The sequence below is a fragment of the Acinetobacter sp. CFCC 10889 genome (assembly GCF_003268395.1).
Taxonomy (GTDB): Bacteria; Pseudomonadota; Gammaproteobacteria; order Pseudomonadales; family Moraxellaceae; genus Acinetobacter.
In genome coordinates this window covers 1-57671 of sequence record NZ_LQXQ01000025.1, presented here as the reverse complement: position 1 = coordinate 57671, position 57671 = coordinate 1, and the positions used below count along the sequence as shown (strand labels likewise).

Here is a 57671-nt window from a genome sequence, read left to right as displayed (position 1 = left end):
ATAGCAGTCTGTTTAGAAGATGCCGTTTTGGAAAAAAGACGTACAAACTGCAATGGTGAATTTAAAAGCATTATTACAACGCCGTGCAGAAAGTCCAAATCTAAAAGCCCCTGCGCTCTTCATCCGCCCACGCCATATTGAAATGGCGAAATACATTGTCGATTGGGATCTACACCATACGATCAGTGGTATGATTTTACCAAAATTCACCTTGCATAATTTAAAGCAATGGATGGAGGTTTTACCTTCTCATATCAACTTGATGCCAACCTTTGAAACCAAAGAAATTTTTGATATGGGGCATAATGTTGAATTGCAACAAGCTTTGAAATATGACTTTCATAAAACATTGTGTTTAAGAATCGGTGGCAATGATTTGTTATCATGTTTACACTTACGCCGCCCGAAAAACACCACGATTTATCAGACACCAGTCGGGATGCTCATTTCACAACTTGCAGGTCTATATATTCCCGCAGGTTTCCAACTCAGTTCCCCTGTCTGTGAACATATTGAAAATTCACAGATTTTATTGAGCGAACTGGAACAAGACATGAACAATGGCATTTATACCAAAACTGCCATTCATCCGACACAAATTGATTTTATTCATCAGGCTTTTCAAGTGTCAACTGAAGAGTTTCAAGAAGCGCAACAAGTCTTAGCCATTGATGCCAAAAGTGTATTTAAAAGCCAAGGTTCAATGTTAGAACCTGCAACACATCGCAATTGGGCTGAAATGGTATTATTACGCTATAAAACATTTGGCTTAAATAAGTCAAATTTAAACCATCAAAGTGATGTTTTTAAATTAAATGCTTAGATTAAAAAGCAATTAGAAACAATGCAATAAAATGGCGATCAATTCGCCATTTTATTGCAAATAAATTTAAGATCTAAGCTTCAACCATTTGAACCACCACCAAACGCCCACCATCTTGTTTAGACAATAAAATTTGTGCGCCTTCTTTTAACTCTACTTTTCCACCAATTGGAATCGGAGTCTTTGTGGTCACATCAGTTAAATCAGGCAAATCTTCATTCACCAACCACCAACGATCTTGATGCAACACAAAATAACCTTTGCGCTTCGCTTGCTCAGGCGTTAAACGCTCATTGGGTGCAACCATACTATTGGCATGCCATGCAAATAAAGACTGCCCTGTCCACACCATTAAACGATGATTATCAGGGCGATAACTTGCCCCTTGACGTGCCGAATATAGATTTAAAATCGGCAGTTTTCCTTTAAATGCCGTTTTACAAAATGGACAACTTGGCTGCGTTGTATTATCAAACACATACCACTTATGACTACACGATGGATTTGCACAGGGTTGTACCAAATCTACCGTTTTCACTAAGGCAACTTCCCAATCATTTGCCGATGGACGTTTGCTCGGTTCATGTAAACCATCAATAAAACTTTTATTAAATAATTCAGTCAAATAAGGACCTGTCACAGTATAGGGAATTTGCGCAGGATCAGCCCAAGGCAGTTGCGAAGGTTTGAGCTGATTGGCTTTCACTCGATTACTTTGGTCAGTTGGATGCTCTACAAATAAAGCACGTTCACCCATACCAAGATTTTCATCTTTCTGTGGATCATCCATGTCATGAATTTTACCGCCACGCAATGGATGGCGGTACAATAAATACATATAAATCAATACTGCGAGTGCATGTCGATCTGTGGTAATACTCGGTAAAATTCGTTTTGGATCATCTTTATTTAAATGGCTGGTCATGACCACTTCAGGCGCAATAAAGTCAGGCGTTCCGACTACATCAGGTGGATATTTTCCAGGAACAACCAAACCATCGACATCAATCACACATGCACCGCCCGTCACAGGATCGATCAACACATTTTTATAGGATAAATCTGAATGTGCCAAACCTGCTGCATGCATACGGCGCACCGCACGTGAAATTAAAATACTGATTTTTAAATAATTCAGCCAAGTTCCTTTTTCCCGATCATCTAAAAAACGATTCTGATTATTGGCACTGGCAAACCATTTCCCCTCTTTTTCTTTGCCTTTAATATTTAAAAAATCATTATTTTTTGAGCCATAATCAAAGAAAAATTGCTTTTTATAGGTAGGTGCGGTAATGCCCAATAAATCATTGTATTCAACTAAACCATCTGGCCAACAAAAAATATTCTTCCAATAATCACCACCAACACCATTAAAAATACCTTGCCATTTATTACCCACGATTTCTTTTAAACGGTCTTTTTGCTGTTCAAGTGCTGCTTTAGATTGATAAAATTTATTTTTTTCTTTGCTAAAAAAACATACCACATAACTACGATCAGGTGAAAAATACACATCTTTCATTGCCCCTGATCCAATCACTTCGTCCACAAACTCGATTGGACGTCCATCTACTGTAGTACATTTTACGATTTTTGCCGACATGTGCTTACACCTAATTTTTCAAATTTCTGTCTTTCAACAACATGAATATGCCCACTTTTTATGCTTTAATTTACTTGATTTTTCTTATATAAAGCTGCCAAAGTTCGATCATCATGATGCCCTGTTTTAAAGAAATGCATCCACTCCAAAAGTGCTTGTTCTGGTTGATCTTGCTGTAAAACAGGTTCAAGCTCTGCATACAAATCAAACCATTTCTGCTGATTTGCAAGTCCTGCATCAGTTTCAAAAACTGGATCTGAAATACCATCTGTCATAAGCAAAACGGCTTTTAAGTCTTTAAAACAGCCTATTTTAACCCGACTTCCCAACTCTTGATGAATGCTACGGTCTAAAAATTTGGTTTGCCCTGCATATTCACCACCGTCTGCAACATTCATCAGTCGTACCATGTCTTGACCAAATGCAGCGATTGCACCATCGCCCACAGAAAATGTACTGATCAAATTTTTCTCTGCATGTTGATAAACCACTGCAACCAAAAGTGTAGTTGAAAATGCTTTTGTTGCAACATTCTGCTCAGTAGCAAGTTGATCTAACTGAGTTAAAATTGAACGATAAATCTCATAATAAACATTATAAAATTGTTGATTTAATTTATTGGCAATTCTTTGCGTTTCAGCATGTTGAGGCTGATCTAGCTGCCACTGTTTAATATCTTCATTTAATGCATCAATGTTATATTCATTCAAATAACGTTGAAACTCTTTCTGTACAATCTCAACTGCAATCCTTGAACCTTCACGAGAATATTCCGCACTACCAGCCCCATCTGCAACAGCCAATACCGACCAATCACTATTTGCAATTTGCAGCAACGAAAAATCATCATCTCGGAAACTACCTGCATGTTCATGTGAACGACCTCGACGGCTTGCTGCAATGAGCTGATAATGTGGTGTATCTATACACAATTGGTCTGTATGTGCTTTGAAAAAAGCTTGCCCTGCTTCAGGCTCGATCACTTTCCATAAGCTACGAGGATCAGGGATGATATTTAAGCGACATTGCCCTGTATATACTTCAAAATTCACACGATATTGAAATGAAAAATCAAACTCATCCGCCTGTTTTGGCTCACCTTGAATGCTTTGTGTTGCCTCATCAAAATAAAAGTCATCATTTGGAAATTTAAAACTATCAGCAATATATTCTATGTCATCTACTTTTTGCGTGAAAATGATTTTAATTTTTGAATCGTAATGTTGTCCTGCACGTGCATTATCAACTTGAAACTTCAAATCATTTATTCTACGTTGTGTAAACACGTCTGTAATCTCGGCTCTATTTTGATCAATTTTTGCTTGTTGCTGCTGTTTTTCTTGTTCAAGTGTATGCTGGTCAACATCAAGTAATATCTCATCTAATGCAATCGTTGACTCATTTACGCTAGCAAACTCCGTAGATGCTATTTCTATATTTTCTGCATTATTTATACGATGATCATCATTTTGATTTTTGGAAATAGCAGCAATAGACTGATTTAAAATATTATTTTCTGATTTATCATCTATCTCTTTAGCATTATCACCTAGGCTATTCTCTAAAACATCTGTAGTTTGATCAGAAATATCTTGTTCTTCAGACTGCGTTAAAGTTGATAAAACAGTCGTATTTTCAATATTCAATTTAGAATGATCAGTATCTAATTCTGAACTTTCAACTAAATCTAATTGCGTTTGAGCTTGTTGAAGCTGACATTCATTTTCATGCGAATTATTTTGTTCATTCTCAATACATTCAGGTTCTAAAATCTCAGTCAGCAGAGGCTGTGTTGCAGATTGCTTTTTCAATTCGTAGACCAATTTTGACAATTGTTGCAACTGCTGTTCTGTTTCAAAAAATTTTATAAATTGATCATCTAAACCCAGCTCATTGACTGCTAAAATTTTCTTAATTTTACATGTTAATTCCTGCATACTTCCCTCTTTCAATGATCAATCATTTTATTCTTCAATAACTTAACCCTGTCCACGTGTTAGGTCAAAATCCCCACCTTCCGTACTAAAACTGACTTGACGGCGACACCAAGGACACACAACATATTCACTATAGCCGTCATAACACATCAAATTGCCACAACCACACATTGCAAATGCAGTATCTGCATAACAATGTGGGCATTGTGACCAACCTTCTAATTTTGAAGTATTAATTTGTGGTTTTTCAGCATTATGATCTGTCCAACTAAAATATTCTTCACTGATTGCTTCACAGGTTTCTAGTTTAAAATTGTATAGATTAATATTTAAGTCAGACAATCCACCATATTGTAAATTTCGACTATATTTCAATAAATAAGGATGCTGTAACTTTTGACAACGCCCAATAAATGTCACTACACGATCATCAGCATGACTTTTTCGGAAAGTTAGTTTTGATTTAGCTAAGTTCATATAGCGTTGATCAAGTGGAATCAGTTCTTCTGAGTTTTGGAAATTTGCCACACTGACACTTTGTGACACTACAGATGCACTGATCCATTTACATAAACCTTTGACATATTCTTGGTTGATTTGATCCACTGAAATACAATGCTCTGTCAATTCTTTTAAAATAGAAAAATCAACATCTTGCCCAAGCCCGATTACAATCAATGTCACACGATGGCTATATTTTGTTTTCCATTGTTGAATTGCATCTTGATAATCATCGGTTGGGCGACCATCAGTGAATAAATACACCACAGGCTTCCAATCACCTTTAACATCTGCGGTAGTTTTAATCACAGAACGGTCGATTTCTTTGCCTAAATGTTCAAGCGCTTTCCCTAAGTGCGTCCCACCACCCAAAGGTAATTCACAGCGTTGATAAGCATATAACTCGGTCAGTGGTACTAAAGTACGTACAATCCCCGCATAAGCAATCACTGAAACATACACCGTCTCAAGTGCATAAGGATCTGTGCGTAGACTACTCATAATAAAGTCAACGCCTTCTTGCACAGCAAGCAAAGGCTGACCCGCCATAGATTCTGAACAATCAATCACGAAAAATACAGGTAGTCGACGCATAAATTCACCTTATTCATTGTTATTTCAAATTTTTTATTGAAAATACATTCAGCATTTTGCAATGATTTTATAGCACCAATTGAATTTCAGAAGGTGGCGGTGGCAGTTCAATTGCATCAACCAAACCAGCACTGCTGCTTCCTGCGACCACACTTGCAGATACCCATTTAAAGAAACTTGCAAATGAGTTCGAATCCATCGAATCCAACACCACAACCTGAGACGTTAGTTGTTGCAAAGCTTCAGTTTTGGCTTTTGGACCTGCGGCACATGCCACAATCGTTGCAAAATTAAGCTGTTGAATAGTTGGAATAATCTGCTGATAAGCATAGACATCCGAAGGTGAACCATCGGTCATTAAAAACAAGAGTGGTCGCCAATCCCCTTTTTGCTCTTCTGTGGTTTTTTTGATATTTTTTTGCACATCTTCTGCCAATAACTCAAGTGCAGCTCCCATAAATGTTGCGCCTACACTCGGTACTTCAATTTCTGGCAATTGCACTTGATCCAAAGGCGTTAATGGCAAATAAATTTTTGCCTGCATATCAAAAGTAATCACACTCAAATGTACACTTTCCAACGCATAAGGATCTTGTCTAAGCGCACTCAGCATCGACTGTAAGCCAACATTCACCGAATGAATCGGCTCTCCACGCATAGAGCCTGAAGTATCTAATAAAATATAAACGGGTAGTCGACGCATATTTTTCTCTAGCTATTTTTTAGTAATAAAATGAACTATTCACGTGATTAAACGTATTGTTTTAACCATTCTACAAAGTTATCTGAGTCAGATGATGAACCAATAGCATTAAATTTCCAACCCGAATTTTCACGCACGAGCTCGGCAAAAAGTAAGGAACGTTGTTGTTCGTATTGCCCCTGACCTGACAAGTTAAAACGTACCATTTCTTTACCTGAAGCATCAACAGCACGAATGAAGGCATTTTGTACTTGTCCAAAATGTTGCTTATTCTTATTACCCTCATAAATCTGGACAATAAATACAATTTTATGATAAGTAGATGATAATGAATTTAGTTTGACAATGATCTGTTCATCATCACCATCCCCTGCACCTGTACGATTATCGCCAGTTAACCAAATATGACCTGATGGATGTTTGAGATTATTAAAGAAAATGACATCACTATTATTTAAAGTTGGATGACCTGAAGCATCTCGTCCAAGATTTTGCACTTTGCCATTGGCATCACACAAAAAAGCGATTACATCCAAATCATATTCAGCAGTTTGACCACCAAATAATCCCCCTAAAAAACCTTTCTTCTGCTCAGCAATATCCCAACCGAGTCCAATAGTCACCAGTGAAAGATTATTTTCAGCTTTCTCTAATGTTAGACCTTGTCCTTTTGCTAATGTAATACCCATGTTATTTTCCTTTTTTCTTTTAGTTGAAAGTTTTAAGGATGCGAAAATTTGAATTTTCACCATCCCTTGTTAGATTAATGTCTTTGAGCTTTGTAAAATTATTTTTAGAATTTAAGTGAAATTAAAGAACAACATTCACTTCAGGCGGTGGTGGTGGTAAATCACTTAAACCTGTAACTTCTTTTTGCCCTGCATCCACTTTTTGACTGCCTGTAGAAATACTTGCTGACACCCATTTAAAAAATGCTTTGATGGTATTTGAATCTGCAGTTGCAAGCTCTACAACCACTTCTGTAATTTGTTTTAAAATCGCCGTTTCAGCATTATGTCCAGCAGCACATGCGATGATCATGCCCGTTTTTACTTTTTTAAGCTTTTCAAAACCTTTTTTCCAATCATCCGTTGGTGCGCCATCAGTCATAATAAAGACCAATGGTTTCCAATCTCCACGTGTATCAGGTGTGGTTTTTTGTACTTCTTGTTCAATTTTATCTGCCAATAATGACAACGCTTCACCGAGTTGTGTTGTTCCTGTTGCTTGCAAATTTGGGGTATTAAACATTGCCAATTCAGTCAAAGGCATCAGTTGTTTAGCTGTGGTATCAAAACTGATAATCGAAAGATAAGCGGTTTCTAATGCATAAGGGTCTTGTCTTAATGATGAAACAAGCATTTCTACACCATTTTTCACTGCTTCAATGGGCTCTCCTAACATTGAGCCTGATGTATCGAGTAATAAATAAACGGGCAATCTTCTCATGCTTTTCTATCCTTGTTATCAATTTTAAAAATGTATAATAAAAACATCTTAGCTGAATTTTTAAAAATTAAACACTCTATTTCAGCTTTTTATACAATGAAATTTCTTTGTTATAGCTCAGCAATTATTGACAATCAAACAATCTTATCTTTATGAATTTTCAGTCATTTAAAAAATATAATTTCAATAAAAAATAGCCAAGGCATTCACCTTAGCTATTCGAATCAATTTATTTTGCTATAAGTGCAAATTTTACTGACTGCGACCTTCTTGATTTGCGTGACCAACACATCCAGCAGCGCCACCAATCACAAAACCTCGTTCCGCTTTACAAGAACCAATCACTTGACCACGTGAATCATAAGTAGTTACGGTTGATGCACATCCTGTCATCAAAACTGCTGTACAAAGTGCGATTAATGCTGAAATTTTCATAATTTTTCCTTTTTGTATTGACTCAGTGTCAATAACCCCTGCTAATTTAATTGAATTTGTGTATTGACTGGTGGCATTGGCAATAACCCTGTCTTGATATTTACTTGGCGATAATCAATATCTTTGCTATTACCATGACCATAACAAACAGCTTTTGCCCCAATAATAAAACCTTGGGTCGCTTTACATGAGCCAATCGCATTACCTGCTGCATCATAAGTAATGACTTTGGCACTACAACCATTCAGAAACACCAAAAGACTTGCGATAAAATACTTTTTAAAACTCACCTTAACCCCTATTTAAACTTAGTTAAATAATTTATAAAAATTATCAACTTATTTTTAATTTAGAGTAATTCTATATCGTATTTTAAAACTGTAAAGTATTATTTTTAAACAGACGATAAAAAACCACCTCAAAGGTGGCTATTAAATCTATAAAGTTTAAGTAGTTAACGCAGGCTTGTTGTCTTTTCTTTCCTGCAACGCTTTCTTAATCACCTGATAACCGCCGGTTAATCCTAAAGTCGCCATAATCACTGCAACAATAATATCGGGTAATAAACTGCCTGTACCAAATACCCCTACCGCTGCCAAGATCACCGCAACATTACCAATCGCATCATTACGGCTACACAACCACACCGACTGCATATTGGAATCCCCATCATGGAAAGCGTACAGAACCACCGCAGCAACCACATTGGCAATCAATGCTAAAATACCGATCGCCCCCATAGTAATTGCTTCAGGCGGAATGCCTTGGATATAAGCATAGGCAGATTTACCGATCACCACAAAACCAAACAACGCCATGGTCAAACCTTTCAACAATGCTACTGTCGCACGCCAATACAAACTCGCACCCAACACGGCAAGCGAAATACCATAGTTCACAGCATCACCGAAGAAGTCTAATGAATCCGCCCACAGTGCCGATGAATGCGCATAAGCACCACCAATCAATTCGACAAAGAACATTGCAAGGTTAATGATCAGTGCAATCCACAATGCTGTTCTAAACTTACTGTTTGGTTTCTGTGGTGCAGGTTCATGACTACAAGTACACGCCATTTCACATCCCCTTGATTAATTATTCATCTGTATTATGCTATTTAAAACTATGGACTAACTCCAAGGTCAAGCCTTGTTTGAGTATTTTTGGAGAAATTCATCATGCAACAATATCTCATCAGTGATCTGGCTAAAAAAACTCAACTGAGTACTGATACCATTCGCTTTTATGAAAAGAAACAATTGATTCAAGCAAGCTTTCGTGCTGAAAATAATTACAAATATTATGATGATGAATGCCTGAAACGCCTGATCTTTATCAAACGCTGTCGTGCCCTTGATATGACATTGCATGAAATTGTGGCATTACTGGAGCAGGTGCAACATCCTGAACGTGGCTGTAAAATTGTCGATCAGTTAATTGAGGAACACATTCAACATGTGGAAACACGGATTCTGGAATTGCAGAGTTTTAAAACACAACTGGTTGCCCTACGTCAGTCCTGTGCTTCAGACAGCACCATTGATCATTGTCAGATTGTTAAAAAGTTAGAGGCTTCGATTGAATAAACGTTGGAATACCCTGTGCTAAAAACATCGGGAGCTAAACAAAGTTTTGCTACAACATTAGACCTCTTGCATAAGTCAAAAAATGTCCAAATTTTAGATTTAAAACATATTCAAAAGAATGTTGGAAGTTCCTTCTCTTGCGCCATATATGGCTCAGGGATGAGGAGGTAACTCCGCAAGAGGATGAGGGCTTTTAAATGGAAAACCTCTCCCTCTTGCGAAATGATGTTTCTCATCCTGAAAGGAGAGGGAACCTTCAATATTGATTCAAATCTTGCCGAAACTAACTTTCGCAAGAAGTCTATTATTAAACCATATTTGAATCCCGATTATTTTCGGCATGAAATATGGTCATCAAATTGACTTCAGATTCACCCATTTCAACAGATCATCTGCCCATTTCTTACATTCAGAATAACATTCCATTATTCGAACAATGCTAAATCTATATCTGGCATTGTCATTTACTAACCACCTCATTAAATACTTTTTTGCGTAACCAAAGCGATACACTCACCAAAGCAATCAATACAGGTACTTCAACCAAAGGACCAATCACCGTGGTAAATGCTACTGGCGAAGCCAAACCAAAAGTTGCGATTGCTACAGCAAGTGCCAACTCAAAGTTATTACCTGCTGCGGTAAATGAAATGGCTGTAGTTTTCGGATAATCATTGCCCATCCATTTGCTCATAAAAAAGCTAATGAAAAACATCATGATAAAATACAGCGTCAGAGGAATAGCAATTCGCAATACATCCAATGGCAACGCCACCACATCCGCACCTTTTAAGCTGAACATCGCCACAATGGTAAACAGCAATGCCAATAAACTCAGCGGACTGATTTTAGGAATAAAACGATTTTGATACCAATCCAAACCCTTTTGTTTGACGAGAATCAAACGGGTTAAAAAGCCCAATAAGAATGGAATACCCAGATAAATCAGCACCGCTTGGGAGATCGTCCAAAAACTGACATTAATCACTTGAGCTTCAACACCAAAAAATGGCGGTAAATAAGTTAAAAATAACCATGCATAACTGCTGAAAAACAGGATCTGGAAAATACTGTTAAATGCCACCAAGGCAGCAACATATTGATGATCACCACAGGCAAGATTATTCCACACCAACACCATTGCAATACAACGTGCCAAGCCGATCAAAATCAGCCCTGTCATATATTCTGGATAGTTCTGCAAAAACAGAATCGCAAGTGCGAACATCAAACACGGTGCAATCAACCAATTTTGCAGCAAAGACAAAACCAAGGTTCGCTTATCCTGAAAAACTTGGCTTAGATTTTTATAATCTACTTTGGCTAAAGGTGGATACATCATCAAAATCAAACCGATGGCAATCGGTAAATTCACCGTTCCCACGCTCATCTGATTTAGGCTTTTCGCTGTTTCGGGTAAAAATAAACCGATCGCAATACCAATAGCCATGGCGATAAAAATCCAAAGCGTAAGATTCCGATCTAAAAAAGAGAGTTTCTGAACTGACATAGTTGAATATTCACACAATTAAAGCGATTTTTTCGAGTGCTTTGGCTAATTCCTGTGCATTCAATTGTCCAAAATTCAGTGCAAAAAATGCATCAAAACGACGTTGAATATGTTGCACCGTTGAATGAAACGCCTGTAATTTTTCTGCTTCTGGCAAATCCAAATGTGATGGATCATCCAAACCCCAATGAACTTTTAAGGCATTTCCTAAATAAAGCGGGCAAGATTCATTGGCAGCTTCGCTACATACCGTCACCACAATTTCAGGTGCAAACGCCTCACATGCCTGCATGTTTTTACTGAATAAATTTTCAGTCGGAATATTCAAACTTTGCAAGGTTTTCAAGGTCAGTGGATGCACATGTCCTGAGGGATGACTGCCTGCGCTACATGCCTCGAAACCAACAGGTGCTTGCGCATTAAATAAAGCTTCCGAAAGGATACTTCGACAACTATTACCTGTACATAAAAATAAAATTTTCATTTTAATTCAACCCTCTATTCACAACATTTGGAATTTTCAGCACCAGCATTTTCAACTAAATTAAAACGCTGATCCTGCTCTGCGAGTTTGACTAAAATCTCTTTGCACCATGGCGCTAAATCATCATGTAACTGATAATAAACCCATTGCCCTTGGCGACGATCTTGCAAAATCTGTGAAGTTCGCAACAGCGCCAAATGTCGTGAAATTTTCGGTTGACTGAGCGCTAAACTTTCAGTCAAATCACAGACACAGCGTTCACCCTGTTTCACAATCATCAGTAAAATATCGAGCCGTGTTTGATCAGCGAGACATTTAAAAAAATCAACTTGATTCATATCAATATATGGATATATGTATTTCCATATATATTAAGCTTAGAATGAGTAGATTGACAATATTTTGAGGCTAATCATTTTCAATTCCGAGCTTTTTACTAGGTTGAATCTATTTTTTTTATCACTAGAATAATACCCATAAAGTTTTTATGCCTTTTACGACATGACCATTTCCCACGTTACTGAACTTCTCTCTCCTGCTGGTTCGCTGAAGAATATGCGCTACGCATTTGCTTATGGTGCGGATGCTGTTTATGCAGGTCAGCCACGTTACAGTTTGCGGGTTCGTAACAATGCATTTGATCATGACAATTTAAAAATTGGTATTACCGAAGCGCATGCTTTGGGCAAAAAGTTTTATGTAGTGGTGAATATTCAACCGCACAATTCCAAGCTTAAAAACTTTATCCGAGATCTTGAACCTGTGGTTGCGATGCAACCCGATGCTTTGATTATGTCTGATCCTGGTCTGATCATGATGGTGCGTGAACATTTCCCTGAAGTGTCGATCCACCTGTCTGTTCAAGCCAATGCAGTCAACTGGGCAACAGTCAAGTTTTGGAAAAATATGGGTTTAACTCGCGTAATTTTATCACGTGAATTATCCCTCGAAGAGATCGAAGAAATTAAGCAAAATGTGCCTGATATGGAAATTGAAGTTTTCGTACACGGCGCGCTTTGCATGGCTTATTCCGGTCGTTGCTTACTTTCAGGCTATATGAATAAACGTGATGCCAATCAAGGCGCTTGCACCAATGCTTGTCGCTGGGATTATAAAGTTCACGAAGCAGCAGAAGATGCATCTGGGGATGTCATTCCAGTCCAACAACTGGAGACAGCATCAGGCTGCTGCAACAATAAAGATGCCGACGAGCAACACGCCCAAAAACAACACCAATTTGGCGAACCGGTTTTATTACAACGCAATGAAGAAGACATGTTTGCTGCTGAAGAAGATGAACATGGTACTTACTTCATGAACTCAAAAGACTTACGTGCTGTACAACATGTAGATCGTTTGACTCAAATGGGCATTCATTCTTTAAAAATTGAAGGACGCACCAAATCATACTTCTACTGTGCCAGAACAGCGCAAATTTATCGTAAAGCCATTGATGATGCACTTGCAGGCAAAGGTTTTGATCCTGCACTGATGACACAACTTGAAGGTCTGGCAAATCGTGGTTATACCGAAGGTTTTTTACGTCGCCACGTACATTCTGAATATCAGAATTATGAAACAGGTTCTTCACGCTTTGACCATCAACAGTTTGTTGGTGAAGTTTTAGAACGACATGGCGACTATATCAAGATTGAAGTGAAAAACCGCTTTGTTGTCGGTGACTCATTGGAGTTGATGACAACAAGTGGAAATATCACGTTTATTTTAACAGAAATGAAAGATCGCAAAGGTATACTCATCGACGATGCCAAAGGTTCAGGACATATTGTTGATATTCCAATTCCTGCCGATGTTGACATGAATTTTGCATTGTTAATTCGCAATCTACCCAACTCAACAACAGATATTTCTGCATCATCATTGGCTTATCAAGCTGTCTGAGCAAGGAGAGTATTATGGCATTGCTGATTACGGATCAATGTATTAACTGTGATATGTGTGTGCCTGAATGTCCAAACCAAGCGATTTTTGAAGGTGAAAAATTCTATGAAATCGATGTCGAACGTTGTACCGAATGCGTTGGTTTTTACGAACATCAGACCTGTGTCGATGTCTGCCCGATTGAATGTATAGAACCACATCCAGAACATAGAGAAACACAAGCAAAACTGTTAGAAAAATTTTATGGTTTAAACTTATTTAACCGTTTTAACTGAATTTAGAAATAACGATAAAAAATAACAGAAGTTGAGAGGATCAACTTCATAATGAAAAACAATAAATTTTGCAGGGGAAAACAAAGCCAAAGTGTAATTGGGGTATTTGGGGAACACTTTGCTTTCAATTTAATGTATTCACCTAATATAAAGAATATTCTAAACTTAAGCCGTATATAGGTTGAATCATTTCAAATTAAACAATCACGTTATAGTAACCTAAGTTTAAAATTCTCAGCAGAATAAAAATATATTTCAATTAACCAAGTTTATAGCTATATCACTGTTTTCATTTATGATAATCTGTCAAAAAACCAATAATCTAGACCATCATGAACCGTAAAACTCAACAAGATATGCAAGATGTGCTGCAATGCTTTTATCAAAAAAAATTGCCACCTTTGGGTTTAAAATACGCTGAAGCACTTTTTAAAATTACGCCCGATCTAAGTGATGAAAGTTTACAAAAAATTGATACGCTTTTAATCACATTACATCAACAAAATATTCGCCCCAATGATCTCGTTACAACAAAAGATGGCTTAAATTTTTTGATGGCAATTATTGGCTATCTATGTGAAGTGATCACACAACGAACTCACCATCCTGTTGAATGGTATAATTATTATGAAGCAATTAAAATTCTCCCTTCAGATTATGAACTACCTTTAGACTTTTTTAGTTCAATGGTGGCTTTAATCAATAAACAAGTCTGCTTACCTTTAACAGTTATTTCAGATGTGCTGCATCACGGTGAAACTGCTGAAAGAACATGCCTCAGTTATGTACACGCACGCCAAGCAGTCATTGAAAAACGCAATACACAAAATATTAATGAAAATTGTGCTGAATATATTCAAGCATTACAACAACATCGTTATATACAAGGAGGTAATGCTTATCGCAAAGCAACCGACTTGATTGATTTTGATTTTTCTCTCGTCAGCATTCAAAAAATTGACCTACTTTTAAACAGTATTCGTCAACATGAAAGACTTAATGAAGCGCAATATGCCACATTTATGCAAGACAAAGAAAAATTAAACTTTTTAGTGGCGCTTAGTTATTATTTAGGGACAACGATTGCCCATCAAACCCTGAGTAGTGTGAAATGGTTTAGTTTTGAAGAATATAAAGCGTTACTGAGTCAAGATGAAGATGAAAGCTTTCGTTATGAACTCGCACAAATTTTTGTGTTTCAAAATCAAATTTCTTATCCGATGTCGGTGCTTAGCAGCATTTTATTTGATTCAAATCAGCCTGCTCAAAGCTGTTTAGACTATGTGCAAAAATATATTGCACTTTCAACGCAAAGTTTGGTCTATTTTCCTTCCTCATTAAAAGATATACAACAACCCGAGATTACAGCAAATATTACCCGTGCATTTAAGCATGCTGGCTTTTTAGCAGGCTATGCGAGTTTCATGCTCGATGGATCAGGCTTCGACCCTTGCTTATTGGTCAACAAAGAAAATAAAGTTCAAATCATCAAACTTATGCAAGAAAACTCAAGGGAAATAGGGCTTTCAGAGCTTGAGCGTAATCCTCATGGCTATCCATTTCAGCTATTTTGTGAGGATATCCACGCCTATTTACCAACAGGACGAACAGATGCAATTTATCTTAAAATACAAATCTATGCACCCACAGAAACATCTGTCAGTCTAGTTATTCCCTATACAAAAAATGCGGATAATAAGATTGAGTATATTTATTCAGCAGTTCAATATACCCCTACTGATCTATCCCTCGCACAATTTGATGCTGCAATGACCACCTTTTACCAAAATGCTTTTGAATTCCAAGACAGCTTTACACAACAATCATTTTGGCAAGCACATTTCCAAGAAAACATTGTACGAAAACCTGCAACATTTTTACTGAACGATATACAAAATCATGAGTTTATCTTATCTTTAAAGACGATATTTCCAACCATAAGCGCCGAAACACCTCAAGCAGCACCTCAAGTCCCTTTAGCACCAGATCATACAGCTCAAATTACACAAGCAAGTGTAGAGATTGCACCTTTAGCAGCCTTACCTGATGTGAATAACCCTGCACTGCTCACAGCACTTGATATTTTAGCCACAAATGAGGGTAATCCAGAAAAAAGCCAACAAGCGATTGGTATTATTTCTAGCTTGATTATGAATGATGATCCTGAAGCCATGCAATTAATGGCACATTTTCATGCTGAAGGAAAATATGTTGAAAAAGATAATAAACAAGCTTTTTTTTATTTAGTTGAGGTTGCTAAATTACAAATGGATGAAAGCTCATTTAAAGATGCCATGCGCTTTTATGCTTCACCATTATATGCTTTAGATAAAACCGACCCTGATGTTGAAGAATGGTTACTCAGTTTAGCCGCAGACTTTGATCGTGCAACGGCAGAAAAACCTGAAATTGGACAATTGAATGGAAGTACTTCATATAGACGACACATTCACAAAGTCGATCAACCTTTAACCACAGCTCAATGGGTCAATCGTATTTTAATTGGGATTAGTGTGGTGCTGATCCTCATTATTCTCATTAAATAAAAAATTTCAGATTGAAAATAGTCAGCCTATACGCCACCTATTTTCAATCTTGCTTTATTTACACATATTTTTGCAAAAATTTACTTTAGCTGATCATGACAATATCAATAATTTCAACCGTCTGCTGATAAATCTTGAAACTAACATCTAAATCTGAAAATTTCATTTTATAAACACGACTTTCATCATCTTGATAGGCAGGACGAGGATCAAGTGATAGCACTTGTTCAAGTTCATTTTGTATTTGTTGGGTGATTTTTTGCGTTTTTAGTAATTCATTTAAAATAAATTGTACATTTTCAGACCAAATAACATTTTTTCTATCAGGCTCTTGCTGTGCATAACCGCTTTTTGCATCAGAAATTGCATCGGAATATTGAATATAAGGCTTAATATCAACGATCGGTGTACCATTCAATAAATCACTGCCAGTCACATAAACACGCACTGATTTTCCTACTTTTTTTACCATTTTAAACTGTACAACTGACAAGCCAATCGGTGCAGGACGATACATACTGCGTGTCGCAAAAACACCTATTTTCTTATTCCCACCCAGTCGAGGTGGTCTCACCTGAGATCTAAACTTATGATTTTCATTGCCATTTTTATTTTCATGAAATTGCCAAACTAACCATAAATGACTAAATTCTTCAATCCCTTCAAAGGCAAGTAGGTCATTATAGGGCTCTACCATTTCAATATAAGATTCGACCTGAACCAAGTTAGGTTGACGTGGAATACCAAACTTTTCTTGGTAAGGTGAATGCATGTAGCCAATAATAGGTAAACAAAGATCAGACATAATCACTTTTTCTGATAAGCTCAATTAAATATATTCAGTTTATCGAGAATGATTTTAGATTAGAATAGTAAGCTGTTCTAATTTGATAATTTATTGAGACCTTTAATGGCTGCTTTCAACGTCGAAAAGATTACTCACGTACACCACTGGAATGACACATTATTCAGTTTTAAGACCACACGTGATACTGCATTACGTTATAAAAATGGTCAATTTGTGATGATTGGTCTTGAGGTGAATGGTAAGCCTTTAATGCGCGCATATTCAATTGCAAGCGCTAACTATGAAGAGGAACTTGAATTCTTCTCAATCAAAGTGCCAGATGGTCCTTTAACCTCTATTTTACAAAAAGTAAAAGTGGGTGATGAAATTTTGGTTTCGAAAAAACCAACAGGAACATTGGTATTAGATGATTTAAATCCAGGTAAAAACTTGTATTTACTATCTTCAGGTACAGGGCTTGCACCTTTCCTTTCTACAATTCGTGATCCTGAAACCTATGAACGTTTTGAAAAAATCATCGTGGTTCATGGTACGCGTTTTATTTCAGAATTGGCTTATCAAGATTTGATTTTAAATGAAGTACCAAATCATGAGTTTTTCTCAGAATTGGGCGCAAAAGAAAAATTAATCTACTACCCAACTGTAACCCGTGAAGAATTCCATACCCAAGGTCGTGTTACCACTGCGATTGAGTCTGGTGAGTTATTTGAGAAAATTGGCTTACCTCGCTTCAACCCTGAAACTGACCGTGCAATGCTGTGTGGTAGCCCTGCATTCCTTGATGACGTTGCAGCACTCCTAGATCAACATGGCTTAAAAGAATCGCCTAAAATGGGTGTTCTAGGTGACTATGTGATCGAACGTGCATTCGTAGAAAAATAATATTTTCAATGTATTGTAAAAACCGAGTCTCAGCACTCGGTTTTTTTATTGAATAAAATAATACGTTTCTGTCAATATCTGCTAATTTTCAGGATGTTTTGGCTTTATTAAAAACCAGTTTTTCTGATTCTCTTCATTCACAAAAGGCAAACTTGAATAAATTTGAAAATGTTTTGGAAATAGTAAAAACCTCAATAGATCAAGAATATTCAAACCTAAGGCATTTTTTAATAATTTATATTTATTACTTTTTAACAATCCTAAGAGTTTTATAAAAAAAACAATAACAGCACACATAAAGACAAACAAAATAATCATTAAACTTAAGATCAAACCATCCCAAGGAACAGAAAATACAAATATTATAAAAATTATTGTAGAAAAAATCAGGGTTGCATATGAAACTATTTTAAACCCCATTCTTAAATGATTTAAATCCCAATTTTTAAACACATTTGGGTTTAAATAAAAATAATCTTCAGTATGCGCAAGAATCAATTCTTTGCTGTGACTAAAGTAATGTAATGTTAAAATATCTTTTGGAATCATACCTTTCAAAGTGAAGTCTCGATCAACTATAATTCTAATATCTTGCCAACAAATATGATTCTTATCGCCATAGCCTTCATCAAAAAAATATTGATATTCGAATCCATCTTTTGTAGGTAATTGTTTATATACTTTCATTTTTTGGTCTAAATGGTGTTGTTGTTGTAATTTTGCCTTTTGCTTTTTACTGACTCCTTGTGTGTTGATTTTTTCTGCTGTTTTCGGCAGTTGAATCGGCTGTGGAACGATATAAAAATCACGCACATGTGCTTTTAATTGTGCAATTTGATTCATTATAGGTTCATTTTTTTGGGGTTCTCTTAAAAAATATAACCTTTGTTCACTATCAAAAATATTCAGATGACACTCATAATTATTGTGATTTTTATCTTTCATGGCTAAAAATTTGCTTATATTGAGATAAGCATTATTTTTATAAAAAACAAAAACCATGATCATTGGACATAGAATCCCCATACCAATAATCATAAAAATAGTTTCAGATTCCAATGGAATAAGAATAGCATCTTTCCAAAAAACATACCGTCATAAATCAGTTGTTCAAAAAAACGAAAAGAAAAACACAGCCACCAAATTAAAAATAAACTAGATAAAATTGTATAAAAATATACTTTAAAATGTCCATAAACTATAGGTATTCTATGATTTAAAAATAGAACTTGGCTATTTTTAAAATAAAGATAAATGATTTGATTATATTGATCACTTTCTCGATCTAAATTTATTTTATACTCAATAACATCATTTTCTCGCACAATGATTCGATCAACATCAAAAAAAATACGTTTTGAATGTTTCTGTAAATAAAATTCAACCGTGCGAATTTTACCAAATTGATCATATTGATAATTCACTTTTATTGCATGATCTTTGTTTAGCATTTTATATTTATCATATCTTTTATATGCAGAAAATATTTAACTGATTTATTTAGCCTAACATTTCTATGATTTTTATAAATTATAAGTTTGTTAAAAATATTTTAATACCATCATTTAAAATATCATTTCCAACTGAATCAAAAAATCGAGGTATTTACCTCGATTTTTTAAACTCTATTATCATGTATTATATTACATCATATTTATTTTTTAGCACACTCAATTGGTTCTGCAACTTTGAAAGGCTTCGTCACTTCCAATGTCATTTTATTTTTGCTTAACTCTAAAATTTTAGCGACTGCATTTGGATATTGCTCATATTCTTTTTTCAATGCTTTTTCATAATTTTTATCATCTGAATCTACTTTTAACAATTTAGTTTTGCTAAAAACTAATGCTTGATTTTCATCAAGTGCCCAAGCACTTTTGGTTTTCATCGTGGTATGAATGGTTTTTTGATCATTACCAAACTGAATTTTTGAATCCGAAAAGTACGTGCCATTTTCATAATATTGATCAATGGATTGAATTAATACATGGTTATTTTTAATCTCTTGCGTACACACCCACTCTCCTGTGATCAACGATAGATCTGTTGTTTGCGCAAAACCGTGTGTAGATATCATCGTCAGCAATACTGTACCTATAAAAGATTTTGTTTTATTACGCAGTGCTACTTTCTGTTTTATAAATAATTCCAAGAGCTTAACTCAATTTTTGTAAATTACGTTATTATATCAAAGCTTAAAAGTAAGTTAAACCAAGCGCACATGGATAAAAAGAAAACCCCTGAAATAATCAGGGGTTCGCTTTGACAACATTTAGGGTTACAGATTAGTCACCTGTATAACCTTTTAATTTTAAACGGTAAGCGTGTAATAATGGCTCAGTATAACCCGATGGCTGTTCGCCACCTTTAAATACTAAGTCATACGCTGCTTGGTAAGCATAGCCATCGAAACTTGGCGCCATAGCTGTATATTCTGGATCATTCGCATTTTGCTCATCCACAATTTTCGCCATGCGTTGCATCACTTCTTCAACTTGCTCTTTAGTCACAATACCGTGACGTAACCAGTTCGCAACGTGTTGTGAAGAAATACGTAAAGTTGCACGGTCTTCCATCAAACCAACGTTGTTGATGTCTGGAACTTTAGAACAACCTACGCCCAAGTCAACCCAACGAACCACATAACCCAAGATACCTTGTAAGTTATTTTCAAGTTCTTTGGTTTTCTCTTCCGCAGTCCAATTCGTATCTGTTGCCAAAGGAGGAGTTAATAAGTCATCTAATGGCAATGCATCAGTTTTTAACAACTCAAGCTGACGCGCAGACACGTTGCATTGGTGGTAATGGATCGCGTGAATCACAGCACCTGATGGAGATGGAACCCATGCACAGCTTGCGCCCGCCTCAGGATGTTCAATCTTAGTTTTGTACATGTCTAAAAGCATGTCTGGTTTTGGCCACATGCCTTTACCGATCTGTGCTTTACCACGTAAACCAGACTGTAAACCAACCATCACGTTACGGTTTTCGTACGCTGGGAACCAAATTTGAGCTTTCACTTCGCCTTTACGAACGAATGGACCAGCTTCCATAAATGTATGAATTTCATCACCTGTACGATCCATGAAACCTGTATTGATGAAGATCGTACGATCTTTCGCTTGTGCGATACAGTTTTTCAAGTTCACAGAAGTACGACGCTCTTCATCCATGATCCCGATTTTTAAAGTTTTTGCAGGTAAGCCTAACGCTTTTTCTGAACGTTCAAACAATTCAACTGCAAATGCAACTTCTTCAGGACCATGCATTTTTGGCTTCACGATGTACATAGAACCTTTACGTGAGTTCTTGTTCTCGTTTTCGCCTTTGATGTCTGCAAATGTAAGCAACGGAGTGATCAATGCATCCATGATACCTTCGTAGATTTCAGCACCATCTACAAGGATCGCAGGGTTTGTCATCAAGTGACCCACGTTACGAAGCAACATCAATGAACGACCGTGAAGTTTAGTTTCACCACCGATTAGGTTTTTGTGTGTACGGTCTTTATTTAGTGTACGAGTAATGGTTTTACCATTTTTTTCGATAGACTCTTCAAGCGTACCTTTCATTAAGCCTAACCAGTTACGGTAGCCTTCAACTTTCTCTTCAGCATCAACAGCTGCGATCGAGTCTTCCAAATCTTGAATCGTGGTTACAGCAGCTTCAAGAACAAGGTCTTTTACGCCAGCTGCGTCAGTTTTACCGATTGGGCTTGTAGCATCCACTTCGATGATTACGTGTAAACCGTTATTTAAAAGTACGATTTCCACTGGTGCAGCTTCGTCACCGTTAAAACCAACAAATTGAGCTTCTTTTGCAAGCGTTGTTGTTGAACCGTCTTTTAACGTAACAACTAATTTTTTGCCTTCAACAGCATATTTGGTTGCGTCAGCATGTGAACCATTTGCCAATGGGAAAGTTTCATTTAAGAAATTCTTAGCAAATGCGATTACTTTGTCGCCACGAACTGGGTTATAGCCCTTACCTTTTTCCGCGCCACCATCTTCAGGGATGACGTCAAAACCGTAAAGTGCATCGTATAAAGAACCCCAACGCGCGTTAGCAGCGTTTAAGCAGTAACGTGCATTACGCACAGGTACGACCAACTGCGCACCAGCCAATAATGCGATCTCTTCATCTACATTTTCTGTGCTGATTTGGAAATCTTCTACTTCTGGTAATAAGTAGCCAATTTCGGTAAGGAAAGCTTTATAAGCTTCGAGTTCAAATTTGTTGTTGCGGTGCCATTCATCAATTTTTGCTTGAAGGTCATCACGCTTAGCCAATAATGCTTTATTTTTTGGACTAAGATCGACAACAACTTGCTCGAAATCTTTCCAGTATTTTTCACTGTCTAGACCTGAGCCTGGTAAAGCTTCATTTTCGATGAAATCGTAGAGTTCTTTAGCAATCGCTAACTTGCCTTTTTGAATACGTGCAGTCATTGTCTTTCCTGATATTGCTACTTTTTATAACAAGAGATTCTTAGTATACCGATTTATACCTTGCTGAATAGTAATATCACATTCCTAAATAGTAAGCATTTTAAATTGAATACATACCTGCATCATTCAATTAAATACTGTTTAAGAAGCAAATAACATCAACAATTTGAATACTCTTTCCACAGTGTATAAATTTTTTAAAATGTCGAAATTAGACTTAAGTGCCGAAAAGGTCATTTATTTGATCATTTTAATATCAATATACTTTTTTTCATTCCTGATTAAGCCACGAAAAGCATGTAATGTCGATAAAAGCTTGTGAACAATGTGTTTCATTTTCCCAAAAAAAAAAGCACTCTGACGAGTGCTCATGCATGAAAAAGCATTATTCTACTTGCAATTCTTTACTTTGAATTTGACGATGCTCAGCTTGTAAATATTCATCTGACTGCATTTCCAGCAAACGTGAACGAGTACGCTCAATCTCAAATGCGAGTTTCTCACCCTCATAAATCTCAATAATCGAATCTGCTGAAGTCAGTAATAATTTTACACCTCGATCATAAAACTCATCAACCAAGTAAATAAAACGGCGTGTGCCCTCTGAAAGCAAATCATCTAAATGCGGTACATTACTGACCAAAACCGTATTGTAAATATTGGCAATTTCAATAAAGTCAGATGGACTGCGAGGTTTCATACACAATTCACGGAATTCACACCACAATACATCTTCAGTATGCCCAAGTGTTTCAACTTCACGATTATTGATCGTGATTGAACTTTTAGACACCGTTTGTGATAACACTAACGCATGAAAACGCTCATCCATCCACATTGTATGATCATCATTCAATGGAGATTTAAATAATTGTGCTTGTTTTAATACACGTAAACGATAGTCCACACCTGCATCAACATTTAAAATCACACAATTTTTCTTGACCATTTCAATCGTTGGAATAAAACGATCACGATGGATACCATTTTTATACAAGCCATCTGGTGCAATATTTGAAGTTGCGATCAGTGTAATACCACGGGTAAATAGTTTTTGGAATAAATCACTGAGAATCATCGCATCAGTCACGTTTGATACGAAAAACTCATCAAAACAAATCACCACAGCATCTTTATAAATTTGATCTGCCACCAAGTCCAAGGGATTACGTTGACCTGAAAGCTTATTTAGCTCTTTATGTACATATTGCATAAAATGATGGAAATGCATACGTGTTTTACGGCGAAATGGTACAGATTCATAAAACTGATCCATTAACCATGTTTTACCACGTCCTACACCACCCCACATATATACACCCTTAGGTGACGTTTGACGGCGAAAACGACGAAAGGCTTTTTTAGAAGCTTTATAACGATGAATAAGTTCCTGCCAGACACGATCCAACTCATGCACTGCTTGCGCCTGTGCTTCATCGGGTAGAAACTGCCCAGATGACAAAGCTTGAGCATAACGCTCAGCAGGAGATACGGGTGTAAATGCGGTGCTATGTGCTGATTTCTTGTCTAACATATTACGAATACTTTTAGGGGCTGATGGAAGTATAGCGAAAATTACAACTTGATAAATAAGACTTTGTCATTAATTAATCTTTGCTATACCGAAAAATGTTTTATTTGCCATATTGGCGCGGGCTCTGACCAAACCAACGTTTAAATGCATGATTAAACGCAGCAGGCTCAGAATATCCCAATAATTCAGCAATAACCTCAATTGAATATTCTTTATATTCAATCAAACGCAATGCTTTATGTTTAATTAATTGCTCTCGAATCACTTTATAACTGGTGTTTAATTGTTGCAACTGATGACGCAATGTACGTTCAGGTAAATTTAATGCTTGCGCAGTTTCTGCCATACTTGGAATCACGCCTTGCTGTAATTCCAAATAATCATTAACACGTTGAACGAGTGTAGGAACTTCATTTTTAACCACACTTAAACGTTGAATTTCCTCAATACATTTTACTTCATATACACGATTGGTCATCATATCCGCAGAGGGTATTTTCACTCCCACCACATAGCGATCTAGCCAAAATGCCGCAGCTTTACAACCAAAGTGTAAATTTGCACCATAATAATCCCGAAACTGTTTTAAGGTTTCACTATCTTTTGGTTGAGCAAAAGGCAATTCAATCTTCATATCTGGGGTCGGCAAACCCATCATTTTATAAATATCTTGTAAAAATTTATAGGTTCCTGAAATTTCACATTGCGCACGCAATAATCCCATGTCTGTACTGAGATCGACAGGTTGGTAACTTAAAGCAACTTGTCGTTCATTTTCAAGTATATCCAATACACCATATAAATGTGTTAAACCTTGAAAACGAATGCCATTTTTAATGGCATCACCTACCGTATTACATGTCACCAACAACATTAACAAAGGACCATACCCAGCCAAAGCATAATGCTGCCCAATGAATAAACCTGTTTCTGGCTTTACACCTTGTCCAATGACTTTTTGTATATCCCACTCCAGACTTGGATGGATAATCGAACTAGGGTCAAGTGCATCGGACTGAATACCAATACTTGCAAGACGTTCATCCACATCAATGCCGGCATTACGCATACCTTGAATTAAGTACATCAAACCCAGTATTGATCTCTTCATTATCACTACAATATTTTAGACTGGCTATTTTTTACTATACTCTAAGTGCTTTGAACATTGCCGAAATGATCAATTTTTCTGTTGCTACAATCATGTTCTCATATCACAAATTAAATTAATCTACATAAAATCAAAAAAATTAGGTTTAAAAAATGTGTGCAGCAAACTCTAACCAAGAAACCACCCAAAAAACACAAATTGCTATTATTGGTGCAGGTTTCGGTGGCTTAGCAATGGCGATCCGCTTGCTACAAGCAAATATTCATGACTTTATTATTCTAGAAAAAGCTGATGATGTCGGTGGAACATGGCGTGAAAACCAATATCCTGGCGCAGCCTGTGATGTACAATCGCACATGTATTCTCTGTCATTTGCACCGAAAAAAGACTGGTCAAAACGCTATGCTGAAGCACCTGAAATTTTTGACTACATCCAAGATTTGATCAAAGAATATGATCTAAAAAAATACATTCAATTTAACCAAGAAGTTACTTCTACACGTTACGATGAACAACAATGTCATTGGCATTTAGATTTAAAAAATGGACAAAAAATTGAGGCTCAATTTGTCATTTTTGCATCAGGCCCTTTACATGTACCACAAATTCCAAAAATCAAAGGCATTGAAAAATTCCAAGGTGAGATTTTCCATTCATCTCAATGGAATCATCAATATAACTTAAATGATAAAAATGTTGCATCTATAGGCACAGGTGGCAGTGCCATTCAATATATTCCTGAAATTGCAGCTAAAGTGAAAAATCTCTACGTTTTACAACGTACAGCAGCATGGGTCATTCCACGTGATGAACGTGCATACAATGCTTTAGATAAAAAATTATTTAAACGTTTTGAATGGTTTAGAAAATTACATCGTGCTCGTTTATATTGGTCAAATGAATCACGTGTCGTCCCAATTGTGCAACCACAAATCATGAAGTATGGACAAAAACTCGCTGAAGCATTTATTAAGTTTCAAGTAAAAGATAAAGCCATTGCGAAAGAACTTACCCCTGATTATGTTATGGGCTGTAAACGAATTTTGATTTCGAATAAATATTTTCCAACATTCAACCGTGATAATGTCGAACTCATTACCGATGCGATTCAAGAAGTCACCGAAAATAGCATCATTACCAAAGATGGTAAGGAACGCCCTATTGACTGTTTAATCTATGGTACAGGTTTTATTACCGATCCACGTATTTACCTCAAAGCATTTGAATGCTTCGGCTTAAATGGCATTGAACTCAAAGATGCATGGAAAGATGGCGCAGAAAGCTATTATGGGATTAGTACCAAAAATTTCCCAAATTTATTCCAACTATTGGGGCCAAATACAGTTCTTGGACATAATTCTGTGATTTTCATGATCGAATCACAAGTGCAATATATTTTACAACTCATTCAACTGGTCAACAAAACCAAGACACAAGCAATTGCAATCAAACCTGAAGTTCAAGATGCCTTTAATGAACGTGTACAAGAAAAACTTAAAGGTACTGTTTGGCAATCAGGTTGTGTCAGTTGGTATCAACAAGATGGCGGCAAAAACTTCTCACTTTGGCCAACTTACACATGGAAATTCTGGCTACAAACCCGAACAGTGAACGCCGCTGATTATTTATTGTTAGGTCAAAAACAAGTGTCTAACAAAAGCACACGTACTGCTTAAAACTTACGCTATAATGGGGAAATAATGACTATTTCCCCATTTTTATGCAATCTCTCTGGCTCATTTTCCAACTTTTATTTTGTTTATTTTTAGGTTTTATTCTGGCACGCAGATTACCAACTTGGCTTGAAAAAATTGCCTTTAAAATCTTGCCTTATTTTACCTACATTTTATTGGTGGCGATCGCCATTGAATTTGCACAAACGCTGCACAGCATTGCTCAACCCGCTCAAATTGTCAGTGATGCCATAAGTATTTCCTTTGCTACCTCTATTGGTGCATTCCTCTGCTGCTATGTACTGTTTAAAGCAATTGGTTTTCAACCCACACAGGGAAAAGTTTCAGCAGAACTGCTCATTGGCTCATTACTCAATATCAGTTATGCCTTTATTGCACTGGCTTTAGGTTATGGCTTATCTGAATTATTTGCTTATTTTAACTACCAACTTCATGTCAGTACGTGGTATTTGTTGCTCGTTTTCATGCTACTCATTGGTTTGGACTTGGCTTATTCTCCATTAGACCGTTCTTGGCTAAATTGGAAAATATTACTCGTACCCATCGGTTGTATTATCGGTTCTCTTTTAGGTGCAATTATTTGCTCATTCATCATGACCAACATCAGCTTGAAAGATTTAATTATGTTGTCACAAGGCTATGGTTTTTATTCCATGACAGGGATCGTAGTCACTGAGCTTAGAAATGCTCATCTCGGCAGTATTGCTTTAATTAATGATTTATTTCGTGAAATCTTCGCTATTTTATTTATGTATATGATCGGTTGGCGTTACCCTCGTTCTGCGATTTCTTCAGCAGGTGCAACTGCAATGGATGTGACATTACCTATGGTCAAGCAAGCTTGTGGTAATGAGTTTATTCCCCATGCGATGGTGAGTGGTTTTGTATTATCTGTACTTGCGCCGATTGCTGTAAGTATTTTAGCAGCTTTATAAAACCTTATTCTCAGCCTCAGCTGGAGCATAACCAATATTAATCACTTTATTGTTCTTAATCTCTAGCTGACAAATTGCACTATCGAAACTTGGTTTTTTAGGGAAAACTATGATTTCACTGATCGGCTGATTTCCCTTATTTAAAGAATTAGGAATTTTAAGCATCTTATTTTGGGCAACGATTGCTGAAATCTCATTCACAGATCGACCTAAATGTGACTGAACACAAAACGCTCTCATCGCTCGATTATAAATTTTCTGCTTATATAATTCTTGACATAAAGGCACAATGAATAAAAGTAACAAAAAAATAATAGTCAATGGTTTAATTTTAAACACTCAATATATACCTTATTATTATTTTAATTTATATAAATCAATATTTTTCAATAAGTAGAAAACCTTTGCAAAAGGTTTTCTACTAGATATTATTTACAATAGAACATATTACAATGTCGCCAAAATATCTTTCAAAGTTTGACTTGGATTTTCTGACTGCGTAATCGGACGACCAATCACCAAATGGGTAGAACCATCTAGCATCGCTTGTTTCGGTGTTACAATACGCTTTTGGTCATCTGCATTCGAACCCGCTGGACGAATACCAGGAGTCACTAAAGCAAAATCTTGCCCCAAGTCTTCACGCAACATTTTCGCTTCTTGTGCAGAACATACCACACCATCCAAGCCACTGTCTTTGGTAAGTTTCGCTAAACGCTTAACTTGCTCAAAAGGCTCAATATCCAAACCGATATCGCGTAAATCCTCACGTCCCATTGAGGTCAAAACAGTCACTGCAATCAATTGAGTTTTATAATTCCCAGCTTTTAAACGCTCAACACAGGTTTCCATCATTTTACGACCACCTGAAGCATGCACATTGACCATCCAAACCCCCATGTCACCTGCCGCACATACAGCTTGTGCTGTCGTATTTGGAATATCATGGAATTTTAAATCTAAAAATACTTCAAATTTACGATCATGTAATGCTTTGACAATCGAAGAACCTTCGTGCGTAAATAACTCTTTACCCACTTTAAGACGACAAAGTGATGGATCTAACTGATCAGCGATGGTTAATGCGTCATATTGGCTTTTAGCATCTAAGGCAACAATAATACTCAAGAGAATCTTTCCATCACAATAAGGTGCCTTATTATAAAGATAATCGAGAGGACTACCAAGAATTAATGCGATGCTTGGTGATTATTCGAATCATTATGAGAATAAACAAACAATAAACCCCCAATCTTTCATTATTATCATGATTGGGGGTCTAAAGAATGGCTGTGTTTAGAGTTTTTTATCGTCAGGATAAACATCCATCACGGTTTTTTCATGACGCGCACTTGCAGCCGCTTCAGCCGCTGCCAATTGTGCACTTTGGATTTGCTCTTTCCGTAAATGTTCAATATCTTTACGTAATCGGCGAATTTCCCAATGATTTTGAAATACTCGGAAAATTTGTACACCAATCAACAATCCCAAAACAATCCCAATGGCTAAAGTTAATAATAATAATAAACCCAAACGCATTGCAGGAACTTGTGTAAACCATAGGTCTACAGGCAATTCCGTTCCATTAATTAATACCAGTGCTAGAGAATAAACAAACACTGCAATTAAGAGTAAACCTAAAATAAAGCGCATACACACCCCATTCGAATTTTATTAATTCGCAGACTCGTTTACTGCATCACGTAGTGCTTTACCAGGTTTAAAATGTGGTACTGCTTTCGCAGCCACTTCTACTGATTTACCAGTTTTTGGATTACGACCTACACGTGGCTCACGATGATGTAAAGCAAAGCTACCAAAACCACGAATCTCGATACGATCATCACCAGATAATGATGCAATCATTTGATCGATCATAATCTTCACAGCCTCTTCCACCAATGGCTCAGCCAAATGTGGATTTTTAAGTGCAATTCGTTCTATTAAGTCAGATTTGTTAAGTGCTTCAGTTGTCATCTACGACCTCATTTCATTTTAATGCTATTCGCTTGCTTTAAATAATATCCTTTTTAAATACAAAAAGGTAGCGCAGTGATCGTATACTACGCTACCTTTTACAGTATTTGTATAAAAAGTATTAATTAATTACATTTAATAATACTTTTTTACAGCAACTTAGTGATTCATTTGAGCTTTGATCAAGTCACCAATAGTTTTTGGACCATTGTCTTGAGCAGTAGAAGTTGTTTTCAAGTTAGCAACCGCTTCTTTCTCTTCAGCTTCGTCTTTCGCTTTGATAGACAAGTTAATAGAGCGAGATTTACGATCAACGTTGATGATTTTCGCTTCAACTTCTTGACCAACTTCTAAGAATTTAGTTGCATCTTCAACGCGATCACGGTTGATTTCAGATGCTTTCAAAGAAGCTTCAACTTCATCAGCCAACTTAACAGTAGCGCCTTCGCGTCAACTGCAGTTACTGTACCTTTAACCAACGCACCGCGTTCGTTAGCAGCTAAGAAGTCATTGAATGGATCGCTGTTCAATTGTTTAACGCCAAGGCTGATACGGTTACCTTCTGCATCTACAGACAAGATAACAGCTTCAACTGTGTCGCCTTTCTTGTAACGACGAATCGCTTCTTCGCCTTGTTCGTTCCAAGAAATATCAGACAAGTGAACTAGACCGTCGATACCACCGTTTAAGCCAATGAAGATACCAAAGTCAGTGATCGATTTAATCGTACCAGAAACTTTTTCACCTTTCTCATGTGCTTTAGCAAACTCTTCCCATGGGTTAGCACGAGTTTGTTTGATACCAAGAGAAATACGACGACGTTCTTCATCAACTTCAAGAACCATAACATCAACTTCATCACCAATCTGAACAACTTTAGATGGGTGAATGTTTTTGTTCGTATGATCCATTTCTGAAACGTGTACTAAACCTTCAACGCCTTCAGCGATTTCAGCGAAACAACCGTAGTCAGTTAAGTTAGTTACACGTGCTTTAACGATAGAACCTTTAGGATAACGGTTCATGATCGCTAACCATGGATCTTCACCAAGTTGTTTAAGACCTAGTGATACACGGTTACGTTCTTTGTCAAATTTAAGTACTTTAACAGTAACTTCTTGACCCACTTCAACAACTTCTGAAGGGTGTTTGATACGTTTCCAAGCCATATCAGTGATATGTAGAAGACCATCAATACCACCAAGGTCAACGAATGCACCGTAGTCAGTAAGATTTTTGATTGTACCAGTAACTGTTTGACCTTCTTCCAATTGAGAAAGAAGCGCTTCACGGTCAGCTGAAGATTCAGCTTCCATAACAGCACGACGAGATACAACGACGTTATTACGTTTAGCATCAAGTTTGATTACTTTGAATTCTAACTCTTTGCCTTCAAGGTGAGTCGTGTCACGGATTGGACGAGTGTCTACCAAAGAACCTGGTAAGAACGCACGAACTGGACCGATGTCAACAGTGAAACCGCCTTTAACCTTACCAGAGATAACACCAGTAACGATTTCGCCGTCTTCAAAGATTTTTTCAAGTTTAGTCCAAGTTTCAGCACGTTTCGCTTTTTCACGTGATAAAACTGTTTGACCCATACCGTTGTCAAGCGCTTCAACAACAACATCTACAGTATCGCCAACTTGAACTTCAAGTTCACGTTGTTCGTTTAAGAATTCAGCACGAGATACAACGCCTTCAGATTTAAGGCCAGTATCAACAGTTACCCAATCAGAATCGATACTAACAACGATACCTTGGATGACTGCACCCTTTTCAACGTTGAGGTTTAATTCGCTTTCTTCAAAGAGGGCTGCAAAAGATTCGGTCATGATATACCTAGAAAAGTCAGCGGTCTTGGATCAGACAAGGCCGGTTTAGTTAAGTCTCCACATAGTCCGTATAAAACTGATCAAGCTATGCTTCCACTGAATTTGTTATTTTGCTAACTGAGCATCGATAAAATCAGTCATCAATTTGAATACCTCATCGATATTTAATTTAGAACTATCAATAATATATGCATCTTGAGCTGGCTTCAATGGAGCGACTGTGCGTTCCATATCACGCTTATCACGTGCCTGTATGTTCGCTAAAATGTCGCTTATTTTAACATCCAAGCCCATTGCCTGCAACTGTTTTACACGACGCTCTGCTCGTGACTCTGCTGATGCAGTCAAGTAAATTTTTGCTTGTGCCTCTGGAAAAATCGAAGTTGCCATATCTCGACCATCTGCAACCAAACCAGGTGTTTGCGCAAATGCACGTTGACGTGCAAAAAGTGCAGCTCTAAGTACAGGAATCGCAGCCACTTTTGAAGCAAATTCACCAATACGTTCTGTACGAATGGTTTCCGTGACATTTTCATCATCCAACAAGATTTGTGTTGCTGAATTTTCCTCAGTCACAAATTTGATGTCTAAATTGGTTGCAATTTTTTCACATTGTTTCAAAACATCTGCATCGTCCAACACATCAAGCAGATTTTTTTTATGTAACGACAATCCAAGTAAACGATAGATCGCGCCTGAATCTAGTAAATGAAACTGATAATGCGCTGCTAATTTTGCTGCGAGTGTACCTTTACCTGAACCACTTGGCCCATCAATCGTAATAATTTGAATTGTCATTGTGTTTCCAATTAAACAGACTTTGCTAATTTCTTAAAGCCCAGTGTAATGGCTAGTTTAAGCTGTGCAAGTATTAATTTACTTACAAATGGTGCACGTGCTTGTAATTCGATCGTATAATCGACACGAGTTTTATTTGCAGCAAGCTCAGTAAACTCAATAATTCCAATATGGTGTTTGATTAAAGGATTCTTAATCAATTTATACTCAATGCGTTTATTCACATCTAATAAAGTAATTTGTTCTTGAATCGGCTTAATGGGACCCAAACCCATACGGCGAATCGACCCCAAACCATCTGGACGTTCTGGATCAGCTGCATCTTTTACACGTACCACCTGAATTGGAGCAAAGGCAACATTATAAGTGGCATGTTTTGATAGTAAATCAAAGACTTGATCAATCGGTGCATTAAACTCTTGTTTTACTTGAATTGAATTCATTTTTATTTCCTTTATCTAAATGACAATACACATTGTCAAAGTTTAATTATTCTAACTTACTTTATTTGATCTTTTAATGACTTTTCGTGTAACCGTTGCTGCTTTTTTTGCTCACGGCGCATTTTAAAAAACTCAGAAAGCTGTTGTGAACATTGTTCTTGCATACAACCGCCTTCAAATTCAAAAATATGATTGTAATAACCATGCTCTAAAAGTTGCCGACTGCTGACCAAAGATCCAGATTTTGGCTCTGTCGCAGCAAAAACTACACGTTTAACTCGAGCATGAATCAATGCCCCCACACACATCGTACAAGGCTCTAAGGTCACGTACAAAGTTGCATCTTCAGGTAAGCGATAATTTTCAATGCTCAAACAGGCATGGCGAATAGCCTGAATCTCCGCATGTGCAGTTGGATCATGTGCAGAAATTGGCGTATTGTAGCCCTGCCCAATGATTGTATTTTGACTCACAAGCACTGCACCTACAGGAATCTCTCCTTGTAAAGCAGCAGATGCAGCTTGCTCAAAAGCCTGCTGCATCCAATACTCATCTTGTGTTTTTTGTGTTTCAGACATTGATCTATTTAAACAATCACATCATAGTGACGAAGCAATGCATTCCAACTTTCAATATTGCTAGTTGGCGGATCACTTGCAAGAATACCTTTCAATGTCATTGATTCAACTTCTTGCCATTCCGGTGATAAATCTTTATCGACCAAGCGTGCACGAACACCCTCTACAAAGTCAGGATGGCGAATTTTCCAGTCAGAAATTTGTGCTTCTAACTCAAAAACTTCACTCCAAGGATGAACTTGACGTCCCCATTGCCATAATAACCATGTAATTGCTGCAGTACTTGGTGAGCCTTTTTGCAAATTTTCACTGGCTTGACGCAACCAATCACTACGTGCTTCACTCAAACCAATAATCGCTTCATAATCTTGTTGAAAATTCACACCACGACAAACACTATGAATTACATCAAGTGAATTCTGTAAAGGTCCCGGTGAAACTGGGCGATGTAAACTATTTAAAGTATCATCCAATGCACGGAAATCCCCTGCTGGATAATGATCCCAATCAATATCAATCAGCTTTTGCAATACCACATCACGCTGCGCATCACAGATATGAGTTGCCCAACCGATCCCATAACCGCCAGCGGCAGTCATAATCGAACCTGTTAAACCTGTAAATAAGCCTACTGGTCCACGATCTGCAAGGAAGCGTGTCGCCCCAACATCAGGATACAAACCGATATTTACCTCAGGCATTGCTAAACGTGAGTATGGTGTCACTAAGCGAAAAGGTGCAGCCATAAATAAGCCTAGACCACCACCCATCACATAACCTTCACCCCAAACCACAATTGGTTTAGCATAATCATGTAACAACAAATCTAAAGCATATTCTGTTTTAAAGAATTGATTGGCTGTATCTACTTCATTATTGATGACCAGTTGACGCAATTTACGAACATCACCACCCGCACAAAACGCTTTTGGTGTGGTTGAATCCAACCAAATCGCTCTAACTTGATCATCTTTATGAAAATCTTCAAATAATTTCAATAACGCTGCAACAATGGACTCATCCAAAGCATGCAGAGATTTTGGACGATTTAATCGAATAACACGCCAACCATTGGCTGCTTCCTCAATGATTAAATCAGGATGATAAAGATTACTTTCGGGAGAATTTGTCATGCGTCCAGCTGCCAGTCTATTGGCTCAATGCCATTTTGTTTCAGATAATTATTTGCCTTGGAAAATGCCTTACAGCCAAAAAAACCACCACGATTAGCTGCCAAAGGTGAGGGATGCGCAGCTTTTAATACCAGATGTTTTTCTTGATCTATACGTTGTCCTTTACGTTGTGCATAAGCGCCCCACAAAATGAATACTACATGCGTACACTGCTCATTAATCACATCAATCACAGTATCAGTAAATGCTTCCCAACCTTGTTTTTGATGTGAAGTTGGCTGTCCAGCTTCAACAGTCAATACACTATTGAGTAACAATACCCCTTGCTCTGCCCATCGTGTTAAATCACCATGTTTTGATGCAGCAATTCCAAGGTCATTATTCAATTCATGGAAGATATTACGCAAAGATGGAGGTAATGCAACCCCCTTTTGTACCGAAAAACTCAAACCATGTGCTTGATTTGGACCATGATAAGGATCTTGTCCCAAAATCACCACTTTCACATGATGTAAAGGAGTAGTATTTAATGCATTAAAAATTAAGGAATTATCAGGATAAATTTGCTTATTTTCAGCAAATTGTGATTTTAAAAATGCACGTAAATGATCCATTTTTGGACCCACTAAAAACTCAGCTAAACCTGCTTTCCAACTTTCATCCAAGCGCACTTGGTTTAATTTTGCTTGCTCTTGTTCAGTGAATTGCACTGTGTTCCATCCTTCATTTACTCTCAGCCCTAAAGCTAATCCATCTTAAATCTAAATCATTTCTATGTATGAAAAATTACAATTTCACTTGCAAGTCCACTGTAGGATTTTGAAACTTTAAACCTTTTTTCAAATTTTCATACATTTCTGGATCATGCCATTCTGCTTGAACCTGTTCTGAAAAAATAATTTGATCCAAACTCAAAATGCCCATTTGCTCATTTTCAATATCTTCAATAAAGCTTTGTGCATATCCCGTATCCGTTTCATGCACAATCACTGAATAAACTTCCACATCACCCTCACCATTTTCAGTAATGGTTGACAGGAGAACCTGCTGTGCTAAAAAGAAGAAAATACGTGAAAACTGTTCTGCCGAAGGTGAAACGGGTAAAGCCACCCAACGTGCACTAAAGGTTTTGCAGGCTTGAATATACTCAGCACTATCATGTTGCCAAAAGCAAATTGCATGATCAAAACTATCAAAAATGTCTTTGATCACACCTTTGAGTAGCCCAAAATCATAGACCATTTGACCATGATCAAGCTTCGAAGCTTTAAGCAATAATTCTACTTTATAACTGTGTCCATGAATCGAGCGTTTACAACGATCCGAGGTACAATTACGCACGATATGTGCATTTTCAAATTTAAATAACTTACGAATTAACATAGGTCAAATTTTACAAAAAAATAGTGAAGAAATTTGATTATAAAGCAAAACACTGACGCTGAGGATTAATTTTAACGTTCATCGCAATAAGCAAAAGGTATAAACAAAAAATCACCAGATTCACAGCCTGCTCTCATCCATTTTATCAGCATATTTTAAAATTACATGAATCTTAATATTTTAAGAAAGTTCTTTGAATCAACTCATTTTTAATTTCGATTAATTTTTGCTGATTTTCAGGATTAAATCCTTCCATTAACCATGCACCATCCGCAGCATAACGTAATAATTGCAAATTCATATCCTGATCAGTCACCTGATGTCGAGCCAAACGTTGTGCTAACCACTGATTCCATTCTGCACAAAAAGCCTGATCTGAAATAAATGTCAGACATAATGCTGACCACAATGAACCAATCCCAAAATTTTCACTGGTTAATGTCAGCTCAATATAAGCACGTGTAAAACAACCATATTCAATCGCGTGTGTTGCTAGATATTTTTCAACTTCATCATCCAAAGTCTGCATTGCACTGCAAATCATTGCCGCAATTAAGCTCTGTTTATTAGGAAAATGATGAAATACACCACCTTTTGTGACATTTGATAAATCTGCAACTGCTTGAATAGATACACCTTTCACACCACTTTCTGCGGCAAGTTGCATGGTATTTTGTAAAATAAGCTGTCGAACTTTTTCAGGCTGTTTTTTGCGTTGATGTGCATTATGGATCTGAGTCAAATTAGTGCCCTGCAGTTGTCGAAAACAAATTAATCACGATTACACCTGAAATAATCAAAGCAATGCCAATCATTGCTGCAAGATCAAGGCTTTGCTTGAATACAATAAAACCTAAAAATGCAGTCAGCACAATCCCTACCCCCGCCCAAATCGCATAGGTAATACCAAGAGGAATAACTTTTACCACTTGTGAAAGTAAGTAAAAAGCAATGCTATATAACACTAAGACCGCTAAAGATGGTACTAATTTGGTAAAACCTGCTGATTTTACAATAAATGTTGAGCCAATCACTTCAGATACGATGGCAAAAGCCAATAATATATAGGCTTGTATTAAAGGAGTCATCTATTTATCCTCTACTCTATCAATTTAGCAAAATAAACATACCAACTGGTTGGTATTTTATATAAAAAATTAAAATCATGCCAATTAAAAGTAAGTTTTTTGTGAATCAAGCAATTTATACTGAATGCAATGATCTAGAGATCTTTTTGAAATAGAGCATATTTTTTAGACAATTTGATGAAAAATTCATCACTTGCTCTATTGAAAATGAATTCCTTTTCCTTTAATTTTCCTTTAAATCACTGTTTTTTAATTCATTCTATTAAGCGATTTGTTGATTCAGCTTTTGCAGAAATGCATCTGCATCCACCTTATTTTGGAACTGCTTATGATAAGTCCCAGATGCTTTGTAACTATTAGGTGTGTAATCAATATCAATAGAAAAATACTGATTAATCATGTTTTTAGAAACACGTATTGCAATAATATGTACCGAGTTTAAGTAAAAACCATCTTCGATTTTAACTAACATAGTGTGACCTCAAACTATTTACTTAGGGGAGAAATAACAAAAAAGCCCATCATTTGATGAGCTTATTGTTTAAATAATTTAAAGTGAATTTTACCCTAATTTAACCATTTTTTAAATTTTTTGAACATTTTTTATGTAACAGCCTCAATAGCCCTATTGTAATCAGAATGTAAAATAATAACGTTCAGCAACCAAATGCCCAAACCCTATAGAAAATTGTCAGACACTTTCCTAATTTATCAAAAAATTTAATGTTAGAGTGAAAATACAGTGATATTCATCACATTTTAGATAAAAGATATTTTTAATGTCTTTTATGGAGGCTGTTCTGATGAACTATTTAATTATTTTAAACTCAATCTATCCTGATCATTTTGATGAAGTTCATAAAACCATTGAAGATTATGATCATGCAATTCGTGTCAATCAAAATACATGGCTGATCAATACTAAATATGATGCTGCGATTATTCGTCAACATTTAACCAACATTATGAGTATGCATGATTCACTGTTGATCTTCCAACTTAATGAAACTTTTTCTATTGCAAATCAACTCGATGTAAGTGATTGGCTCGAAGATATGCAACAACATCAGCTCATACTCGCTTAAACACCTTAAAAAACCTCCCTCTAGAGTAATGCTGATCAGTTAAGCAAAATTATTTGAAAAATTCCTACCCCCTAACCCTGAACCATATATGGTACAAGGAAAAAGAGGGAAACTTCTTGTAACTAAAATAATTTTTAGTAATCTTGCATAGCTGAGCTACTCATCCCTCCTTTGGAAAAGGTGAGGAACATGTTCCGCAAGGGGAGGATTCAAAAATCCTTAACTGACTGGCATTATCCCTCTAGAGGTTTTTTATTTTAGTCTTTCATTTACTTAACTTGACCTGATAACCGCACTGCGTATCACTACATCCTGCATCAGTGATCACTGTCCCATCATCTTGTGATAAATAATCCAATGTTCCACCGTCAGTAATTGCACGATAAAGACTGTTCCATTCTTCACCCAATAATGTTTGAGTCACTGTTTGGGCTTGAGTCACAACCTCTGATTTTTCATCAGGTGATTGTTTAAATGTCCAACTAACATCAATAAAATCAGAGGCTAGACCGATGACAAGGCTATTTTTTGCTTTGTCCTGATAGTGATAATTGGTCACAATCTCAGATTCTTTTTCGGTTTTTTGTAAGGGTAATGTGATTTTCTTGAGAACTTGATCAATATCTTTCGGGACTTGTGCAACTGCGAAACCACTTAAACTTGATAGCAGCGTAAAAGCTAAAGCGATTTTGGTCATTTTGTTATACATATCGTGTGACTCAGATTTTTATTCAATGTTGGTCAATGTATCAAAAACCATTTTGCTTACCTAGATCGCTTTACACTTTTACATAATGAAAGTCATTCATCCCCATACAGCATCAAACTCCTTTCATCATCAAGACGTAAAAGCATATTTTGTTGATTTTTTGGAATAATAAAAACGGATCGAGCATCATTCAACCGAATCATTTTCATTCAATATCATCAGTATGCTTTTTGGAGTACCATTAATTTTAAAACGGTGCCAAACTACGCACATAAACTGTAACTTTATTATTTTTACGCATCAAATAACTGCTCATTTGGCGATTTCGATTGTTCAATGCTACATCTATTTCCGCTTTGAAATAATTACTTTTTACATCAAAAACTTTTTCTGCAATGGCTTTATTTGCAGGTTCGATACTTTTAAACAGATCAGCCCCTAATAAATCGTGCACATTATTAAAATTTTCCATTTTTTCTAGTTTTTGCTTTTGCAAAGTTGCCACTTGTGCCACATCAAGTTTTGGATCAATTGCAGCTAAAACCAAAGCAGGTGCTGTATTAATATTAATTTTACTGGAAATATCAGGTAATGCAGACACATATTGCTGAATTAAATCGTATTTTTCACCCTCAAAACCTCGTACCAATTTCAATTCTTCCACACTAAAAAAGGGACGATTTGCCGCAGAGTATGGCGGCTGTAACCCATTGTAATAACTACTTTCTGCACCCATCGCACCGATTGGTATATCATCTTGATCTTGCCAATCAATCACCGCTTGACTAATCTCAGCAGGCAAGCCGACACGTACCAAAATCCGTTCAAAATAGGCTTTATTTTCCTCATTCACTTTCCCATCCGAATTAAACAGACTGTTCAAATTAAATTTTCCAGACTCATCTTTCAATGTACCTGAAATAAATCCTCCCTCCACAGGAAAAGCGGGCATTGGTTTTGCCCAGACTTCTTGTAGATTGTCTGTATTCGGGCTGTTTTGCGCATCTTGAATCAACAATTCTGAGAAGAAAGCTTCAGCACTTTTAGCATAACTCAATGCTTGATTTTGTCGCATCAAGACCGCAGTATTCTCATTGGTCGCATACTGACGTTTAGCAATACTTGCAGCAAGAATGGTTGCCAAGGCTACCATCACTAAGATTGTAATTAATGCGATCCCTTTTTGCTGTTTCATAAATTTAATGACCTATTATTTTTCTTATGGCTTCTCTTCAACACGTAAAAAATCCGTATTTAATACACTAAAAATCCATTCATATTCAACATCACGAATCATGACTTTGATTTTAATACCACGGGGCAATTGACGTTCATTAAATGCATTTTCATCAGGCCAACGCTCTCCCTCATTTGGATTCAGCGCAGTCACTTGATATTGATCTACATCATTGAGCAATACACTGGATAAAGGCTGTGCCGCAGCAGATAGATTTAAGTTGCTATATTTTAAACGATACAACTTTTTATCTTGAGCATTATAAACGTATTCAACCCGTTCAAAACTGGCAATTCCTTGTTTTAAAGGATCGGTCATACCTGTTTTACTAAAACTTAATTTCTGATTATCCAGTTGCAAAGCAGGTAAAATTTGTTGTCCCATACTTCCCGTTACTGGAATGATTTGCACAGTATCACGTTGTATTTGTTGATATGCCTCTTGTAATTGTCCTAAGTTTTGCTCATGCATCGCATTACGATCTTTCACTTTACTTAGATAATCAAAAATCTTCCAACCCAATGCTGCCAATACCGCAAAGATCGCAATTGCAACCATGAGTTCGATCAGCGTAAATCCTCGTACTGTACGCTTATAGGACATAACTACAACTCACACTAGGATTGAACATTTTTTTGTGGATAATTAAAAAACACGACATTGGTAATGCCTGCTTCCACTTTATTACTTTCTGGATTATACAAACTGATCTGAATATCTATTTTTTTAATCTCTGGACTAATCGTGCTTTCAGCTTTTTTGTCTACCTGCCACGTTCACCTTGTGAAGTAATTTGCTCAGACTGCGTTCCTGTCAACTGTTCCTGATTAATTTCCATCAATGCAACTTGGTTTTGTGCCACAAATTGCGCTTTGGTTCTTAAAATCGAATTTGCGGTAGACTGAGTATATTGCATCGCCACTTTGGTCAGTGCCATCGCTGCTACCGCAAAAATCGCCAATGCCACCACAACCTCGATCAAGGTAAATCCTGAGACACGATTCAATCGAGCACTGCTCGATCGTGTCGCAAGTCCGAAAACTGCGTTTGAGGAACGAGGGATAGCAAAGTAACACTTTGCCCGAGCGCAAGATGAGAAACTTTGTTTCGAATGTTTAAATGTGTTTTTAGAAGGCTCAATTCGTCCGAAAACTGCGTTTGAGAACGAGGGATAGCAAAGTAACTCTTTGCCCGAGCGCAAGATGAGAAACTATGCTTCGAGTAATTCACATTGCTATTCGATCCCGTCGTCAGATCAAAAATTCTGTTTGAGGATAAAGAATAAATAGAACAATACTTTGTCCAAGGATACGATGAGGATATGTATCTCGTGTCTTTACTCTTCATCTGTGACTTTCCCCAAATAATCCAAATCAATCAAAGCACCAATCGGCTTTTGATCATAATACATTTGAATTTTGACAGGTTTTGCCTCGCCATTGCCAAACCAAATCAATTTAGGAGCATTATTTCCCAATAAATCAGTATTATTGGCATTCACAAAACGGTGTTCTTGGCTTTGCACAGTAAATGACACACGTTCAGGTAAACTGCGTAGATCAAAGCTTTGTACTTCTTTCCACGGTTTTTCTTCAATTAGCCTTAAACTTTTGTCAGCATTTTCAGTAAAAGGCTGATATTGCACAAGCTTATAGCGAAATGGCGCAACATCTGTGGCAGGCAAAATATCAAGTGCATAGACACGTGCTTGATCATTGGCATCACGATTTATTTTCTTTAAATCAAGCAATAAAAACTCACGTGCTTGCAAAGCTTTACGATGATCCACACCACCAATGTTCAGCACCACCAGAGATGCCATAATGCTTACGATCACAATCACCACCATCAATTCAATCAAGGTAAAACCTTTTTGTAGAATAAATAGTGATGGCTTATTCATGACTTAGCTAAACTCACCAACAGATTGCGCATGCTTCGGCATCAGTAATGCTTGATCAATCAATGCCACACGCAAGGTATCTCTTGAGCCTAAATAGCGTTGATAAAAACTTGAATTGAGAATGGCTGCACCACCATGTGTGATTGACCAAATCGAAGCTAAATAATCACGTCCTGACATTTGACTTTCGATATCTGCTAAATATTGATCCGTCATACGAATGATAATACGTAAACGTTGTTTACGGACTTGATATAGTTCATGAAATAAATGATGAATCCCTTGCCCTGTAGTCGATAAACGCTCTTCAATCTGATGAAATAACACAGTACGTTCAGGATGATGCAAATGATGTAACATAAAAAACGCCAAATGTTCAGGAAATTCTTTCTCTGTATCTTTGATCATTTCCAATAACATGCGCTCATTACGAATAATCAGCAACATATACAATTCATCTTTACTCTGAAAATGTTTATAGAGTGTCCCTTTTGCGAGATCTAATTCGGCTGCCAAAGCATCAAGCGTCATGCCTGATTCACCATTTTCTAACAATAACTGTTCAGCCACCTGAAAAATTAATGCTTCTCTTGCTCTAAACTGAGCCTGACGATCCATCTTCACTCGATAAACTCTCTTCTTAATCTTATATCTACGGCATTAAATTTAATTTTGTCTGAGCAAATTTTCAAAATTTTGTGATGTGATTAATCCGATTTCCTCAGGTGTTTTATCATATACATCACTTAAGGCTTTGGCTACATAGGGAACGTATTTTGGCTCATTGGTTTTACCACGATACGGCATGGGTGCGAGATATGGACTGTCCGTTTCAATTAAAATTCGATCTAATGGAACTTGTTTGGCAACATCACGAAGGTCTTGCGCATTTTTAAATGACACAATACCTGAAAATGAGATGTAATAACCACAATCTAGCACTGCTTTAGCTGTTTCCCAATCTTCAGTAAAACAATGCAAAATACCGTGTGTAGATTTTTCAGCACGAATAATCTCTACAGTGTCATGTTTTGCAGAACGAGTATGTACCACCACAGGTTTTTTCATGATTTGTGAAGCATGAATATGTCGTGCAAAACATTCTTTTTGTTCAGGAATAAATTCTGTGCTGTGAAAATAATCCAATCCTGTTTCACCCAACGCCCAAACATTGCTAGGCTGTGCCAATTCAACCAGTTTTTCCACTGTAGCACGTTGCATAGTGGCAACATCTTCACATGGATGCACCCCCACACTATAGCCAACATCAGCATGACGTGCAGCAATCGCAGATAATGCAATATGATCATCCAAATCTACAGAAATTCCCATAAATTTGGACACACCACCATCACGTGCTTGTTGTAGTGCTGCATCCAAATCTCCCGCATAAGGCGTAAGATCTAATAACGTTAAATGGCAATGAGTATCAACAAACACGATTTTTCCTATATTTCAATCTAGGCTGTTTACATGGTAAAGCTATTACGGTCAGACGCTTTCACCCCTGCCAATAATCTTTCTGCTTCACTTTTATAATACATCCCTTTTTCACCACTAAGTTGGATCGCAAAACCTTGAGGCTTTTTACCTGACTGTTTTGGTGAAATCCAAATGACTTTTCCTGTTAATGGAATCTTTTGTGACTGTTCAGGCAAAGTTGCTAACAAGAAAACCTCCTCACCCATTTTCACAGCTTGATTTGATGGTACAAACAAACCACCACCTTGCACAAAAGACATATAACTTGCTTGTAAAGTTGCACGATCTGCAATAACAAGCTGCAATAAACCGCCCATACGTGGTTGCATCATTATTTCCCCAAATTATGAAACATTCATTAATTGTATAGAAAGTTGATCAATAATTAGATTGGTTTGCACGTTTTGATCAACTTTTCTTTTTGACTGCTGCAAACCTTCATAGACTGAAAATAATACCTCTAAAGCATACTGTTCTGCGAGTAGATTTAAGGTCAAATCGGTATTTTTAATGCTTTGTTGTAATTTTATAGCAATCACATCACCGATTAAATATTCAAACATTTCAATAAAATCTTGAAAATTGAGTTCTTTATTCCACTTGGTCGCAAATTGCATTGGCATACTTTTCTGTATCACTAATTTTTGCCAATCTTGCACAAACTCAGAACGGCGATTTAACCATTCTTTTTCTGCCAACTTCATCGCTTGTAACGGCATTTGATTGGACAAATTCATGAGCAACTGAATTTGCTGTGTAGAGGCTGTCGTTAAATGTTGTTGTAAATAACCATGTGCTTGTTCAGATGAAATACGATCCAAAGCAAAATGTTGTAAACGACTACGAATGGTGGCTGGTAATTTTAAATAATGATCTGCCAATAAAATAATGACCACCTTTTCGCCTGGCTCTTCTAAGGTTTTCAGTAAAGCATTAGCTGAAGCAATATTTAAGGCTTCTGCTGGTTCTATTACGATCACCCGCCAACCGTCTACTGTTTGCTGCACAAAAGGTAAAAGTTCACGAATTTTTTCGATTTTAATTTTAGCATTTTGCTTTTTGTTGTCTTCATCGGTACTGATATGCACATAATTTGGATGAGTATCTGATTTCAACCACAAACAACTACTACACTCACCACAAGCTGCATCAGCACGTTTATTTAGGCACAATACCCATGACAAAAAATGCTGTGCAAATGCATGTTTACCACAACCCTTTTTACCATAAAATAATAAACCATGCCCAAGCTGTGGAAAACGCCCTGTTAAGGTTTTCCACACTTGTTCTTGCCACGGATAAACTTGATCATTGGATGAATTCATACTCATTTTTGTCGCCAATTATTCAAAATTTGACACATCCATAGCATTTAAACGATCCAAATCTGCTTGTGTATCCACACCTGGTGGTAAATTTACTTGTGCAACAGCAATTGCAATGCGATGACCATTTTCCAAAACACGCAGTTGCTCTAAACTTTCAAGCTGCTCCAATGTCCCCATATCCCAAGTCACATAGTCTTGTAATAAACGTACACGATAAGCATAAAGTCCTAGATGACGATAAGCATTGCTGTGTAAGGTTTTTACATCTTGTTTTGCACCTTCACGATCATAAGGAATCTGTGAACGGCTAAAATACAGAGCTTCATTCAACTTGCTCATGACTACTTTTACAATGCTATCACGCTCAAACTCTTCAAGTTGATGAATTGGCTCACATAAAGTTGACATCGAACAATCTGGTTTTGCCACCAACAAGTCTGCCACTTGACGTACCAATGCTGCGGGCAATAAAGGCTCATCACCCTGTACATTGACAATAATATCGTCAGCCGCCCAACCTTTAATGCGTGCAACTTCACTCAGTCGATCTGTACCTGATGGATGATTTGGATTGGTCATCACTACATCAACACCTTCGGCACGACATACTTCCGCAATGCGCTCATCATCGGTTGCGACACACAAGTCATCAAAATCCAAAACTTTTTTTGCTTGATCCACAACACGTAGAATCATCGGACGACCATGAATCAACAACAATGGTTTAGCAGGTAATCGAGAACTTGAATAACGTGCAGGAATAACAATATGTTTCATTTTATTTACCTTGTGAAAGCGCAATACCGAGTTCAGCCAATTGCTGATTTAAGACGTGATAACATTCATCTGAAAGCACAGCTTCCACAGGAATCACCCAAATTTCACGTTGAAAATGAGGATGTTGTTTTAATAATGGCAATAATTTGACAGCATCTTTTTCAGTCGTAATAATTGGGTTAGCATCTTCAAACTGTAAGTCTTGAATTTCATAATCATAATGATCTGGAAATTCATGGCATTGAAATTGTTGCACCCCCATACTTTCTAAGGTGCGATAGAAACGCTGGGGAAAACCAATCCCGACCACTGCATAATAGTCCAAACTTGCATCAAAAATTTCAGCTTGATCATAGCTTGGATTCAGTAAATATGGAGCAGCAACTTCTAAATGCATATTCAAATTTGATTGTGGCGTATGCGCATGCTCAATCACGGTGCTTTGATGTAAACGTGATACAGGCTCTCGCAAATAACCTTCAGGCAATAGTTTTTCATTCCCCAAGCCACGATTATTATCCAACACAATCCATTCAATTTGACGATCTAATGCCCAATGCTGCAAGCCATCATCACTAATGATTAAATCAAGCTTATGTTGTTTTAATAACAGCTCAATACTGGCTTTACGATTAGAGCCGACAACCATAGGTACATCTGTAGATTGCACAATCAAACATGGCTCATCACCTACTGTTTCGGGCACAGAATCTAAAGTGACTTGTGCAGGAAAAGGACCATGACCACCATAGCCACGACTGATCACACCAACACGCACACCATTTTCTTGTAAATATTTCACCAAATGAATTAACAATGGTGTTTTACCACTGCCACCCACAGTAATATTTCCAATAATCATCACAGGCACAGGTGCACAATAGCGCTGCTTTATACCTGAAAGATAAAGTTGACGATTCACCACAAAACCAAAACGATACAACCATGATAATGGGCGCAAAGCAATCAACCATTTTGCTTGTCGATTCCAAGCATTTTGAATGATTTGCGCAATAGACATAAGGTGTTATTCCTCAAAACTACGTTCATGTAATTGATGATATGCGCCATGCTGTGCCAACAATGCCGCATGCGTACCCTGCTCAATGATACGCCCTTTATCCATAACCACAATCACATCTGCATTTTCAATGGTTGAAAGTCGATGTGCAATCACGATGGTTGTACGATGCTCCATCTGTTCATCAAATGCTTTTTGAATAAAATGCTCAGATTCATTATCTAAAGCACTGGTCGCTTCATCTAAAATTAAAATCGGGGCATTTTTCAAAATCGCACGTGCAATCGCAATACGTTGACGTTGACCACCAGATAAAGTTAAGCCTTGTGCACCTATTTCTGTATCATAACCTTGTGGTAATGCCATAATAAAATCATGTGCATAAGCGGCTTTCGCTGCTGCAACTATTTCCTCATCAGTGGCATTTTCAAGCTGACCATAGGCAATATTTTCACGAATACTGCGATTGAACAACACCACTTGTTGATTCACAATCGCAATTTGGGTTCTTAAACAGGTGATTTCAATATCTTGAATTTGATGTCCATCCAGTTCAATTTGCCCTGAACTCACATCATTATAACGCATGAGCAAATTGACCAAAGATGATTTACCCGCACCTGAACGCCCAACAATTGCAACCGTCTGACCTTTTTTAATCGACAAGGTAAAATCTGAAATGGCTTGATAACCATCAGCATAAGTCATATTGACATGTTTAAATTCAACATTTCCATGTAAAGTTGGTGTTAATGTCCCTGTATTTTTTTCTTCAGGTAAATCCAACAATTCAAATACTGAATGCGCTGCTGCCATACCACGTTGTAATTTTTCATTTACATCTGTCAATGCTTTAATCGGCTTACTGAGCATCCCTGCTGCTGTGATATAGGAAACAAATCCACCTGCTGACATATCGCCAATAACTTCTGGTCTAAGCGCAATCCACATAATAATACTGAGCGCAATTGACATAATGAGTTGCACAATTGGACTATTCAATTGTTGCACGATCACCATTTTCAAACCACGTTTAAGGTTTTCTAAAGAGTGATCTCGAAAACGGGTTTGCTCCGCAGTTTGTCCACCAAAACCTTTTACCACCAAGTGCCCATTGACTGATTCTTGCACCACATGGTTGACATCACCCATCGTATTTTGTACTTGGGTAGACAATTTACGCATACGTTTTGAGGCTTTACGAATAATCACCCCAATCAATGGTCCAAAAATCAAAATACATAAGGTTAATTTCCAACTCACATAAAGCAAATAACCCAGTAAAGCGATGGTAATCAACCCTTGCTGCACAATAGTTTTTAGCGATTCAGTCGATGCTGCGGTCAACTGCTCAACGTTATACATAATCTTAGCAGTGATATGCCCACTGCTATTGTCCAAATAATATTGCGCAGGTAAACGCAATAATTTTGCAAAGACTTCCTGACGAATATTAAAGATTAAATTTCGTGAAATAACTGCTGTGAAATATCCTCCCATGAATAAACCCACACCACGAAAAAACATGAGCAATACCACTAAGGCAGGAAATAGTGCAGTAAAACTGCGGTCTTTTTCCTGAATAGCAGTGATGATTTTTTCTAGCAGCTTCGCAACAGAAACTTCCGTTGCTGCATTTATTGCAAAACCTAAAACGACTAAAATCGCTATGCCCCAAAATGGCTTTAAATAACTTAATAGTCGTAAATAGACTTTGAAATCTTGTTTCACTAATTAATAACCTCGGGATGGAACTTTGGTACTAATGTTAATATTAACAAAACCGAGTTGACCTGCAATATCCATCACACGAATGACATCTTGATGGGTTGCTTTGCATCAGCAGCGATCACAAACATCAGATCACGGCGATCCTGTGCTGTTTGCTTGATTGCTGTACTCAAATCTGCGGTTTCTTTGGATGAAAGAGCTTGCCCATTCACTGCATAATGCCCACTTGAGTCTACCACGACTTCAATTTTATGTTGATAGTCTTTTGGTGGCACACCTTGCGCATCTGGCAAAGATAAATTAATGCGACTCTGCTGTGTAAATGTAGTGGTCAACAATAAAAACACCAAAATAAACAACAAACAGTCAATCATGGGTGTGAGATTAATATGCAGATCTTCAACACTTTTTCTTTTGAATTTCATTGAAGTTGCCTATCTCTAACCTGCGATTTTCAAGTCATTGTCAGTTTGTGCTGTATCATTTTGTTGATAAAACAAAGCTGCATGAAATAATGTTGCTTGTTGCTCCAACTCTGCTACATATTCTTGTACCAAACGTTGAAAATAACGATAAGCAAACAAAGCAGGGATTGCGATCAACATCCCTGCTGCTGTTGTAATTAAGGCTTTTGATATCCCTGGAATCATCATGGTTGGATTAGAGTTTGAACCCAAATCAATCACCAAAAATGATTCAATAATCCCCACAACTGTCCCTAATAATCCCAATAATGGTGCAGCAGCACTCAATGTGCCTAAGAAATTAATATTTTTTTCTAAATATGAAATTTCACGAGAAGCTGTAGCTTCCATTTGTGCACGTGCAAATTGCTCGCCTTTAGCAGCTGCATCCAAACCTTCATGAAAAATAAATCCCAATGAACTTTGGCTCGCATTTTGATCTGCTTTTAAGTTTTCAATCACCGCTGTGATTGGCTGATTTTTTTGAATCAGCAATTTTTTTGGCAATACCGATGCACGGCGCAAACGAATGAAGCGCTCGATTGAAATAGCAATGGTAAAGATTGAACACAATACGAGTGGCAGCATCAACCAACCACCCGCTTTAATGAGTTCCCACATGTTTATTCCCCAAGTTTAATTTTAAAATATGATCTATAAGTTTTATTATTCAGCCAAACAAATATTTAAAATACCATCCAACTCATCCAATGAGTTATAACTGATCACAAGTTTACCTTTTCCTTGCTTATTGTAATCAATTTTAACATTCGTACTAAAACGTTCAGTCAACTTTTGTGTTAATTGCTCAACATCTGGTGCAATCTGCTTAGCTTTCTCTTGTTTTGGTGTATTCCAGTCACGCACCAACTGCTCAGTTTGACGTACAGACAAACTTTTCTCAATCACGATTTTAGCAATTTGCAATTGATCTTTGGCTTTCAAGGTTAAAATAGCACGGGCATGCCCCATATCTAACAGACCTTGTTGCATCAAATCTTTAATTTCATCTGCAAGACTTAAAAGACGCAATAGATTACTTACTGTTGTTCGAGCTTTACCTACAGTTTCTGCGATTTCTTGATGACTTAAACCAAACTCTTCATGAAAGCGCTGCAATGCCAATGCTTGATCAATTGGATTCAAATCTTGACGCTGAATATTTTCAATCAATGCCAAAGCAATGGCAACTTGATCACTCAAATCACGTACAATTGCCGGAATTTCTGTTAATCCCGCAATTTGTGCCGCGCGCCAACGACGCTCACCTGCAATAATTTCATAAGGCGTTTCTGCATCGTCAATTGGGCGAATCACAATGGGCTGCATTACACCATGTTTCTGAATTGATGCTGCAAGCTCTTGTAAATCTTGTTCATTGATAAAACGGCGAGGTTGATATTCCCCACGTTTTAACTGACTCACATCAATTTGTTTTAATTGACCATGATCTAAAGCTTGTGCTTCAAGTTGTAATTTTTCTTTTTGAATTGAACCTAATAATGCATCTAAGCCACGACCTTTTGCCAAGCCTCGTTTTTTAATGGTCATGCTTTACTTCCTTTTTTCACTTTACTTTTTTTCAACATTTCCGCTGCTAAATTAAGATATGCAACTGCACCTTTAGAGCTTTTCTCAAAATAAATAATCGGTAAACCATGTGCAGGTGCTTCTGCCAAACGTACATTACGTGGAATCACCGTATCGTAAAGTTTCTTACCAAAATACTGCTCTAGCTCTTCAGAAACATCACGGGTCAAAGCATTTCGAGCATCGTACATAGTGCGAAGTACACCAATAATTTCCAGCTCAGGGTTTAGTGCTTGCTGAATTTTATCAATCGTCTGGGTTAAATCTGCCAACCCTTCCAAAGCATAATACTCACACTGCATTGGAATCAAAACACCGTGTACTGCTGCCAAAGCATTGACTGTAATCAAACTCAAACTTGGTGCACAATCGACAATAATATAGTCAAACTGATGTTCAATTTCTTGTAAGGCTTCACGTAAAATAAACTCACGTCCATCCTGATCCGCAATCGCCAGTTCTACACCCGCCAAATCACGGTTCGAGCCTAAAACTTTATAGCCTACTTCAGCTTTAGTAATAGCTGTTTCTATAGGCACTTCACCCAACAAAACATCGGTTACAGAATACAATAGGTCATTTTTTTGAATACCTGAACCCATCGTGGCATTGCCCTGCGAGTCCATATCAACCAATAAAACACGCTTCTTTAAAACTGCCAAAGAGGCAGCTAAGTTCACTGCTGTTGTGGTTTTACCTACGCCACCTTTTTGGTTTGCGATTGCTAAAATTTGAGCCATGGTAACCCCAATGTAAAAGATGATTTAAATTTGTTTTAATAAAAGCAGATGACGCTGTTCGTCTAAGCGTGGTACACGCAATTCGATAATGTCGCAACTGAACTGATCTTTCATCTGTGCAACTTCATCTTCTGGAATCAGACCTTTCATTGATGCAATCACGCTATTGGCATGCATAAATGGTTTTGACGCAGCAACAAAATCCGTTAATGATGCAAAGGCACGACTGGTAATCACATCAAACTGACCTAATTCTTGGATGCTGTCTTCATTTTCCACACGGGTTTGCACTGCAACCACGTTTTGCAATTTTAAATCAGCAATAAACTGTTTCAGAAAACGAATTTTCTTACCATTGGAATCTAGCAACACACATTGGCGTTCAGGTTGGCACAACGCAATAATCATGCCTGGCATACCACCACCTGTACCAATATCCAGCAAACGACCTTCAGGTAAATCATTTAAAATGCTGAGACTATCCAAAAGATGTTTCACTAACATTTCTTTAGGATCACGAATGGCGGTTAAATTATATGCTTTGTTCCACAGCACAAGTGCATCTTGATACTTTAATAAAAGCCCAAGTGCTTCATCGCTGAGTTGTAACCCAAGCTTTTCACTGCCTTGCTTTAAGTCTTGAAAATATGGATGCATAAACGCACAACATCTCTTAAAAATTTGTCAAAGTATACCGATTTCTTGAGCGTGGAACACTAGTAAACGACGAGTTAATACGCAATTAAGCGCATTAACACGGACTTAAGCGTACTCACCTTGTCGAATCTGTAGATCTAAAGCCATTAAACGCTCAGGCGTTCCAACATCCACCCAAGTGGCTGACATTTTTTCTGCTGAAATTTTGCCATCCAACATCGCTTGTTTCAGTAATGGAGCTAATGGACGCTTTCCATGTTCCAAACCATCAAACATTTTAGGGTCAATCACAGATACACCACTAAAAGTCAGATTCTCACCTTGCACATTTTGATCAAAAGTATAAGCACGACCATTTGCCAAAGTAAAATCACCTTTTGGATGCTGTTCAGGATTTTGCACAAAAACCAAATGTGCCAAATCTTCACCGAGTTTCACATCTAACAATGATGCAAAATCAAATGTCGTCCACACATCACCATTGACCAAAATAAATGGCTCATTACCCAGCAAAGGCAAAGCATTGATAATACCACCTGCTGTTTCCAAGCCCTCATCTTCACGTGTCCAACGAATGCTCACACCAAACTGTGAACCATCACCCAGCGTACTGATCAATACATCCGCTAACCACGCTGAATTGATAATAATCTCCGTCACACCGATATTTTTTAATTTTTCGATATGCCAAACGATCAAAGCTTTTCCACCCACCTCAAGCAAAGGTTTTGGCTTATATAGCGTCAAAGGACGCATCCGATTCCCTAAACCTGCGGCTAAAATCATGGCTTTCATTTATGCAACAACCTCATATTTGCCATATTTTTCTTCAAAAGCGGGCAAAACTTTAGCATGGATCAATTGCATAAATGGTTGTAGTTCTGCATACGGTTTAGATTCTTCCAGTAAATACCACATCACACGCGGTAAATCTTTGAGATAACCTGATTTTCCATCACGCTCAAATAAACGTACAAAAATACCTAAAATCTTAATATGACGTTGAATCGCCATCAGATCCGCATCTTGTTTAAATTGTGCAAAATCACGATCCTGTTTTTGCGCCGCAGGCAACAAGTCATAGAACACTTTAAACCATGTATAAACACGTTCAGGATTCCACTGCACATAAGCATCACGAGTAATCGAAATCAAATCATAAGTATCCGCACCAATCACTGCGTCTTGGAAATCAATCACACCCAAATCTGTTTCATTTTCAAGCTTCATTAAATTGCGGCTGTGAAAATCACGATGCACGATGACTTGTGGTTGTGCCAAGGCAGCATTGGCTAAAATCGCAAAAGTACGCTTAATCAAAGCACTTTCATCGGCTGTAAGCTGAATTTTTAAAGAAGGCAATAACCAATCTGTCAGCAACTCCATTTCTGAAATTAGCTTTTCATAAGCATATGCAGGAAAATGTGCCTCACCTTCGATCATCTGTAGTTGCACCAATTGCTTAAAACTTTGTGCATAATAGTCATCTACAGTGTCATCATTAAGCAAAGTTGATAACAAAACATCACCAAAATCTTCGAGCAATAAAAAGCCTTGCGCAAGGTCTTTTGCCACAATATGCGGTACACGTACGCCATGAGCGTCAAAGAATTCATCAATCGACACAAAAGGTACACAATCTTCTTGTTCAGGAGGTGCATCCATCAACATAAATGTTTTATTATTCAAGCTAATTCGTGCATAACGACGGAAACTAGCATCGCCTGCTAAAAAGTTGATTTCAAATTGATCTGAATTGAGTACAGATGTTATCCATGTTTGTATCAATTGTTCACGTTGTGTTTTCATTTGCAATTAAATCTATTACAGGCTGTTTTTTTGAAGTGCTAAGTGTAGCTACTTATCAACTTTTTCTCTATGATTCGACAATAATTAATTGCGATCTGCATACTTGGTTAATGAGACAAATGAAGCATCAGTTTAAATTTAATCCTTTAGCGACTGCTATTTTGACACTTCTTTGCGGAAGTTCAGTGTCCAGCTATGCCGAATCTACGGAAACTGCGTCTGCAGTGGACAACGAAACCTTAAAATCTGCGATTCAGGAAAACTATTCTGGGCAGAATTTTTATAACCAATATTATGTCAATAAAGACTCAGCTCAAGCACAAGTCCGTAATATAGACAGTGTAAGTAACCGTTATTGTGATGGCGTTTGGGTCACACCATTTAATACTGAGCAAAAAGCGGTTTCTCCCGAAGAAACCACCTCAGTCATCACAGCTGATCGTGGCTACTACAATCCCAATGGTGACTCTACACTCACAGGTGATGTGGTCATCGACCAAAATGGGCGTATGGTACGTGCCGATGAAGTCGTGATCGACCAAACTCAAACCTTTGCCAAAGCCAAGGGCAATGTGCAAATGGCTCAAGGGGGTTTGATCGCCCAAAGCGACCAAATTGATTACAATTTAAAAGAACAAACAGGCGAACTCAACAATAGTTTCTATATCGCTGAAGCAACCCATGCACATGGACATGCAAAAAAGATCGAAAAAACCTCTCCAAGTACTATGGTACTTGAAGATGCAAGTTATAGCACATGCCCACCAGAACAAACACCAACGTGGCAAATCAAAGCCAAACAGATTGAACTCAATCAAGAGACTGGGCGTGGTGTCACACGTGGCACAAAATTGTATATTAAAGATACCCCTGTTTTAGCTGTACCTTATTTTAACTTCCCGATTGATGACCGGCGCACCACAGGCATTTTAAATCCTACTTTTGGTTTTACCAACGATGGTGGTTTTGAAACATCAGTCCCTGTATATTTAAACTTAGCACCAAATTATGATGCGACCATTACACCTCGTATCATCAGTGATCGTGGTATCCATAGCTCAGCTGAGTTTCGTTATTTAACTGAAGATTTTGGTGCAGGTCGTATTTGGGGAAGTTATTTACCTTCCGACAAAGAATATAATGATGAAGATCGTAAAGATTTACATTTATTACATGCGTGGCAAATCAATGATCAATGGTCAACCAATTTGGAATATAACTATGTCTCAGATAAAGACTTTTTCTCAGACTTAGATAGTGATCCAAACTCACGTACAGAGCTCAACCAGCGCCGTGCTTGGGAGCTAAATTATGGACATGGTATTCCAGGTTTAAATGCAAAATTACGTGTAGAAGACTTCCAAACTTTAGACAAAAGCATTTCTGATCTTGATAAACCTTATGCCCGCTTGCCACAATTATTGGTCAATTATGTCAAAGGAAATCCGCAAGGTTTACAGTTTGAGCTTAATAACGACACTGCATATTTCCAAAAAGATATTAATGATTTTAATACAATTAACAGTAGCAGCTCTTCGGTATATCAACCGAGTGGTACACGACTGTATAACGAATTCACAGCACGTTATAACTTCCGCAACCCATGGGGTTTTGCAATTCCACAAGCCAGTGTGCGTACTTTAAATACGTTTTACGACCAAAAAACTATTGATCGTATCGATGCAACCAATCCCAACCAAACCAATGACAACAAAAATAAATCCGTCGTTGTGCCTGAATTTACCTTTGATACAGGCTTAACTTTTGAACGTGAAGGCAAATATTTACAAACCATTAGCCCACGTGCATTTTATGCCTATGCGCCGTATGAAAACCAAAACAATTATCCTAACTTTGACTCAACTACAGCATCGATCAGTTATGACCAACTGTTTAATCCACGCCGTTTCTATGGACATGACCGTTTAGAAGACAACAATTTCTTATCTTTAGGGGTAAGTTATAGTTTATTTGATACTGTTGGCTTAGAACGTTTACGTGCAGGCATTGGACAAAGTTTTTACTTCCAAGACCGCCGTGTCACACTCGACAATAAAGTTGGATACAATGATGAATTTGATACTGACCGCCAGTCAGGTCCCGTTCTCAGCCTATCCAGTCAACTGAGCGAAAACTTTACTGTCAGCGCCAACTCAGCATGGATGTCAAATGGTGATAATGCACAACGTGATTTCCAACTATATTACACAGGAAATAAAGGCAATCTGTATAATGTAGGCTATTTCTATCGTGATTATTTACCAGATCGACAAGACCAATATGATCAAGTAGTTGCATCATTTATACAACCTGTCAAAGATAATTGGCGTATTATGGGTCATGTGCAATATGACATGGACAATAATGTTGCGCGTGAATATCTCGCAGGGGTCAACTATGAATCATGCTGTTGGGGTGTTTCACTCTATGGTCGTGAATACTTTAATGATTTAGACAATGTAAATGATCCTAATGTCAAACCAAAACGTGCTGTCATGGTAGAGTTTACACTCAAAGGCTTAGGTGGCTTAAATAACAAATTAAGCTCATTGCTTGAAAACCGTATCTTAGGCTTCGATAAAATTAATCAAACTTGGACACATTAATGAAGACACAAAATTTAAAACAACTTTTTAAGGCTACTGCTCTCGCACTGTTTATCTCTTCATCAATGCCGACATTTGCCGCACCAACTGACCAAGTCATTGCAGTAGTTGGTGATCGTGCTATTTTAAAAAGCGATTTAATACAAGGAATGGCTGAAGCTGCACATCAGCTGCAAGCACAAAAAAAAGAAGTGCCCCCTGCTCAATTTTTGCAACGTCAAATTTTAAATCAATTGATTATCCAAAATGCGCAATTGGAACAAGTAAAGCGTTACGGTTTAAAAATTGAAGAAAAAACCTTAAATGATGCAGTACTCAAAGTTGCCAATCAGTCTGGCTCAAGCTCACTTGAAGCATTCCAGCAAAAACTAGATGCAATGGCACCAGGAACTTATGAAGGTTTACGTAATCGTATTTCAGATGATTTACTCATTCAGCGTTTACGTCAACAGCAAGTCATGTCACGTATCAAAATCTCTGACCAAGATGTAGAAAATTTCCTTAAATCACCTGAAGGACAAGCAGCAGTTGGTAGCCAAGCCCATGTTATTCATGTGCGTATTTCAGGTGAAAATGCTACAGAGCTTGAAAATACAGCAAAACAAATCAAAGCTGAGCTCAATAACAGCAATGACGTCAAAGCATTAGAGCAAAAATTCAGCAACGACCAAGTTAAGGTTGAAGGGGCTGATATGGGCTTCCGTCCTTTATCTGACATTCCTGCTGAATTGTCTGCACGTGTAAGTACTTTAAATGCAGGACAAACCACAGACTTAATCAAAGCACAAGACGGCATTCATATACTTAAACTACTTGAGCGTAAAGGCAATGAACAAAAAGCCTTAGTGACACAATATGAAACTCGTCATATTTTGATCAAACCAACAGAAGTTGTAAGCCCCGAGAATGCAAAACAGAGCATTGAAAGTATTTTTAATCGCTTAAAAGCGGGTGGTGACTTTGCAACATTGGCTGCAACATACTCAAGTGATCCAGGCTCAGCACGTGATGGTGGTAGCTTAGGCTGGGTAAGCCCTGGTATGATGGTGCCTGAGTTTGATAAAGTGATGCAAAGCATTCCTACAGGTGAAATCAGTCAACCTTTTGAAACGCAATTTGGTTGGCATATCCTACAAGTACAAGATGTACGTAAACAAGATATGACTGCTGAATATCAAAAACGCATGGCACGTCAGATTTTAGGTGAACGCCAATTTGACTCTGAACTTGACAGTTGGTTACGCGAGTTGCGTGCTAATACCTATGTTGAGATTAAAGACAAAAGCCTAGATGATACAAACAATCAGGCAAAGTAATCTTTCTTAACATCAGAAGCCAATCCATATCTTGATTGGCTTTTTTAATATTTTTAGATCAATAAAAAAAGGCGCAAATTATGCGCCTTCCTTAACATCATTAAATTTTAAAAATTAACGATTGTTTTCGTCATCTTGTGAGTCTTCAAATTTAGTTTCGCCTTCGAAACCAGAAGTTGATTGACCGAAACCGCCTTGGTTACCACCGAAGCCGCTACCTG

At 37.3% G+C, this 57671-nt stretch carries 59 protein-coding genes and 4 pseudogenes (1 of these 63 running past the window's edge); 11 read left to right on the top strand and 52 right to left on the bottom strand.

Features of this window, described 5'->3' with window-relative positions:
• Window positions 1–823, top strand: a pseudogene (locus tag AVJ19_RS11350) (HpcH/HpaI aldolase/citrate lyase family protein); it begins 111 nt to the left of the window's first position.
• 73 nt (window positions 824–896) lie between these two features.
• On the opposite strand, the gene AVJ19_RS11345 reads toward AVJ19_RS11350, so the two are convergent.
• The 9 genes from AVJ19_RS11345 to AVJ19_RS11305 form a co-directional block, all read right to left on the bottom strand.
• Window positions 897–2426, bottom strand: coding sequence for a helix-hairpin-helix domain-containing protein (locus tag AVJ19_RS11345; RefSeq protein WP_111859812.1), 1530 nt, complete (start codon window positions 2424–2426; stop codon window positions 897–899).
• Window positions 2427–2491: 65 nt separating this feature from the next.
• A complete protein-coding gene (locus AVJ19_RS11340; RefSeq protein ID WP_111859811.1) occupies window positions 2492–4363 on the bottom strand; it encodes a PP2C family serine/threonine-protein phosphatase in 1872 nt (623 codons plus the stop codon).
• A 42-nt stretch (window positions 4364–4405) separates the two neighbouring features.
• Window positions 4406–5458, bottom strand: coding sequence for a TerY-C metal binding domain-containing protein (locus AVJ19_RS11335; protein WP_111859810.1), 1053 nt, complete (start codon window positions 5456–5458; stop codon window positions 4406–4408).
• A 67-nt stretch (window positions 5459–5525) separates the two neighbouring features.
• The gene (locus tag AVJ19_RS11330; RefSeq protein ID WP_111859809.1) at window positions 5526–6161 is read right to left on the bottom strand and encodes a vWA domain-containing protein; all 636 of its coding nucleotides are present in this window, start codon (window positions 6159–6161) and stop codon (window positions 5526–5528) included.
• 47 nt (window positions 6162–6208) lie between these two features.
• Complete coding sequence (locus AVJ19_RS11325) at window positions 6209–6850, bottom strand: TerD family protein (protein WP_111859808.1); 642 nt, start codon at window positions 6848–6850, stop codon at window positions 6209–6211.
• 121 nt (window positions 6851–6971) lie between these two features.
• Window positions 6972–7610 (bottom strand): vWA domain-containing protein, encoded by a 639-nt coding sequence (locus AVJ19_RS11320; RefSeq protein WP_111859807.1) that lies wholly within the window; start codon window positions 7608–7610, stop codon window positions 6972–6974.
• Window positions 7611–7862: 252 nt separating this feature from the next.
• Window positions 7863–8045: a hypothetical protein gene (locus tag AVJ19_RS11315; protein ID WP_111859806.1), complete on the bottom strand. Its 183-nt coding sequence runs from the start codon at window positions 8043–8045 to the stop codon at window positions 7863–7865.
• Window positions 8046–8086: 41 nt separating this feature from the next.
• Window positions 8087–8335, bottom strand: a complete 249-nt coding sequence (locus AVJ19_RS11310; RefSeq protein WP_111859805.1) for a hypothetical protein — start codon at window positions 8333–8335, stop codon at window positions 8087–8089.
• Between the two features lie 156 nt (window positions 8336–8491).
• Window positions 8492–9121: a cation transporter gene (locus tag AVJ19_RS11305; RefSeq protein WP_111859804.1), complete on the bottom strand. Its 630-nt coding sequence runs from the start codon at window positions 9119–9121 to the stop codon at window positions 8492–8494.
• A gap of 102 nt (window positions 9122–9223) precedes the next feature.
• Between AVJ19_RS11305 and AVJ19_RS11300 the strand changes: the two genes are divergently transcribed.
• Entirely contained in the window at window positions 9224–9631 is a 408-nt protein-coding gene (locus AVJ19_RS11300; RefSeq protein WP_111859803.1) for a Cd(II)/Pb(II)-responsive transcriptional regulator, read from the top strand.
• A gap of 460 nt (window positions 9632–10091) precedes the next feature.
• Here the strand turns inward: AVJ19_RS11300 and arsB are convergent, their stop codons facing one another.
• From arsB to AVJ19_RS11280, 3 genes are read right to left on the bottom strand one after another with little or no spacing between them, the layout of a single operon-like run.
• Window positions 10092–11141 carry an ACR3 family arsenite efflux transporter gene (arsB, locus tag AVJ19_RS11290; RefSeq protein WP_111859801.1) on the bottom strand — a complete coding sequence of 350 codons (1050 nt, stop codon included), beginning with the start codon at window positions 11139–11141 and terminating at the stop codon, window positions 10092–10094.
• 10 nt (window positions 11142–11151) lie between these two features.
• Window positions 11152–11625, bottom strand: coding sequence for an arsenate reductase ArsC (locus tag AVJ19_RS11285; RefSeq protein WP_111859800.1), 474 nt, complete (start codon window positions 11623–11625; stop codon window positions 11152–11154).
• 14 nt (window positions 11626–11639) lie between these two features.
• Window positions 11640–11963 (bottom strand): ArsR/SmtB family transcription factor, encoded by a 324-nt coding sequence (locus tag AVJ19_RS11280; protein ID WP_111859799.1) that lies wholly within the window; start codon window positions 11961–11963, stop codon window positions 11640–11642.
• Between the two features lie 163 nt (window positions 11964–12126).
• Here AVJ19_RS11280 and yegQ point away from each other — a divergent pair, with 163 nt between their 5' ends.
• The 3 genes from yegQ to AVJ19_RS11265 all read left to right on the top strand — a co-directional run bounded on the left by yegQ (window position 12127) and on the right by AVJ19_RS11265 (window position 16348).
• Window positions 12127–13527, top strand: a complete 1401-nt coding sequence (gene yegQ / locus AVJ19_RS11275) for a tRNA 5-hydroxyuridine modification protein YegQ (protein ID WP_111859798.1) — start codon at window positions 12127–12129, stop codon at window positions 13525–13527.
• A 14-nt stretch (window positions 13528–13541) separates the two neighbouring features.
• Window positions 13542–13802 carry a YfhL family 4Fe-4S dicluster ferredoxin gene (locus tag AVJ19_RS11270; RefSeq protein ID WP_111859797.1) on the top strand — a complete coding sequence of 87 codons (261 nt, stop codon included), beginning with the start codon at window positions 13542–13544 and terminating at the stop codon, window positions 13800–13802.
• Window positions 13803–14134: 332 nt separating this feature from the next.
• On the top strand, window positions 14135–16348 hold the full coding sequence (locus AVJ19_RS11265; RefSeq protein ID WP_111859796.1) for a hypothetical protein: 2214 nt from the start codon (window positions 14135–14137) through the stop codon (window positions 16346–16348).
• Between the two features lie 85 nt (window positions 16349–16433).
• Here AVJ19_RS11265 and tsaA read toward each other — a convergent pair whose 3' ends face one another.
• Window positions 16434–17153 (bottom strand): tRNA (N6-threonylcarbamoyladenosine(37)-N6)-methyltransferase TrmO, encoded by a 720-nt coding sequence (gene tsaA, locus AVJ19_RS11260; protein ID WP_111859795.1) that lies wholly within the window; start codon window positions 17151–17153, stop codon window positions 16434–16436.
• Window positions 17154–17258: 105 nt separating this feature from the next.
• On the opposite strand from tsaA, the gene AVJ19_RS11255 reads away from it, so the two are divergent.
• On the top strand, window positions 17259–18038 hold the full coding sequence (locus tag AVJ19_RS11255) for a ferredoxin--NADP reductase (protein ID WP_111859794.1): 780 nt from the start codon (window positions 17259–17261) through the stop codon (window positions 18036–18038).
• An 81-nt stretch (window positions 18039–18119) separates the two neighbouring features.
• On the opposite strand, the gene AVJ19_RS11250 is transcribed toward AVJ19_RS11255, so the two are convergent.
• The 6 genes from AVJ19_RS11250 to AVJ19_RS11225 form a co-directional block, all read right to left on the bottom strand.
• A complete protein-coding gene (locus AVJ19_RS11250) occupies window positions 18120–19076 on the bottom strand; it encodes a hypothetical protein (RefSeq protein WP_111859793.1) in 957 nt (318 codons plus the stop codon).
• The gene (locus AVJ19_RS11245; RefSeq protein ID WP_111859792.1) at window positions 19073–19489 is read right to left on the bottom strand and encodes a hypothetical protein; all 417 of its coding nucleotides are present in this window, start codon (window positions 19487–19489) and stop codon (window positions 19073–19075) included. The genes AVJ19_RS11250 and AVJ19_RS11245 overlap by 4 nt, the downstream gene beginning before the upstream one ends.
• Window positions 19490–19692: 203 nt before the next feature.
• Complete coding sequence (locus AVJ19_RS11240; protein ID WP_162626590.1) at window positions 19693–20190, bottom strand: hypothetical protein; 498 nt, start codon at window positions 20188–20190, stop codon at window positions 19693–19695.
• Window positions 20191–20323: 133 nt separating this feature from the next.
• On the bottom strand, window positions 20324–22486 hold the full coding sequence (locus tag AVJ19_RS11235; RefSeq protein WP_111859790.1) for a malate synthase G: 2163 nt from the start codon (window positions 22484–22486) through the stop codon (window positions 20324–20326).
• A gap of 385 nt (window positions 22487–22871) precedes the next feature.
• Entirely contained in the window at window positions 22872–24020 is a 1149-nt protein-coding gene (gene zapE / locus AVJ19_RS11230; protein WP_111859789.1) for a cell division protein ZapE, read from the bottom strand.
• A gap of 100 nt (window positions 24021–24120) precedes the next feature.
• Window positions 24121–25131 (bottom strand): AraC family transcriptional regulator, encoded by a 1011-nt coding sequence (locus AVJ19_RS11225; protein ID WP_111859788.1) that lies wholly within the window; start codon window positions 25129–25131, stop codon window positions 24121–24123.
• Between the two features lie 152 nt (window positions 25132–25283).
• Here AVJ19_RS11225 and AVJ19_RS11220 point away from each other — a divergent pair, with 152 nt between their 5' ends.
• Together AVJ19_RS11220 and AVJ19_RS11215 are read left to right on the top strand one after the other, a co-directional pair.
• Window positions 25284–26807 (top strand): flavin-containing monooxygenase, encoded by a 1524-nt coding sequence (locus tag AVJ19_RS11220; protein WP_111859787.1) that lies wholly within the window; start codon window positions 25284–25286, stop codon window positions 26805–26807.
• Window positions 26808–26851: 44 nt separating this feature from the next.
• The gene (locus AVJ19_RS11215) at window positions 26852–27760 is read left to right on the top strand and encodes a lysine exporter LysO family protein (protein WP_111859786.1); all 909 of its coding nucleotides are present in this window, start codon (window positions 26852–26854) and stop codon (window positions 27758–27760) included.
• Here AVJ19_RS11215 and AVJ19_RS22020 read toward each other — a convergent pair.
• The 14 genes and pseudogenes from AVJ19_RS22020 to AVJ19_RS11145 form a co-directional block, all read right to left on the bottom strand.
• Complete coding sequence (locus AVJ19_RS22020; RefSeq protein WP_162626589.1) at window positions 27755–27961, bottom strand: hypothetical protein; 207 nt, start codon at window positions 27959–27961, stop codon at window positions 27755–27757. The two genes, AVJ19_RS11215 and AVJ19_RS22020, sit on opposite strands and share 6 nt — an antisense overlap.
• A gap of 246 nt (window positions 27962–28207) precedes the next feature.
• Window positions 28208–28888 (bottom strand): orotidine-5'-phosphate decarboxylase, encoded by a 681-nt coding sequence (gene pyrF, locus AVJ19_RS11205; RefSeq protein ID WP_111859784.1) that lies wholly within the window; start codon window positions 28886–28888, stop codon window positions 28208–28210.
• A gap of 168 nt (window positions 28889–29056) precedes the next feature.
• A complete protein-coding gene (locus AVJ19_RS11200; protein ID WP_111859783.1) occupies window positions 29057–29413 on the bottom strand; it encodes a lipopolysaccharide assembly protein LapA domain-containing protein in 357 nt (118 codons plus the stop codon).
• Window positions 29414–29434: 21 nt separating this feature from the next.
• The gene (locus AVJ19_RS11195) at window positions 29435–29737 is read right to left on the bottom strand and encodes an integration host factor subunit beta (protein WP_111859782.1); all 303 of its coding nucleotides are present in this window, start codon (window positions 29735–29737) and stop codon (window positions 29435–29437) included.
• Window positions 29738–29896: 159 nt separating this feature from the next.
• A pseudogene (gene rpsA / locus AVJ19_RS11190) lies at window positions 29897–31572 on the bottom strand (30S ribosomal protein S1).
• Between the two features lie 105 nt (window positions 31573–31677).
• A complete protein-coding gene (gene cmk / locus AVJ19_RS11185; RefSeq protein WP_111859781.1) occupies window positions 31678–32370 on the bottom strand; it encodes a (d)CMP kinase in 693 nt (230 codons plus the stop codon).
• Between the two features lie 11 nt (window positions 32371–32381).
• Window positions 32382–32813: an SRPBCC family protein gene (locus AVJ19_RS11180; RefSeq protein WP_111859780.1), complete on the bottom strand. Its 432-nt coding sequence runs from the start codon at window positions 32811–32813 to the stop codon at window positions 32382–32384.
• Window positions 32814–32869: 56 nt separating this feature from the next.
• On the bottom strand, window positions 32870–33391 hold the full coding sequence (tadA, locus tag AVJ19_RS11175) for a tRNA adenosine(34) deaminase TadA (protein WP_111859779.1): 522 nt from the start codon (window positions 33389–33391) through the stop codon (window positions 32870–32872).
• Window positions 33392–33399: 8 nt separating this feature from the next.
• Entirely contained in the window at window positions 33400–34524 is a 1125-nt protein-coding gene (locus AVJ19_RS11170) for an enoyl-CoA hydratase/isomerase family protein (RefSeq protein ID WP_111859778.1), read from the bottom strand.
• Window positions 34521–35234, bottom strand: a complete 714-nt coding sequence (ung, locus tag AVJ19_RS11165; RefSeq protein WP_111859777.1) for a uracil-DNA glycosylase — start codon at window positions 35232–35234, stop codon at window positions 34521–34523. Before ung ends, AVJ19_RS11170 begins: the two co-directional genes overlap by 4 nt.
• Before the next feature lie 76 nt (window positions 35235–35310).
• Window positions 35311–35907, bottom strand: a complete 597-nt coding sequence (locus AVJ19_RS11160) for a 6-pyruvoyl trahydropterin synthase family protein (RefSeq protein ID WP_111859776.1) — start codon at window positions 35905–35907, stop codon at window positions 35311–35313.
• Window positions 35908–36079: 172 nt separating this feature from the next.
• Window positions 36080–36649 carry a TetR/AcrR family transcriptional regulator gene (locus tag AVJ19_RS11155; protein WP_228203352.1) on the bottom strand — a complete coding sequence of 190 codons (570 nt, stop codon included), beginning with the start codon at window positions 36647–36649 and terminating at the stop codon, window positions 36080–36082.
• 1 nt (window position 36650) lies between these two features.
• Entirely contained in the window at window positions 36651–36995 is a 345-nt protein-coding gene (locus AVJ19_RS11150; RefSeq protein WP_111859775.1) for an SMR family transporter, read from the bottom strand.
• A 262-nt stretch (window positions 36996–37257) separates the two neighbouring features.
• Window positions 37258–37467: a hypothetical protein gene (locus AVJ19_RS11145; protein WP_111859774.1), complete on the bottom strand. Its 210-nt coding sequence runs from the start codon at window positions 37465–37467 to the stop codon at window positions 37258–37260.
• 331 nt (window positions 37468–37798) lie between these two features.
• Between AVJ19_RS11145 and AVJ19_RS11140 the strand changes: the two genes are divergently transcribed.
• The gene (locus AVJ19_RS11140) at window positions 37799–38080 is read left to right on the top strand and encodes a hypothetical protein (RefSeq protein WP_111859773.1); all 282 of its coding nucleotides are present in this window, start codon (window positions 37799–37801) and stop codon (window positions 38078–38080) included.
• 265 nt (window positions 38081–38345) lie between these two features.
• On the opposite strand, the gene AVJ19_RS11135 is transcribed toward AVJ19_RS11140, so the two are convergent.
• From AVJ19_RS11135 to AVJ19_RS11045, 19 genes and pseudogenes are all read right to left on the bottom strand, one after another.
• Window positions 38346–38777: a hypothetical protein gene (locus tag AVJ19_RS11135; protein WP_111859772.1), complete on the bottom strand. Its 432-nt coding sequence runs from the start codon at window positions 38775–38777 to the stop codon at window positions 38346–38348.
• A gap of 259 nt (window positions 38778–39036) precedes the next feature.
• Window positions 39037–39984, bottom strand: a complete 948-nt coding sequence (gspK, locus tag AVJ19_RS11130; RefSeq protein ID WP_111859771.1) for a type II secretion system minor pseudopilin GspK — start codon at window positions 39982–39984, stop codon at window positions 39037–39039.
• A 24-nt stretch (window positions 39985–40008) separates the two neighbouring features.
• Window positions 40009–40629 carry a type II secretion system minor pseudopilin GspJ gene (gene gspJ, locus AVJ19_RS11125; protein WP_111859770.1) on the bottom strand — a complete coding sequence of 207 codons (621 nt, stop codon included), beginning with the start codon at window positions 40627–40629 and terminating at the stop codon, window positions 40009–40011.
• Between the two features lie 14 nt (window positions 40630–40643).
• A pseudogene (gspI, locus tag AVJ19_RS11120) lies at window positions 40644–41089 on the bottom strand (type II secretion system minor pseudopilin GspI).
• Window positions 41090–41362: 273 nt separating this feature from the next.
• On the bottom strand, window positions 41363–41929 hold the full coding sequence (locus tag AVJ19_RS11115) for a type II secretion system protein (RefSeq protein ID WP_111859769.1): 567 nt from the start codon (window positions 41927–41929) through the stop codon (window positions 41363–41365).
• Between the two features lie 3 nt (window positions 41930–41932).
• A complete protein-coding gene (locus AVJ19_RS11110) occupies window positions 41933–42547 on the bottom strand; it encodes a TetR/AcrR family transcriptional regulator (RefSeq protein WP_111859768.1) in 615 nt (204 codons plus the stop codon).
• Window positions 42548–42595: 48 nt separating this feature from the next.
• Window positions 42596–43369: a TatD family hydrolase gene (locus AVJ19_RS11105; protein WP_111859767.1), complete on the bottom strand. Its 774-nt coding sequence runs from the start codon at window positions 43367–43369 to the stop codon at window positions 42596–42598.
• A gap of 29 nt (window positions 43370–43398) precedes the next feature.
• Window positions 43399–43740, bottom strand: a complete 342-nt coding sequence (locus AVJ19_RS11100; protein WP_111859817.1) for a PilZ domain-containing protein — start codon at window positions 43738–43740, stop codon at window positions 43399–43401.
• A 15-nt stretch (window positions 43741–43755) separates the two neighbouring features.
• On the bottom strand, window positions 43756–44736 hold the full coding sequence (locus AVJ19_RS11095) for a DNA polymerase III subunit delta' C-terminal domain-containing protein (protein ID WP_111859816.1): 981 nt from the start codon (window positions 44734–44736) through the stop codon (window positions 43756–43758).
• Window positions 44737–44754: 18 nt separating this feature from the next.
• Window positions 44755–45516, bottom strand: coding sequence for a 3-deoxy-manno-octulosonate cytidylyltransferase (kdsB, locus tag AVJ19_RS11090; protein ID WP_111859766.1), 762 nt, complete (start codon window positions 45514–45516; stop codon window positions 44755–44757).
• Window position 45517: 1 nt separating this feature from the next.
• Window positions 45518–46537: a tetraacyldisaccharide 4'-kinase gene (gene lpxK / locus AVJ19_RS11085; RefSeq protein ID WP_111859765.1), complete on the bottom strand. Its 1020-nt coding sequence runs from the start codon at window positions 46535–46537 to the stop codon at window positions 45518–45520.
• A 6-nt stretch (window positions 46538–46543) separates the two neighbouring features.
• Window positions 46544–48268, bottom strand: a complete 1725-nt coding sequence (gene msbA / locus AVJ19_RS11080; protein WP_111859764.1) for a lipid A export permease/ATP-binding protein MsbA — start codon at window positions 48266–48268, stop codon at window positions 46544–46546.
• A gap of 3 nt (window positions 48269–48271) precedes the next feature.
• Window positions 48272–48693: pseudogene (locus tag AVJ19_RS11075) on the bottom strand (ExbD/TolR family protein).
• 15 nt (window positions 48694–48708) lie between these two features.
• On the bottom strand, window positions 48709–49353 hold the full coding sequence (locus AVJ19_RS11070) for a MotA/TolQ/ExbB proton channel family protein (RefSeq protein ID WP_111859763.1): 645 nt from the start codon (window positions 49351–49353) through the stop codon (window positions 48709–48711).
• 45 nt (window positions 49354–49398) lie between these two features.
• Complete coding sequence (locus tag AVJ19_RS11065) at window positions 49399–50283, bottom strand: ParB/RepB/Spo0J family partition protein (RefSeq protein WP_111859762.1); 885 nt, start codon at window positions 50281–50283, stop codon at window positions 49399–49401.
• A complete protein-coding gene (locus AVJ19_RS11060; RefSeq protein ID WP_111859761.1) occupies window positions 50280–51062 on the bottom strand; it encodes a ParA family protein in 783 nt (260 codons plus the stop codon). The genes AVJ19_RS11065 and AVJ19_RS11060 overlap by 4 nt, the downstream gene beginning before the upstream one ends.
• A gap of 24 nt (window positions 51063–51086) precedes the next feature.
• Window positions 51087–51719 carry a 16S rRNA (guanine(527)-N(7))-methyltransferase RsmG gene (rsmG, locus tag AVJ19_RS11055; RefSeq protein ID WP_111859760.1) on the bottom strand — a complete coding sequence of 211 codons (633 nt, stop codon included), beginning with the start codon at window positions 51717–51719 and terminating at the stop codon, window positions 51087–51089.
• A gap of 105 nt (window positions 51720–51824) precedes the next feature.
• Window positions 51825–52514 (bottom strand): N-acetylmuramate alpha-1-phosphate uridylyltransferase MurU, encoded by a 690-nt coding sequence (gene murU / locus AVJ19_RS11050; protein ID WP_111859759.1) that lies wholly within the window; start codon window positions 52512–52514, stop codon window positions 51825–51827.
• Complete coding sequence (locus AVJ19_RS11045) at window positions 52515–53528, bottom strand: aminoglycoside phosphotransferase family protein (RefSeq protein ID WP_111859758.1); 1014 nt, start codon at window positions 53526–53528, stop codon at window positions 52515–52517.
• A 119-nt stretch (window positions 53529–53647) separates the two neighbouring features.
• On the opposite strand from AVJ19_RS11045, the gene AVJ19_RS11040 reads away from it, so the two are divergent.
• The gene (locus AVJ19_RS11040; RefSeq protein WP_111859757.1) at window positions 53648–56134 is read left to right on the top strand and encodes an LPS-assembly protein LptD; all 2487 of its coding nucleotides are present in this window, start codon (window positions 53648–53650) and stop codon (window positions 56132–56134) included.
• The gene (locus AVJ19_RS11035) at window positions 56134–57450 is read left to right on the top strand and encodes a peptidylprolyl isomerase (protein ID WP_111859756.1); all 1317 of its coding nucleotides are present in this window, start codon (window positions 56134–56136) and stop codon (window positions 57448–57450) included. Before AVJ19_RS11040 ends, AVJ19_RS11035 begins: the two co-directional genes overlap by 1 nt.
• Window positions 57451–57671: the final 221 nt, after the last annotated feature.

Coding starts and splice junctions, on each gene's coding strand:
- AVJ19_RS11340 (WP_111859811.1), bottom strand. CDS start 4,363: ATGCAGGAATTAACATGTAAAATTAAGAAAATTTTAGCAGTCAATGAG.
- AVJ19_RS11300 (WP_111859803.1), top strand. CDS start 9,224: ATGCAACAATATCTCATCAGTGATCTGGCTAAAAAAACTCAACTGAGT.
- kdsB (WP_111859766.1), bottom strand. CDS start 45,516: ATGAAACATATTGTTATTCCTGCACGTTATTCAAGTTCTCGATTACCT.
- AVJ19_RS11200 (WP_111859783.1), bottom strand. CDS start 29,413: ATGCGCTTTATTTTAGGTTTACTCTTAATTGCAGTGTTTGTTTATTCT.
- AVJ19_RS11270 (WP_111859797.1), top strand. CDS start 13,542: ATGGCATTGCTGATTACGGATCAATGTATTAACTGTGATATGTGTGTG.
- AVJ19_RS11250 (WP_111859793.1), bottom strand. CDS start 19,076: ATGATTATTGGTATGGGGATTCTATGTCCAATGATCATGGTTTTTGTT.
- yegQ (WP_111859798.1), top strand. CDS start 12,127: ATGACCATTTCCCACGTTACTGAACTTCTCTCTCCTGCTGGTTCGCTG.
- gspJ (WP_111859770.1), bottom strand. CDS start 40,629: ATGTCCTATAAGCGTACAGTACGAGGATTTACGCTGATCGAACTCATG.
- AVJ19_RS11330 (WP_111859809.1), bottom strand. CDS start 6,161: ATGCGTCGACTACCCGTTTATATTTTATTAGATACTTCAGGCTCTATG.
- AVJ19_RS11345 (WP_111859812.1), bottom strand. CDS start 2,426: ATGTCGGCAAAAATCGTAAAATGTACTACAGTAGATGGACGTCCAATC.
- AVJ19_RS11315 (WP_111859806.1), bottom strand. CDS start 8,045: ATGAAAATTTCAGCATTAATCGCACTTTGTACAGCAGTTTTGATGACA.
- AVJ19_RS11320 (WP_111859807.1), bottom strand. CDS start 7,610: ATGAGAAGATTGCCCGTTTATTTATTACTCGATACATCAGGCTCAATG.
- AVJ19_RS11070 (WP_111859763.1), bottom strand. CDS start 49,353: ATGTGGGAACTCATTAAAGCGGGTGGTTGGTTGATGCTGCCACTCGTA.
- cmk (WP_111859781.1), bottom strand. CDS start 32,370: ATGACAATTCAAATTATTACGATTGATGGGCCAAGTGGTTCAGGTAAA.
- AVJ19_RS11305 (WP_111859804.1), bottom strand. CDS start 9,121: ATGGCGTGTACTTGTAGTCATGAACCTGCACCACAGAAACCAAACAGT.
- AVJ19_RS11225 (WP_111859788.1), bottom strand. CDS start 25,131: ATGAAGAGATCAATACTGGGTTTGATGTACTTAATTCAAGGTATGCGT.
- AVJ19_RS11195 (WP_111859782.1), bottom strand. CDS start 29,737: ATGACAACTGAAGCACTTAACAAATCTGACTTAATAGAACGAATTGCA.
- AVJ19_RS11045 (WP_111859758.1), bottom strand. CDS start 53,528: ATGAAAACACAACGTGAACAATTGATACAAACATGGATAACATCTGTA.
- AVJ19_RS11255 (WP_111859794.1), top strand. CDS start 17,259: ATGGCTGCTTTCAACGTCGAAAAGATTACTCACGTACACCACTGGAAT.
- AVJ19_RS11110 (WP_111859768.1), bottom strand. CDS start 42,547: ATGGATCGTCAGGCTCAGTTTAGAGCAAGAGAAGCATTAATTTTTCAG.
- murU (WP_111859759.1), bottom strand. CDS start 52,514: ATGAAAGCCATGATTTTAGCCGCAGGTTTAGGGAATCGGATGCGTCCT.
- AVJ19_RS11150 (WP_111859775.1), bottom strand. CDS start 36,995: ATGACTCCTTTAATACAAGCCTATATATTATTGGCTTTTGCCATCGTA.
- AVJ19_RS11220 (WP_111859787.1), top strand. CDS start 25,284: ATGTGTGCAGCAAACTCTAACCAAGAAACCACCCAAAAAACACAAATT.
- AVJ19_RS11325 (WP_111859808.1), bottom strand. CDS start 6,850: ATGGGTATTACATTAGCAAAAGGACAAGGTCTAACATTAGAGAAAGCT.
- AVJ19_RS11215 (WP_111859786.1), top strand. CDS start 26,852: ATGCAATCTCTCTGGCTCATTTTCCAACTTTTATTTTGTTTATTTTTA.
- AVJ19_RS11170 (WP_111859778.1), bottom strand. CDS start 34,524: ATGACAAATTCTCCCGAAAGTAATCTTTATCATCCTGATTTAATCATT.
- AVJ19_RS11235 (WP_111859790.1), bottom strand. CDS start 22,486: ATGACTGCACGTATTCAAAAAGGCAAGTTAGCGATTGCTAAAGAACTC.
- AVJ19_RS11135 (WP_111859772.1), bottom strand. CDS start 38,777: ATGACCAAAATCGCTTTAGCTTTTACGCTGCTATCAAGTTTAAGTGGT.
- gspK (WP_111859771.1), bottom strand. CDS start 39,984: ATGAAACAGCAAAAAGGGATCGCATTAATTACAATCTTAGTGATGGTA.
- zapE (WP_111859789.1), bottom strand. CDS start 24,020: ATGTTAGACAAGAAATCAGCACATAGCACCGCATTTACACCCGTATCT.
- tsaA (WP_111859795.1), bottom strand. CDS start 17,153: ATGTCTGATCTTTGTTTACCTATTATTGGCTACATGCATTCACCTTAC.
- AVJ19_RS11100 (WP_111859817.1), bottom strand. CDS start 43,740: ATGCAACCACGTATGGGCGGTTTATTGCAGCTTGTTATTGCAGATCGT.
- AVJ19_RS11180 (WP_111859780.1), bottom strand. CDS start 32,813: ATGAATTCAATTCAAGTAAAACAAGAGTTTAATGCACCGATTGATCAA.
- AVJ19_RS11140 (WP_111859773.1), top strand. CDS start 37,799: ATGAACTATTTAATTATTTTAAACTCAATCTATCCTGATCATTTTGAT.
- AVJ19_RS11065 (WP_111859762.1), bottom strand. CDS start 50,283: ATGACCATTAAAAAACGAGGCTTGGCAAAAGGTCGTGGCTTAGATGCA.
- arsB (WP_111859801.1), bottom strand. CDS start 11,141: ATGTCAGTTCAGAAACTCTCTTTTTTAGATCGGAATCTTACGCTTTGG.
- AVJ19_RS11265 (WP_111859796.1), top strand. CDS start 14,135: ATGAACCGTAAAACTCAACAAGATATGCAAGATGTGCTGCAATGCTTT.
- lpxK (WP_111859765.1), bottom strand. CDS start 46,537: ATGTCTATTGCGCAAATCATTCAAAATGCTTGGAATCGACAAGCAAAA.
- AVJ19_RS11335 (WP_111859810.1), bottom strand. CDS start 5,458: ATGCGTCGACTACCTGTATTTTTCGTGATTGATTGTTCAGAATCTATG.
- AVJ19_RS11060 (WP_111859761.1), bottom strand. CDS start 51,062: ATGGCTCAAATTTTAGCAATCGCAAACCAAAAAGGTGGCGTAGGTAAA.
- AVJ19_RS11285 (WP_111859800.1), bottom strand. CDS start 11,625: ATGAAAATTTTATTTTTATGTACAGGTAATAGTTGTCGAAGTATCCTT.
- AVJ19_RS11040 (WP_111859757.1), top strand. CDS start 53,648: ATGAAGCATCAGTTTAAATTTAATCCTTTAGCGACTGCTATTTTGACA.
- AVJ19_RS11095 (WP_111859816.1), bottom strand. CDS start 44,736: ATGAATTCATCCAATGATCAAGTTTATCCGTGGCAAGAACAAGTGTGG.
- AVJ19_RS11160 (WP_111859776.1), bottom strand. CDS start 35,907: ATGTTAATTCGTAAGTTATTTAAATTTGAAAATGCACATATCGTGCGT.
- AVJ19_RS11035 (WP_111859756.1), top strand. CDS start 56,134: ATGAAGACACAAAATTTAAAACAACTTTTTAAGGCTACTGCTCTCGCA.
- AVJ19_RS11245 (WP_111859792.1), bottom strand. CDS start 19,489: ATGCTAAACAAAGATCATGCAATAAAAGTGAATTATCAATATGATCAA.
- rsmG (WP_111859760.1), bottom strand. CDS start 51,719: ATGCATCCATATTTTCAAGACTTAAAGCAAGGCAGTGAAAAGCTTGGG.
- AVJ19_RS11280 (WP_111859799.1), bottom strand. CDS start 11,963: ATGAATCAAGTTGATTTTTTTAAATGTCTCGCTGATCAAACACGGCTC.
- tadA (WP_111859779.1), bottom strand. CDS start 33,391: ATGTCTGAAACACAAAAAACACAAGATGAGTATTGGATGCAGCAGGCT.
- AVJ19_RS11115 (WP_111859769.1), bottom strand. CDS start 41,929: ATGAATAAGCCATCACTATTTATTCTACAAAAAGGTTTTACCTTGATT.
- AVJ19_RS11145 (WP_111859774.1), bottom strand. CDS start 37,467: ATGTTAGTTAAAATCGAAGATGGTTTTTACTTAAACTCGGTACATATT.